At 33.9% G+C, this 57,671-nt stretch carries 51 protein-coding genes and 1 tRNA gene (2 of these 52 only partly in view); 20 read left to right on the top strand and 32 right to left on the bottom strand.

All coding sequences use genetic code 11. The annotated features are described in order from the left end of the window. Window positions 1–271, top strand: the 3' portion of a protein-coding gene (locus tag L3X39_RS02825; RefSeq protein ID WP_237230154.1) for a GNAT family N-acetyltransferase. 173 nt of this gene lie to the left of the window's left edge; the window shows 271 of its 444 coding nt (coding positions 174–444); its start codon lies off the left edge, out of view; its stop codon occupies window positions 269–271. A 5-nt stretch (window positions 272–276) separates the two neighbouring features. Here the strand turns inward: L3X39_RS02825 and L3X39_RS02820 are convergent, their stop codons facing one another. The 8 genes from L3X39_RS02820 to L3X39_RS02785 form a co-directional block, all read right to left on the bottom strand. Beyond that, on the bottom strand, window positions 277–1,812 hold the full coding sequence (locus L3X39_RS02820) for a T9SS type B sorting domain-containing protein (protein ID WP_237230145.1): 1,536 nt from the start codon (window positions 1,810–1,812) through the stop codon (window positions 277–279). Between the two features lie 6 nt (window positions 1,813–1,818). Then, entirely contained in the window at window positions 1,819–2,670 is an 852-nt protein-coding gene (locus L3X39_RS02815; protein WP_237230144.1) for an OmpA family protein, read from the bottom strand. Between the two features lie 110 nt (window positions 2,671–2,780). Beyond that, window positions 2,781–4,415, bottom strand: a complete 1,635-nt coding sequence (locus L3X39_RS02810; protein ID WP_237230142.1) for a S41 family peptidase — start codon at window positions 4,413–4,415, stop codon at window positions 2,781–2,783. An 11-nt stretch (window positions 4,416–4,426) separates the two neighbouring features. After that, window positions 4,427–4,801, bottom strand: coding sequence for a ribonuclease P protein component (gene rnpA / locus L3X39_RS02805; RefSeq protein ID WP_237230140.1), 375 nt, complete (start codon window positions 4,799–4,801; stop codon window positions 4,427–4,429). A 98-nt stretch (window positions 4,802–4,899) separates the two neighbouring features. Further along, window positions 4,900–5,484, bottom strand: coding sequence for an SET domain-containing protein (locus L3X39_RS02800; RefSeq protein ID WP_237230138.1), 585 nt, complete (start codon window positions 5,482–5,484; stop codon window positions 4,900–4,902). 164 nt (window positions 5,485–5,648) lie between these two features. Then, entirely contained in the window at window positions 5,649–7,466 is a 1,818-nt protein-coding gene (locus tag L3X39_RS02795) for a M1 family metallopeptidase (RefSeq protein ID WP_237230129.1), read from the bottom strand. 10 nt (window positions 7,467–7,476) lie between these two features. After that, window positions 7,477–9,087, bottom strand: a complete 1,611-nt coding sequence (locus L3X39_RS02790) for a S8 family peptidase (RefSeq protein WP_237230127.1) — start codon at window positions 9,085–9,087, stop codon at window positions 7,477–7,479. Window positions 9,088–9,111: 24 nt separating this feature from the next. Then, a complete protein-coding gene (locus L3X39_RS02785; protein ID WP_237230118.1) occupies window positions 9,112–9,972 on the bottom strand; it encodes an MBL fold metallo-hydrolase in 861 nt (286 codons plus the stop codon). A 198-nt stretch (window positions 9,973–10,170) separates the two neighbouring features. Between L3X39_RS02785 and L3X39_RS02780 the strand changes: the two genes are divergently transcribed. Further along, window positions 10,171–10,491 (top strand): DUF202 domain-containing protein, encoded by a 321-nt coding sequence (locus L3X39_RS02780; protein ID WP_237230116.1) that lies wholly within the window; start codon window positions 10,171–10,173, stop codon window positions 10,489–10,491. Between the two features lie 25 nt (window positions 10,492–10,516). Continuing rightward, window positions 10,517–12,298: an SLC13 family permease gene (locus L3X39_RS02775; RefSeq protein ID WP_237230114.1), complete on the top strand. Its 1,782-nt coding sequence runs from the start codon at window positions 10,517–10,519 to the stop codon at window positions 12,296–12,298. Window positions 12,299–12,305: 7 nt separating this feature from the next. Here L3X39_RS02775 and L3X39_RS02770 read toward each other — a convergent pair whose 3' ends face one another. Then, window positions 12,306–14,504 (bottom strand): SulP family inorganic anion transporter, encoded by a 2,199-nt coding sequence (locus L3X39_RS02770; protein WP_237230111.1) that lies wholly within the window; start codon window positions 14,502–14,504, stop codon window positions 12,306–12,308. Further along, entirely contained in the window at window positions 14,501–15,400 is a 900-nt protein-coding gene (locus tag L3X39_RS02765) for a universal stress protein (protein ID WP_237230109.1), read from the bottom strand. The genes L3X39_RS02770 and L3X39_RS02765 overlap by 4 nt, the downstream gene beginning before the upstream one ends. A 71-nt stretch (window positions 15,401–15,471) precedes the next feature. Here L3X39_RS02765 and L3X39_RS02760 point away from each other — a divergent pair, with 71 nt between their 5' ends. Beyond that, a complete protein-coding gene (locus tag L3X39_RS02760; protein WP_237230107.1) occupies window positions 15,472–17,307 on the top strand; it encodes a cation:proton antiporter in 1,836 nt (611 codons plus the stop codon). 19 nt (window positions 17,308–17,326) lie between these two features. On the opposite strand, the gene L3X39_RS02755 is transcribed toward L3X39_RS02760, so the two are convergent. From L3X39_RS02755 to L3X39_RS02695, 13 genes are all read right to left on the bottom strand, one after another. Then, on the bottom strand, window positions 17,327–18,109 hold the full coding sequence (locus tag L3X39_RS02755) for a TdeIII family type II restriction endonuclease (protein ID WP_237230105.1): 783 nt from the start codon (window positions 18,107–18,109) through the stop codon (window positions 17,327–17,329). Window positions 18,110–18,113: 4 nt separating this feature from the next. Continuing rightward, window positions 18,114–19,247 carry a hypothetical protein gene (locus tag L3X39_RS02750; RefSeq protein WP_237230103.1) on the bottom strand — a complete coding sequence of 378 codons (1,134 nt, stop codon included), beginning with the start codon at window positions 19,245–19,247 and terminating at the stop codon, window positions 18,114–18,116. Beyond that, a complete protein-coding gene (locus L3X39_RS02745; protein ID WP_237230101.1) occupies window positions 19,244–20,821 on the bottom strand; it encodes a DNA methyltransferase in 1,578 nt (525 codons plus the stop codon). Before L3X39_RS02745 ends, L3X39_RS02750 begins: the two co-directional genes overlap by 4 nt. A gap of 2 nt (window positions 20,822–20,823) precedes the next feature. Further along, window positions 20,824–21,150 (bottom strand): helix-turn-helix domain-containing protein, encoded by a 327-nt coding sequence (locus L3X39_RS02740; RefSeq protein WP_237230099.1) that lies wholly within the window; start codon window positions 21,148–21,150, stop codon window positions 20,824–20,826. Window positions 21,151–21,357: 207 nt separating this feature from the next. After that, window positions 21,358–23,760 (bottom strand): glycoside hydrolase family 31 protein, encoded by a 2,403-nt coding sequence (locus L3X39_RS02735; RefSeq protein ID WP_237230097.1) that lies wholly within the window; start codon window positions 23,758–23,760, stop codon window positions 21,358–21,360. 203 nt (window positions 23,761–23,963) lie between these two features. Then, on the bottom strand, window positions 23,964–25,874 hold the full coding sequence (glgB, locus tag L3X39_RS02730) for a 1,4-alpha-glucan branching protein GlgB (RefSeq protein ID WP_237230096.1): 1,911 nt from the start codon (window positions 25,872–25,874) through the stop codon (window positions 23,964–23,966). A gap of 5 nt (window positions 25,875–25,879) precedes the next feature. Continuing rightward, window positions 25,880–27,511, bottom strand: a complete 1,632-nt coding sequence (locus L3X39_RS02725) for a trehalose synthase (protein WP_237230094.1) — start codon at window positions 27,509–27,511, stop codon at window positions 25,880–25,882. A 2-nt stretch (window positions 27,512–27,513) separates the two neighbouring features. Further along, entirely contained in the window at window positions 27,514–29,454 is a 1,941-nt protein-coding gene (locus L3X39_RS02720; RefSeq protein WP_237230087.1) for an alpha-1,4-glucan--maltose-1-phosphate maltosyltransferase, read from the bottom strand. Window positions 29,455–29,476: 22 nt separating this feature from the next. Continuing rightward, complete coding sequence (locus L3X39_RS02715; RefSeq protein ID WP_237230085.1) at window positions 29,477–30,745, bottom strand: glucose-1-phosphate adenylyltransferase; 1,269 nt, start codon at window positions 30,743–30,745, stop codon at window positions 29,477–29,479. A gap of 20 nt (window positions 30,746–30,765) precedes the next feature. Continuing rightward, window positions 30,766–31,968, bottom strand: a complete 1,203-nt coding sequence (gene glgA / locus L3X39_RS02710; RefSeq protein ID WP_237230082.1) for a glycogen synthase — start codon at window positions 31,966–31,968, stop codon at window positions 30,766–30,768. A gap of 492 nt (window positions 31,969–32,460) precedes the next feature. Further along, the gene (locus L3X39_RS02705; protein ID WP_237230081.1) at window positions 32,461–33,243 is read right to left on the bottom strand and encodes a hypothetical protein; all 783 of its coding nucleotides are present in this window, start codon (window positions 33,241–33,243) and stop codon (window positions 32,461–32,463) included. 142 nt (window positions 33,244–33,385) lie between these two features. Further along, window positions 33,386–35,182: a translation elongation factor 4 gene (lepA, locus tag L3X39_RS02700; RefSeq protein ID WP_237230080.1), complete on the bottom strand. Its 1,797-nt coding sequence runs from the start codon at window positions 35,180–35,182 to the stop codon at window positions 33,386–33,388. Window positions 35,183–35,257: 75 nt separating this feature from the next. Then, on the bottom strand, window positions 35,258–36,349 hold the full coding sequence (locus L3X39_RS02695) for a TolB family protein (RefSeq protein WP_237230079.1): 1,092 nt from the start codon (window positions 36,347–36,349) through the stop codon (window positions 35,258–35,260). A 132-nt stretch (window positions 36,350–36,481) separates the two neighbouring features. Here L3X39_RS02695 and L3X39_RS02690 point away from each other — a divergent pair, with 132 nt between their 5' ends. Both L3X39_RS02690 and dusB read left to right on the top strand, forming a co-directional pair. Next, window positions 36,482–37,705 carry a M20/M25/M40 family metallo-hydrolase gene (locus tag L3X39_RS02690; protein WP_237230635.1) on the top strand — a complete coding sequence of 408 codons (1,224 nt, stop codon included), beginning with the start codon at window positions 36,482–36,484 and terminating at the stop codon, window positions 37,703–37,705. A gap of 46 nt (window positions 37,706–37,751) precedes the next feature. Beyond that, complete coding sequence (gene dusB, locus L3X39_RS02685; protein ID WP_237230078.1) at window positions 37,752–38,747, top strand: tRNA dihydrouridine synthase DusB; 996 nt, start codon at window positions 37,752–37,754, stop codon at window positions 38,745–38,747. A 24-nt stretch (window positions 38,748–38,771) separates the two neighbouring features. Here the strand turns inward: dusB and L3X39_RS02680 are convergent, their stop codons facing one another. Both L3X39_RS02680 and rbfA read right to left on the bottom strand, forming a co-directional pair. Next, window positions 38,772–39,977, bottom strand: a complete 1,206-nt coding sequence (locus L3X39_RS02680; RefSeq protein ID WP_237230077.1) for an ABC transporter permease — start codon at window positions 39,975–39,977, stop codon at window positions 38,772–38,774. 58 nt (window positions 39,978–40,035) lie between these two features. Then, window positions 40,036–40,431, bottom strand: coding sequence for a 30S ribosome-binding factor RbfA (rbfA, locus tag L3X39_RS02675; protein ID WP_237230076.1), 396 nt, complete (start codon window positions 40,429–40,431; stop codon window positions 40,036–40,038). A gap of 143 nt (window positions 40,432–40,574) precedes the next feature. Here rbfA and mce point away from each other — a divergent pair, with 143 nt between their 5' ends. The 3 genes from mce (at window position 40,575) to L3X39_RS14775 (ending at window position 41,629) form a co-directional block, all read left to right on the top strand. Continuing rightward, a complete protein-coding gene (gene mce, locus L3X39_RS02670) occupies window positions 40,575–40,979 on the top strand; it encodes a methylmalonyl-CoA epimerase (protein ID WP_237230065.1) in 405 nt (134 codons plus the stop codon). A 49-nt stretch (window positions 40,980–41,028) separates the two neighbouring features. Continuing rightward, a tRNA-Ile gene (locus tag L3X39_RS02665) sits at window positions 41,029–41,102 on the top strand. Window positions 41,103–41,431: 329 nt separating this feature from the next. After that, window positions 41,432–41,629, top strand: coding sequence for a PID-CTERM protein-sorting domain-containing protein (locus L3X39_RS14775; RefSeq protein ID WP_369411608.1), 198 nt, complete (start codon window positions 41,432–41,434; stop codon window positions 41,627–41,629). A 5-nt stretch (window positions 41,630–41,634) separates the two neighbouring features. On the opposite strand, the gene L3X39_RS02660 is transcribed toward L3X39_RS14775, so the two are convergent. Next, window positions 41,635–42,225: a riboflavin synthase gene (locus tag L3X39_RS02660; RefSeq protein ID WP_237230063.1), complete on the bottom strand. Its 591-nt coding sequence runs from the start codon at window positions 42,223–42,225 to the stop codon at window positions 41,635–41,637. A 195-nt stretch (window positions 42,226–42,420) separates the two neighbouring features. On the opposite strand from L3X39_RS02660, the gene pdxA reads away from it, so the two are divergent. From pdxA to L3X39_RS02615, 9 genes are all read left to right on the top strand, one after another. Continuing rightward, entirely contained in the window at window positions 42,421–43,470 is a 1,050-nt protein-coding gene (gene pdxA / locus L3X39_RS02655; RefSeq protein ID WP_237230061.1) for a 4-hydroxythreonine-4-phosphate dehydrogenase PdxA, read from the top strand. Between the two features lie 93 nt (window positions 43,471–43,563). Next, complete coding sequence (locus tag L3X39_RS02650) at window positions 43,564–44,103, top strand: YceD family protein (RefSeq protein ID WP_237230059.1); 540 nt, start codon at window positions 43,564–43,566, stop codon at window positions 44,101–44,103. Between the two features lie 9 nt (window positions 44,104–44,112). Further along, window positions 44,113–44,316 carry a 50S ribosomal protein L32 gene (gene rpmF / locus L3X39_RS02645; protein ID WP_109352001.1) on the top strand — a complete coding sequence of 68 codons (204 nt, stop codon included), beginning with the start codon at window positions 44,113–44,115 and terminating at the stop codon, window positions 44,314–44,316. 180 nt (window positions 44,317–44,496) lie between these two features. Continuing rightward, window positions 44,497–45,498 carry a beta-ketoacyl-ACP synthase III gene (locus tag L3X39_RS02640; RefSeq protein ID WP_237230057.1) on the top strand — a complete coding sequence of 334 codons (1,002 nt, stop codon included), beginning with the start codon at window positions 44,497–44,499 and terminating at the stop codon, window positions 45,496–45,498. Between the two features lie 22 nt (window positions 45,499–45,520). Beyond that, on the top strand, window positions 45,521–46,006 hold the full coding sequence (gene accB, locus L3X39_RS02635) for an acetyl-CoA carboxylase biotin carboxyl carrier protein (RefSeq protein WP_237230056.1): 486 nt from the start codon (window positions 45,521–45,523) through the stop codon (window positions 46,004–46,006). Between the two features lie 75 nt (window positions 46,007–46,081). Then, the gene (gene accC, locus L3X39_RS02630) at window positions 46,082–47,434 is read left to right on the top strand and encodes an acetyl-CoA carboxylase biotin carboxylase subunit (RefSeq protein WP_237230054.1); all 1,353 of its coding nucleotides are present in this window, start codon (window positions 46,082–46,084) and stop codon (window positions 47,432–47,434) included. A 198-nt stretch (window positions 47,435–47,632) separates the two neighbouring features. After that, window positions 47,633–48,748, top strand: coding sequence for an NAD(P)/FAD-dependent oxidoreductase (locus L3X39_RS02625; protein ID WP_237230053.1), 1,116 nt, complete (start codon window positions 47,633–47,635; stop codon window positions 48,746–48,748). A 4-nt stretch (window positions 48,749–48,752) separates the two neighbouring features. Beyond that, the gene (gene mtgA / locus L3X39_RS02620) at window positions 48,753–49,463 is read left to right on the top strand and encodes a monofunctional biosynthetic peptidoglycan transglycosylase (RefSeq protein WP_237230050.1); all 711 of its coding nucleotides are present in this window, start codon (window positions 48,753–48,755) and stop codon (window positions 49,461–49,463) included. Then, window positions 49,441–49,902, top strand: coding sequence for a GreA/GreB family elongation factor (locus tag L3X39_RS02615; protein WP_237230048.1), 462 nt, complete (start codon window positions 49,441–49,443; stop codon window positions 49,900–49,902). The genes mtgA and L3X39_RS02615 overlap by 23 nt, the downstream gene beginning before the upstream one ends. Here L3X39_RS02615 and L3X39_RS02610 read toward each other — a convergent pair. The 6 genes from L3X39_RS02610 to L3X39_RS02585 all read right to left on the bottom strand — a co-directional run bounded on the left by L3X39_RS02610 (window position 49,897) and on the right by L3X39_RS02585 (window position 56,477). Then, on the bottom strand, window positions 49,897–50,817 hold the full coding sequence (locus L3X39_RS02610) for an ABC transporter ATP-binding protein (protein WP_237230038.1): 921 nt from the start codon (window positions 50,815–50,817) through the stop codon (window positions 49,897–49,899). The genes L3X39_RS02615 and L3X39_RS02610 overlap by 6 nt on opposite strands. 67 nt (window positions 50,818–50,884) lie before the next feature. Then, the gene (locus tag L3X39_RS02605) at window positions 50,885–53,041 is read right to left on the bottom strand and encodes a prolyl oligopeptidase family serine peptidase (protein ID WP_237230028.1); all 2,157 of its coding nucleotides are present in this window, start codon (window positions 53,039–53,041) and stop codon (window positions 50,885–50,887) included. 87 nt (window positions 53,042–53,128) lie between these two features. Continuing rightward, window positions 53,129–54,118 (bottom strand): aspartate-semialdehyde dehydrogenase, encoded by a 990-nt coding sequence (locus L3X39_RS02600; RefSeq protein WP_237230018.1) that lies wholly within the window; start codon window positions 54,116–54,118, stop codon window positions 53,129–53,131. A 135-nt stretch (window positions 54,119–54,253) separates the two neighbouring features. After that, on the bottom strand, window positions 54,254–54,655 hold the full coding sequence (gene mscL, locus L3X39_RS02595) for a large-conductance mechanosensitive channel protein MscL (protein WP_237230016.1): 402 nt from the start codon (window positions 54,653–54,655) through the stop codon (window positions 54,254–54,256). A 72-nt stretch (window positions 54,656–54,727) separates the two neighbouring features. Further along, a complete protein-coding gene (gene alr / locus L3X39_RS02590) occupies window positions 54,728–55,834 on the bottom strand; it encodes an alanine racemase (RefSeq protein WP_237230014.1) in 1,107 nt (368 codons plus the stop codon). Next, window positions 55,827–56,477 carry a thymidine kinase gene (locus L3X39_RS02585; protein ID WP_237230012.1) on the bottom strand — a complete coding sequence of 217 codons (651 nt, stop codon included), beginning with the start codon at window positions 56,475–56,477 and terminating at the stop codon, window positions 55,827–55,829. The genes alr and L3X39_RS02585 overlap by 8 nt, the downstream gene beginning before the upstream one ends. Window positions 56,478–56,583: 106 nt before the next feature. Between L3X39_RS02585 and L3X39_RS02580 the strand changes: the two genes are divergently transcribed. Then, a complete protein-coding gene (locus L3X39_RS02580) occupies window positions 56,584–57,327 on the top strand; it encodes a DUF8457 domain-containing protein (protein ID WP_237230010.1) in 744 nt (247 codons plus the stop codon). A gap of 100 nt (window positions 57,328–57,427) precedes the next feature. Further along, on the top strand, window positions 57,428–57,671 hold the 5' end (the start) of the coding sequence (gene rsmI, locus L3X39_RS02575) for a 16S rRNA (cytidine(1402)-2'-O)-methyltransferase (protein ID WP_237230008.1). The gene runs 428 nt beyond the window's last position; only the first 244 of its 672 coding nucleotides appear in the window; the start codon lies at window positions 57,428–57,430; the stop codon falls past the right edge of the window.

The raw sequence follows: 57,671 nt of genomic DNA, 5'->3' as shown, positions 1-57,671 counted from the left end.
TGCCTATACACGCATTTTTAAACCAGGTGATTATTTTAAAGAAGCCAGTATAGGTAGAGTAGTTGTAGCTAAAAATGAAAGAGCTTTTAAATACGGATATGATATTATGAACGCTTCCATTGAAGTGGTAAACGATAATTTTAATGTAAGTTTAATTAAAATTTCTGCGCAGTGTTATTTAAAGCAATTTTATACTAATTTAGGTTTTAAAGCTATAGGTGAAGAATATCTTGAAGACGATATACCACACATTGCTATGATAAGAGAGTAAGCTCTTTATCGTTTTAACGTAAAATGTCCTGTAACCGATTCGCCAGTATTTAAAACAAGCACATACCAGTAATCATTACTTTGTAAATGCGCTCCATTATAGGTTCCGTCCCATCCAATAGAATTAGGTAATAAAAACTTTAATAACTTTCCATACTGATCGTAAATGGTAATATTGTTAATAGTGTTATTACTATCAACAACTTGCCAAAAATCATGACTACCATCATTGTTTGGGGTAAAGTACTTCGGAACATAATAATCCTCACCATTTAATATTAACACGTTAAAACTTGATTCGTTTATTCCACAGCTAGATTCGTTATAAATATATATGGTCTGCGAGGATGTAATTGTATCACCAGAATTTAACATGGTTCCATTTCCACCAGAGGCAGTAAAATAGCTTCCATTGGTTAATATTGGTAAGGTAAACGAGTTATTTGCTACTACATCACTTAAAGCATCTACGAGGGTTGCATCAGGGCATTCATCCACTGATGACACATAACCTTGATAATCTTCTGGCTCCCAATTAATAGGAATATCTGAAGGGCTATCAACAACCACACAGCTCAAAAAGTAGTTTAAACGAAAATCTACTACAGTAAACTTATTATTACCATTTTTTATATTAAGGCTACACAAAAGATTGTTACTACAATCTAAAACAACTAAAGCAGTATTTTTAGTTACATCGAGCTCGGATATTAAATTAAAATAACAAATTAAGGTAATCAGGTTTAAGTTCTTACTTGGGTCTAGTTCTATAATTTGGTTGATTTCACACGAAACATATGTCAATTTTAAATTTTTAGAAATATCTAAAGCAGTTAAAAGGTTTCTACCACATTGAAGTCTGTCTAACTCAGTAAGATTAGAAATATCAATAGCAGAAATCTCATTATTTTGAATGGTTAGTGTACTTAACTTGGTGTTTTTTGAAACATCTAAAGTTTTAAGCAGATTATTACCACCTTGTAACCTCATTAAATTAGTAAGATTGGTAACATCAATATCTGATATTTCATTTCTTTGGAAAGAAAGAACTACTAGTTTTGTATTATTTGAAACATCTAAATTTTGAATCTGATTGATACCACAAAGCAGCGAAATTAGCTCGGTATTTTGAGACACGTTTAAATTTGTTAGTCGATTTTGATAGCACCATAGAATTTTTAAAGCACTAAGTGATGTAACATTAAGGTTAGTTAACTGGTTTCCAAAACAATATAACTCTGTTAAATTGGTGTTTTGAGACACATTTATTGAACTTAACTGGTTGCCCGAGCAATCAAGTATTGATAAAGCTGTAAAATCTTCAATACCAGTAAGGTCTAAAATACTTTTATCTGTAATACTTAAAGTAGTAACACTGCTAATGTTTGCTGTAGGAACAAAATCATCTAAGGGGCCAGAGTCGTAACCTAAATCGATTAAGGCTTGTTCAAAATTATCATCAGGCACAAAAGTTTGTGATATGCCTTTAAAACTTATTAAGCAAAATGTAATAACAAAACCGATGTAGACTTTATTAACCATAACGCTTTATTTATTTTCATCAACGTAGGTAATAACAATTTCTACTCGTCTATCAAACTTAGGATCGCCACCTAGCGGAAATTTTCTGCGCATCCCTAAGTGTCGCATACGTTTTTTATCAACACCTTTTTTTGCAAAGTATTCATAAACATACTTAGCCCTCGCTTCGGATAGATTTCGAAGTTTGGTTTTTCTATCAACAGCGTCTCTTGTAAATTGGGTACAACATACATGCCCTTGAATGGTGAAGTATATATCTTTTCTATCAACAAGTACTTTGGCGATATCATTTAATATTTTCTTTGAATCTGGGGTTACAGTAGCGTACCCTGTTTTAAACAAAATATCTTTAAAAATTATTTTATCACCTTTTGCGCTTTCTTTTATTAAGTCCACCACGCTTTTTTCCTTAATAGCAGGAATAGAATCTTTTACTTTTTTAACTTCTGGCGGTTTTGGTTTTACAATAATTTCTACTTTTCTGTTTAAGCCTCTTATTTTTAAAATATTTTTCTCTTCAACAATTTTTAAAAGGATTTCACCTTTACCATCAACATTGGTAATTAAAGACTCACTTATTTCATTATTAGAAAAAATAGCTTTTATAGCGTCAGCGCGCTGTTGGGAAAGTTTTAAATTGTATGTATCTGCACCTCTATCGTCACAAAACCCATAAATGGAAATAGACTCTATATCCATATCCATTAAACTTGATATAAAAAGTAAGAGGCGATTTTCTTCCGTGTTTGGAACATCGAATTTATCAGTTTCAAAATAAACCACATGCGTTAGGTCATTTTGAGATAAAACAATTCCAAAATTTAATAAAATAAGTATAAATGCTATTAGTTTATTCATAATTGGGGTTATAGAATAAGTTTATAAATATACTGTTTTTAATGAATTTGTTTAAAAACGAGTGCTATTTTGGGTTAAAACACACCTATAATAGGTTGAAAAACCAATAGTTACTTCAAATAGTTTGAATAAATCGACAAATTACCAAGTATTTCTGTAGCCTTTTTAATATTAGAATCATGAATTTTATAATACTCATACAGCCCTTCTCTGTACACGTATTGCTTCACAATTTCTTCTGTTAGCAATCCTAATAAATAATCTTTATTTTCATCAATAATAGATGTTTTTGAATTTTTTAGAGATGTAATTAATGCATTATATTCTGACAGAATATTATCGTTTAATTCTTCTTCTTTAGAGGTTTCAAACGCTTTTCGAAGTGCTTTTTCAGTATCCGTTTCAAATGAAAAATTCTGAGTTTTCAAATAACTTTTAAAGTCTTTAAAATCAGCATCTGTTAACTTTAACTTGTTTATATCACTTATGTTGTGCGTATAATGATAATTGGTGGCATAGTTAAAAACAAAATCATTATTTATAATAGCTGTTGTTACGGGTGAGTTTTTGGTAGAACCTACAAACTCATCAGGTAAAACTCCACCACCATCAAACACTTTTCGTCCGTTTTTAGTTTTAAACTCATTATAGTTTTCCTGTTTTATGCGTACGGCTTCACCTTTATCATCCCTTTGCCAGTAATCTAAAGCTTGAATACACCTACCAGAAGGTGTATAATATCTTGAAATAGTTATTTTAACCTGCGTACCATAAGTCAACTGTTTTGGGCGCTGCACTAAACCTTTACCAAAACTTCTAGAACCTACAATAACCGCGCGATCTAAATCTTGTAAAGACCCCGAAACAATTTCGCTTGCAGAAGCACTATTACCATCAATTAAAACGATTAATGGAATTTCAGTATCAATGGGTTGGTTTTGTGTGTAATAGGTTTTGTTATATTTTTCAACTTTAGATTTTGTCGTTACCACTAATTGCCCTTTTGGAACAAAAAGATTAACAATATTAATAGCTTCATTAACCAACCCTCCAGGGTTTCCTCTTAAGTCTAAAATAATTCGTTCTGCACCTTGTGCTTTTAAATCGCGTAGCGCATAGTTGGTTTCATTAGACGCTTTGTCGCTGAAACGACTTAAAACAATATACCCCGTTTTATTATTAACCATTGAAAAATGAGGAACTGCTTTTATTTCTACTTCAGCACGTTTTATGGTTGCGGTTTGCGTTTTCCCTTGTCTTTTAAAAGTCACTTCAACAGATGTGTCTGATGCCCCTTTTAGTAAATCGCCCGCATCTTCTTTATAGCTTTCCACTAAAATGTTTCCAACTTTAATAATCTCGTCGCCCGCCTTTAAACCTGCTTTGTCTGCAGGGTAATCTTTATAAGGCTCTATAATTACTAGTTTATCTTTTAGCGTTTTTACTTTTGCTCCAATACCCGTGTAGTCTCCAGTATTATTTATTCTTGCTGCTTCCACATCCTGCTCGTTCATAAAATTGGTGTACGGATCTAAATCCGCCAACATGCTTTTAATAGCAGTATCCATTAAATCGCCCGGGTTGGTTTCATCAACATAATTCATGTTGAGCTCCTTAAATAAAGTTGTAAAAATCTCTATTTGTTTAGCAATTTCAAAAAAGTCATTTTTAAAGGCCGTTGTTGTTAAAAAAATGGCGCAGGCCAATAAAGGAATTATTATTTTCTTTTTTAGTATTATTTTCATGACGCGAGATTTTATTCAGAAATTTTACTTGTAAACTTTTCAAATAACCGTTTCATACTATTTTCAACTTCGGTTAATGTAGGTTTGTCTTTGCCAATGTACAAAATCATAAACGCGTATTGTGTTGTTAAATTGTTAAAATAAATAGCTTTGTTTAGTCTATAAGATTCTCTCAACAAGCGCTTTACACGATTCCTGTCAACAGCAGTTTTAAAATTGCGCTTACTTACTGAAACACCAGTTTTTACTATTACATCATCATCAAAGGCGGTTTGTAAATAAACCAATCGTAATGGAAAGGCTGAAACAGATTGACCTTCTGAGAACAACTGGTCAATAAGTTTTTTACTTTTAAGTTTTTCTTTTTTTGAGTAGGTAAATTTCAAGCGTTCTGTTTTATAAAAGTAAAGGTAGTAAAATTAAAAACCCACCAAACCAAGCCTATCAAATGGTTTTTACTATCTTTTCCACAACCTTATACTTTTTATTGCTTAAAATAATTGTTTAGTATAGAGTCCATAGGCTCTTTTCCATCAACAATGTTTTGAATTTTAACCCACAACTTGGGTTCAATCAGAGGCTTTAAAGGCTGCTCTTGCAAAACGATTTTATTAAAAACAGTTTCAATTTTTTTATCCCAAACTTTGTAGTATTTTGTTAAATCGTCAGGGTAAACCACCTTCCTTTTTGTACCCTCATCAATCCCTCTAAAAGGCTCTGAGATATTTAAATATCCATAATCATCTGTTAACTGTTCTCCTGGACAAATGTCTCTAATGGCTATTTCAAAATCATAAGAGGTGGTTAAGCAATTTGAGTTAAAACTATGATTTACAAAGCGACCAAGATCCCAACAAAGTACCAAATTGCCTTTGTTGTTCCTGTAAGTATAGGTTTCTAAAATATTCTGATATAATGGATCCATTGACTGGAAATCAGAAGGGCTAAATTCTCTATCTAATTTATCTAGTACCCATGTAATCGTGCCAGCTGGAATTAATTTGGTGGCAACAACACCGTAACCAACATCATCGTTAATAAATTTCAGTTCTGTATTAGGATGAATCATATATTATAAAATTATCATAGCGAATATAATGCATATTAGCATCCGTTTTACACCAAAATTAACCGATAGAGAAATATTATTTTAAACTTAAAAAAGAATGCTTTATAAAGAAAAACCTCTTTGTTTTCACAAAAAGGCTTTAAAATAGGTTTTTAAAAAGAGCGTTATTTTTTATTGTTTTCTCGCTCAATATCCGCCATTAAACCACTAGGGTCTATTTCAACAGATTTTACGGGTTTTGATGCTTCAAAAGTATAGGTTGGATATGCCCAAGCCCAATCTTTTATAATAGTTGCTGAAGTGGGTTTTTCACCGCGCATCATTTGTAATGGAATGTAAAAATCTTCGCTGCTTCCGTCAGTGTAAGTCACCTTTAAGTCTATGGGCATAGGCATTAAACCAATACGCTCTAAAGTGATTGTTTTATTAGCAAAAAGTTTTACAGCATAGTCAATGGTGTTTGTGGTTTGAGCAAAATCTATTAAATACCAATCGAGTTCTAAACCAGATACTTTTTCAGCAGTTCTAATTATATCTAAAGGTTTTGGATGCTTAAAAGCAAAATCCACGAAGTACTTTTTAATAGTCTTTTTTAAATTTTCTTCACCTATTACATATCCTAACTGTGCTAAAAACACCTCTCCTTTATTGTATGCTGAATCACTATAAGCCGCGTTATACTTATATCTGTCGGCGTGCGTTGTGAGCGGTTGCTCAAAACCAGATTTTGCCAAACTAAGATAGTCATTATAAGCAGGAGTAAACGGGTTCTCTTTTTTAGGACTCATAATTTCATTAACAGCTAAATCACTGATATAACTAGTAAAACCCTCATCCATCCATTCATGTTTTGCCTCATTGGTAGCTAATAAAAATTGAAACCAATTATGAGCCAATTCATGAGCCGTTACACCTACCAAACTACCAAAACTTCTATTACCAGTAATTAAAGTACACATGGCATATTCCATACCACCATCACCACCTTGAATGACCGAATATTGCTTATAAGGGTATGTACCAATATGCTCACTAAAATATTTCATAAGCTCAACTGTTTTAGGTTGTAGCTTTTTCCAGTTTTCTAGTTTATCTTTTTCTAAGGTTTTTTTGTAGTAAAAATTTAAAATAGGGCCATTAGGCACTTGCATGGTATCGTGAATATAATCAGGGTCGGCAGCCCAAGTAAAATCATGAACATTAGGCGCTACAAAGTGCAATATTTTTTTATTGTAAGTCGCTTTGGTTTCGCTTTGTAAATAACCAGTACCACCAACCACATAGTTTTTGTCGATGGTTAACTTCACATCAAAATTGCCCCAAACACCATGAAATTCACGTCCAATATAAGGGTCGGCATGCCAACCTTCAAAATCGTATTCAGCTAATTTAGGGTACCACTGAGTCATTGACAGAGCAACACCTTCTTTATTGTTTCTACCAGAACGACGAATTTGCACAGGTACTTGCCCATCAAAAACCATATCGAAGGTTACACTTTCACCGGGTTGAATAGGTTTTGCTAGATCAACCTCTAAAACAGTACCAACTGTTTCATGTTTTAAGTCGACACCATTTTGTTTTAACGAATTAACTTTTATATAACCAATTTCATTAGGCTTTAATTTACTTATCCGGTCTCTTACTCTTGAGTCCGGGTCTGCTATCGTGCGTGATCGTACATCCATTTCGCTTCCTGGTTGAAACGCATTAAAGTACAAATGGTAATATACTCGTGTTAATACTTCGGGAGAATTATTTGTGTAAACTAATTGCTGCTTTCCCTTGTATTGATAGGTGTTTACATCCATATCAATATCCATCTTGTAATCAACATGTTGTTGCCAATAGCAAGATTCAGACGCTGTTGATGACGCTTGAGGAGCGACTATTACAGGAGGTTGTGTTACAACAACCTCTTTTGTAGAGTTACACGAGGTTAATATTGAAATGCAAAAAATAAATATAAAGAATCGATTCATAATTTAATGATTAAAGAGCAGCTAGTTTTGAAGCCATAATTAAAGCATTGTAGGCGTTTACCATTTTGCCTGATTTAGATAGATCTCCAAAAGGCTTAATATTATTAGTATCACCACCAACAATAACTTTTGATTTGATTGCCAACCCTGAATCCATAATAATTTGTTTTACTTGAGCCGCTGTTAATTTTGGATAATAAGAACGAATTAACGCCGCTACACCAGCTACCGCTGGAGCCGCCATTGATGTACCTCCTTTTGTATCGTATTCGTTTTCAGGTGTTGTTGAATAAACACTTGCTCCAGGAGCAAATACATCTACATTGTTTTTTCCATAGTTTGAAAACCCCGCCACCATATTTGAACCATATTTTGGTGCCAAAGCCCCAACTCTTATATACGTGTCTGAGATTTCTTTACCATTAATATTATCATCTGGGAAGTTCGGTTCTACATCAACGTCATTACTGTCATTTCCAGCAGCATGTACAAAAACCACATCTTTTTGAGCCGCATAAGCAATGGCTTCTCTTACCCAATCACTATGTGGAGAATAGCTTTTACCAAAGCTACCGTTAATGATAGACGCACCATTATCCACTGCATATCGAATTGCTAAAGCAACATCTTTATCATATTCGTCACCATTAGGAACAACTCTAACACTCATTATCTCTACATTGTTAGCAACGCCGTTAGCACCTTTTCCATTATTGCGTTCAGCAGCTATAATACCTGCAACATGCGTGCCATGGCTCTCACTTTTTTTAACTGGTTTTACATTATTATTACCGTAAAACTTAGTTGACATATCATCTGGGTTATCACCTGTTACACGTCCTTTAAAGGATTTGTTAAGATGATAATTCAATCGCTCGTTAACATTTTCCAAGGCATCATTTATTTCTTCTAACGGTTCTGAAAGTGAATCAACACCATTACTAAACATGTATTGTGCAATTTGCTTTGCTTGATTTAAAGCAGGGTCATCTGTTTTAATAGCGCTTACCTCTTCCTTGGTATAGTCACTTTTACCAAAATGTTTGGTTAAAGCATCGTCTACATCCGAAATTTGTTGATAGATTTGATCGTATTGTGTTTTTCTGCTTAACCATTTTTGGTATTCGGTTTCATACTCTGCTTGAGCTCTTGCATAATCAGGATTGCTAGTATCTCCGCTTGCTAAAATTCTTGTAAGCTCTAATTGCTCATCATAGGCATCACCTAAAAAATTCCAACCATGTACATCATCAACATATCCGTTTTTATCATCGTCTTTCCCATTATTTGGAATTTCATCTTCGTTAGTCCAAATAACATCGTTTAAATCTTCATGGTCAATATCGATACCAGAATCTAAAACTGCAACAACAACTTTTTTACCTTTTCTATTCTTTATAATTTCGGCATAAGCCTTATCAACACTCATTCCAGGAATGGTATCTTTCACTAAGTCTAAATGCCCCCAATTTTGTTTTTCGGCTTCAGTTAAATCAGATATTTTTAAAGGTGAGGAATCTATATTTTCAACAGGTGTTGAAATAATAGGCGCGGTACTACCACATCCGAAAATAAGAATACTGAGTACGCTAAGTGTAGCTAATGTTTTAATCGTTTTCATGCTTTTTTTGAATTTGCTATTAATTTAATTGAATATATCTTGGGTTGTATAAACACTATCCAAACGCACACCTTTTTCGGTTTTTTTCACTGTGATAATTTCGTGGTGCGCATCATGCTCTAAAAATAAATAGTAATTATTTTCAGCTGCAAGATTAAGAAATTTTTCCTTTTCATCGAGGGTTAATAATGGTCTGGTGTCATATCCCATAACAAAAGGCAAAGGCAAATGGCCAACCGTGGGCAGTAAATCTGCCATAAACGCAATGGTCTTGTCTTTGTAATTAATGAGAGGAATCATTTGCTTATCGGTATGCCCATTAGCAAAAAAGATATCAAAACCAAGTTCCGAACTTTTCAGTAAATCGTTTTCGGGAAGCGACGTGAATTTTAATTGACCACTTTCTTCCATAGGCATAATGTTTTCTCGCAAAAATGATGCTTTTTCCCGTCGGTTAGGTTGAGTCGCCCATAACCAATGATCTTTATTGCTCCAAAAATGGGCGTTTTTGAAAGCGGGTTCATAACCCGTTTTATCTTTATTCCATTGAATACTGCCGCCGCAATGATCGAAATGCAAATGAGTCATAAATACATCAGTAATATCATCACGATGAAATCCAGCTGCTTTGAGTGAGCTGTCTAGACTGAAATTACCCCAAGGATGATAATATCCAAAAAACTTTTCAGACTGCTTGTTACCCATGCCATTATCTATTAAAATAAGGCGGTTGCCATCTTCAATAAGCAAACAACGCGTGGTAAGCTCAATCATATTATTGGCATCTGCAGGATTAGTACGTTCCCATAACGATTTTGGTACGACACCAAACATGGCACCGCCATCGAGTTTTAGATTTCCTGCATTTATTGGGTATAAGTTCATTAAAAATTATATAATTAAAAGGAGCGCAAATTACTAAAAGCGTTAAAAATAATGAGATTTATGCATAAATAATAGCTTTATTTTAACACTTTCTCAAAATTTTATTTTTGAAACGCTCCAGAAAAGAATTACTTTTAAGTACATAAAATTTACTTAACAATGAAGCAGATAGTTAAATCACCAATCAAAATCAAGAAAATGAAGTTGCTAAGATTTGGTCGTGATTTTAAACCAGATCAAGAGGTGATTTTAAGAGATTACCTAGCCATTGAACGAACTCGACTTGCAAATGAACGAACTCTTTTGTCATACATTAGATCCTCTTTGTATTTACTATTAGGGGGTATTGCTTTTTTTCAGCTTAAAGAATTTTCCAATTTCGAATATTTAGCAATTTTATCTCTTGTATTTAGCGCTATTTTTTTTGTTATCGGAATTTACAGATTTACTCTACTAAAAAAGAGCTTAAAAAAACTTTATTATAGAACAGAAGAAAAGGAAAACAATACGGAAGACTAGTATTTTATAAAAACAAAAAGCAACAATGGATCTTATAATTACATTCGCTATTATTTTGGTAGGGGTGTTCCTTTTTGTTAAGGATTATTTTTCTATTGATACTACATCAATTTTAATAATGGCGATGTTTATTGTTGCAGGTGTACTGAGCCCTGAAGAAGGTTTTTCGGGCTTTAACCACCCAGCAACCATAACTTTAGGCTGCATTTTTGTGGTAAGTGGAGGCATTTTTAGTTCGGGTATTTTAGATGGTTTAAGCTATAAAATAATCAAACTAGCAAAAATTCATTACAGTATTGCTTTAATAATTTTTTGTTCAATTTCTGGTGTATTTTCTGCATTTATTAACGACACAGCTGTAGTGGCTTTGTTACTACCAATAGCCTTAACGGTTTGCAGAGAAACAAAAATTACCCCAAGCATGTTACTTATGCCTATTTCGTTTGCCGCTTTGTTTGGCGGTACCTGTACACTTATTGGCACCTCAACTAATATTTTAGTGAGCAGTTATGCAAAAAAATATGGTGTAGATGAGTTTGGAATGTTTGAATTTAGCGGTGCAGCACTTTGCTTGCTTGCTATTGGTTTTGCATATATTTTTATAATCGGTCCTTTGTTGTTACCAAAAAACAGAGGCGGAAACGAAGCTTTTACAAGAAAGGCTGAAACGTATATTACAGAGTTATATGTTGAAAAAGACTGTAGGGATATTGGTAATTTTATTGGAAAATCTAAACTTGTGGCTAGTTACAACGTGAATATACTTTCTATACTTCGAGGAGATAAATTAAAGCACAATTTTAACTATGATACTAAAATTTTAGAAGGCGATATTTTAAAAATTATAGCTCCTCCTGAAACCATGTCCAGATTGTTAGATTTGGAAGGTTACAGTATAAAAGGCAGCAATAGAATGAAAGCGGCCGAAGATAAGTCCAAATCATTTAATTTATATGAAGTTATTATTCCTTTTGGATCAAGCTTATCAGAAAGTTCATTAAAGGTGATTAATTTCAGAAGGCAATACAATGCTTCGGTTATTGCAATTCGTCAACGAGGCGAAATAAAATACGAAAAATTAGCCCATATTTCTTTAAAAGAAGGCGATATGTTGCTTATGTTGGGGCAACCAGAAGAAATAGATAATCTTGAAGACCAAAACCTTATAGTTAGACTTTCGGAATTCGTACAAAAGAAGACAAACTATAAAAAAGCAATTCCAGCTATTTTAATAGGCGTCGGGGTGGTTTTAGCCGCTTCATTGAATTTTACTTCCATTTTAATTAGTGCCATGGTAGGAGCGTTGTTAATGATTCTTACAGGTGTTTTAAAACCCATTGAAGCCTACAAAACTGTTGAATGGAAAGTCATTTTTATGATGGCTGGTGTACTTTCAATGGGTACGGCTCTTGAAAAAACGGGTGGTGCTACATTAATTGCGCAAAATATTCAAGAGACACTAGGTCAATACAACGCGTATATTACTTTAAGTGTCATCTATTTGGCTACCGTTATATTTACCAATTTAATTTCTAGTAAAGCTACAGCGGCATTAATGGTTCCTATTGTAATTAGTTTAGCACATGGCATGCAAATTAGCGAACGACCCTTTTTGGTAGCAGTGATGTTTGCTTGCTCTCTTACGTTTATGACACCAATGAGTTACCCAACAAATACAATGGTTTATGCTCCGGGAAATTATCAGTTTTCAGACTTTTTAAAAATGGGAACACCTTTAAATATATTAATTTGGATAGCGGCTTCATTTATTATCCCGTATTTTTTCCCTTTTAACCCTAGCGGATAGTAAACGACTAAGGTGAAACGACTTGTTTAAGACGTTTCCCAAAGTCAAAAAGCGCCTTAACCTCTTTAATACTTGCTAACCGTTCTTTACCAAAAACTAGCAACGCATTCCCATTAGATTCAACATGGTAGTATGGATTACTTTCAAAAAACCGCGTAACTTCATCATTGAAAAATTCCAAAATGGCTTCCTCGTTTTCTCCTAACAAATAAAAGCGTTTTGAAAAATCTACATGGTTTTCAATAGGAATGTCTTTGTAGCCCGCAAGCGCATAAACTTTTTCTAAAAACCCCTCTCTATCTAAAGTGAATTGTGGTATGCCATAATTTAAATCGATATGAAGCATCGTAGAGTGAATAACTTCTTTGGCTATAAATTCACCTTCAGAAAACTCGATATCAAACAATTTAATATCATCATCTTTTTGAGATAGCTCATTGTATATGTGATTAATTTTTTTAGTATTAAAGAAGAAAAAGTTATTTAAGAACATGACATTCTTTCGCTTTTCAGAATTATAAGTCAGTTTATAGTCTTCAGCTAAACTTTCCATAGTGGTTTGACGCCTCGTTAAACTGCTTTTAATAATTTTCGGAACACTTAATAAGCGCCTTGATGCATAAGGGTGTTTAGAATCAGTATCATGCATATCTAAGCCAATTACATCAAAATGTCCACCGCGTTTAGCAAATAACTCTTGATAATTATTAATGTTTTCCATAACCGTATCATCAACAAACTCACACATGGAAAAATCAACAATTACATCTTGATCTTCTGGAATAGCATCTAGGTGCTGCTTTAAGCGGAAATAATTTAGGAAACTACAAAAATGCTTTACACTCACGTAAAAATTATTTCTTCCATCCTGTTCTTGATACATTAAAACATTTGGTTTCAAAACATTTCTTAAAAACATTCCAGCACTTTTATTAATGACGATATGAATAACTAAAGTGGTTAAAACCCCAATTAAAATTCCCGTTATCAGTCCTACTTTTAAGGTCACTATAAGAGTCACAAAAAAAATGATAAGCTGCTCTTTACCTATAGAAAACATATTTCTAACAACTTTTGGAGAGGCTAACTTGTAGCCTGTATAAACCAAAATAGCCATAAGTGCAGGTAACGGAATACGGGTTAACTGAGTGCTAAAAAACACAATAAATAGTACTAAAAAAGTGGCATGGAAAAAATTTGATGAACGATTACTGGCTCCATTATTTACATTTACCGAACTGCGCGCAATAACGGTTACAACATTTAAGCCTCCTAAAAGGCCACTACCAACGGTTGCTAACCCCAAAGCTTTAAGGTCTTTATTGACGTTAGAACGACGTTTTTCGGGGTCTAATTTATCCACCGCTTTAATGCTTAAAAGCGACTCAATACTAGAAATAAGGGTTAAGGCCAAAACGCTTCCCAAAAAAGAAAAACTCAAAACACCACTAAAGTTAGGGGTTGGTAAGTCTGCTATAATCTGCTGAAAAGAAGGGATACCAGAAATCATATATTCTTTGGCAATAGGGTTTGGTTCGTGCAATCCAATTTCAAAAAAATAGCTAAAGCTAATGGATAAAATCACAATCCACATAGGCGCTGGAATGAGTTGTAGGTATTTGTTTCTTATTTTCGAATAAAAAACCATAATAGCCAAACTTATTACCCCGGCCGCCGCTGCATAAATTAAGCCCTCTCGTCCGTAATGAAGCGCGTCATTAATGGTGAAAGGAATTTCAAGAAGGTAATCAACAGTATCTTCTCTTTTTATTTTATGAGCAAGCATAATATGAAACTGCTTTCCTAAAATAATTAGGCCAATAGCGGCAAGCATACCTTGAATGGCTGAAGAAGGAAAAAAATCGGCTAATGTACCCATTCTAAAAAAGCCCAACAAGATGAGTAAAACTCCTGAGCAGATAATAGCTACATAAGTGCTTTCTAATCCCAGAGTGGTTATGGCCACTAAAATAACACCTACCAAACCATTTCCAGGTCCTGCAATTGTAACGTGGCTACCGCCTAATATAGAAACTACAATACCGCCAACAATGGCTGCTATAACTCCCGAAATGGGTGGTGCATCACTCGCCATAGCAAGCCCTAAACCTAAAGGTAAAGCAATAAGGCTTACCACAAAACCTGAAAAAATATTTTGCGGTATCGCTTTAAAAAAAGCTTTTAGGCTGTTTTTTTTTGAACTCATTGCAGAATTAGTACATCGGTTGGCAACTCGGTTAAAATATGTTCGATATCATGAGGGAATAATCGGTCCCAAAAGGTCATTTTTCTTGGTGCATTCATTACTAATAAGTCCGCACGCATAATTTGAGCGTAATGCCCAATAGAATACCCTTGTCTACCAAAAATAGGCTGTAATTTTACAATTTTATTTTTGGTGCAATCAACAGGAATATGACTGATAATTTCTTTGATTCTGGAGTTTTCGCGAAGTTTTATCCGCTCTTTCATAATAGTGGCTCGTCTTAACGATTTGTCGTCTTCAACTTTTACTGAAACCTCTTCTTTTTTAATTTCTTCAACAATGGTAATTTTTTCGGAATTAAGTTGTTTCGCTACATAAAACGCTGAGGTTATAGTTTGTTCTGTCCTCGGGTCTTTCAAACCATTCACTACAATATGCTGACATGGAATACGCTCCACAGATGGCTTAATTAATAATAAAATTGAGCACTTTACTTGACGTGTTATTTTTCTAGCAATAGACCCCACATAATACTTAAAAAAACCTTCTCGTTGTAACGCCCCTAATATTAATAAGTCTATTTTTTTTTCTACCGTGGTTGACAAAATAACATCAACCGGGTTTCCTGTTTTAAAAACCACTTCATAGTCTAAATGGTCCTTTTCAAAGCTTTTTAGAGTCATACTCAGCATCGTTTTTTTGTCTAGGGAGGCTTCACCCACATGAATTAAAACGAGTTTAGCACCAAAAAAAACAGATAACCTAGCTGCTTCATAAAGGTTTGCTTTTAAGTTTGGAGAAAAAGCAACTCCTATACCAATATGTTTAAATGGTTTTAAATTCACAGAAAAATTGAATATTGACAAAAAGTCGTAATATAGTATTTTTAAAAACATTGAACACGCTTAACTAAAACAATCATATGATTTTAGTTAAATTAGCGACTTTATAAAACAGATTTAAAAATATGTTAGAATTAGGAGGTATTATTATTTTGGGTATTTTGGCACAATGGGTAGCATGGAAATTTAAAATTCCCGCCATTTTACCATTAATATTAATAGGCTTACTGGTTGGACCTATTGCAGCAGAGTTTTTATCGCAAGACGGAACCAAGTGGATTGAACCCATTTGGAATGGAAAAGAAGGTTTGTTTCCAGGAGAAAGTCTTTTTTATTTTGTATCGCTTGCTATAAGTATTATTCTTTTTGAAGGCGGATTAACATTACGCTTTAACGAAATAAAAAATGTAGGCCCCGTTATTACCAAACTAATTACCATAGGCTCTATTGTTACTTTTTTCGGAGGTGCGTTAGCAGCGCATTATGTGTTTCATTTAAGCTGGGAAATATCTTATTTGTTTGCGGCTCTCATTATAGTTACAGGACCAACGGTAATTACACCTATTTTAAGGAATATTCCGTTAAAAAAGGATGTGTCAGCGGTGTTAAAGTGGGAAGGGATTTTAATTGACCCCATAGGCGCTTTAGTAGCGGTATTGGTATTTGAATTTATCAGTGTTGGAGCAGGAGGCGAGTTTACCAAAACAGCCTTAATTGAGTTTGGTAAAATTGTGCTTTTTGGTTTCACATTTGGTTTTACATTTGCACATGCTCTAAATTTTATCATTAATAAAAAGCTAGTACCACATTATCTATTAAATGTTTTTGCCTTAGCAGCAGTTTTGGGAGTGTTTATTTTATCGGATGCATTTGCGCATGAGTCGGGATTACTGGCAGTTGTGGTTATGGGGATGGTATTAGGAAACTCAAAATCGCCATACTTAAAAGAGTTACTCTATTTTAAAGAGTCTTTAAGCGTGCTGCTTATTTCCATATTATTTATTTTACTAGCGGCTAATATAAATTTCGAAGATTTATTATTGGTTTATAACTGGAATGCAGCTCTTTTGTTTGCCTTAGTGGTGTTTATTATAAGACCCATAGGTGTATTTTTAAGCACACAAGGTTCTAAATTAAAAACTAATGAACGCCTTTTTATAAGCTGGGTAGGACCACGTGGTATTGTAGCTGCAGGTATCGCATCGTTATTTGGATTAACGCTTGCTGACAAAGGTGTTGTAGATGCTGAATACATTACTCCGCTGGTATTTATGATTGTGTTAGGAACAGTATTGTTAAACGCCACTACAGCACGAGCTTTTGCAAAACTGGTAAAAGTATTTTTAGAAAAATCTGGAGGTATTTTAATAGTAGGCGCGTCCAAAATTTCTAGATTATTAGGGCATTATTTAGAAACTAACGGTAGGCATGTTGTGCTTATTGACAGCAATGAACGAAATATTGAAAAAGCCAAAGAGTTAGGTTTAGAAGCTATTGCCACCAATATATATTCGGATACGCTTTTAGATAATATTGAGCTTAGCGACGTGGGATATTTAATGGCGTTAACAGGAAACCCCGATATTAATAAATATGCCATCAATAAATTTGGGGAACAATTTGGTGAAAATGGCTCGTTTAGATTGGTGACTACAGAAGAAATGCAGGATGAAAACAATAACCCGCGCGAAGGCCTGTTTTCGCATACCAATGATTTTAGTTCGCTAATTGAGTTAACAAAACGGCACCCATCTATTCAAGAAATTGATTTAGAAGATAAGGAGCATTACGAGAGTCTTATAAAAATAACAAACGACGATAAGGATATAATACCTTTATTTATAAAAGATTTAGATGGTGAACTTCATATAATTTCGTCGTATAATTTGGAGGTTGATACCATTGAAGAAGGCTTTCAACTGGTGTATTTAGGAAAACCATTTGACGTTGAAAAGGTGTGATTTTTGGTGCAGCGTTAGATTAATAAGAATCCATTTTGTCTTTAGCGATGTCTTTGAATTTTTTATCAAGCCTTTCTTTAAATTCCTTCCCAACCTCGTCAAAAGTCTTTAAAAGTTCAGGAAAAGTTCCTTTGCCACCAATAAAATCCCAATACTCATCTCCAACTAAAAAGTCATTTGGAGCATCCATCATACCTGATTCTGTAAATCTAGAATAAGGTTCAGGATGATATGGATTGTAAGGAAAGGCAAGAAAAACGTTCACAGGTTTTCTTCGTCTTGCTACCCATTCCAAAAGTTTGGTTTTACTTTTTTCAAAAACATCAATATTTGGTTTTACAGTTTTGATTTCAAAATAATATTCTTCTCCTTTTCGTTTCATATAGAAATCGGCTATGTTTCCTGATTTTTGAAATTCGCCTTTGTCTGAAGAAGCAGCTAAAACCTCATTTTTTTCTTCGTTTATTTCAGCCTTCCTTTCACCATTTCTTAATTTTGCAATGATGTTTCCAATAACAGATTTTTGATTTTTGGAAATCGCCCCACCAACACCATAGTTTCGAAAGCATTCTTCTGAGTTTTCCGATGCTAAAATTACAGAGACATCTTCATAAATTGACATACCTAGTGTTGTTGCCATAGAGTGTATGAATGAGTATGCAGCAATTTTTTCATTGTCTTGAATTAATCTAGCTAAGAAAGGCATAGATGTAGTTTCTCGACCATAAGTCTTTAATTTATTCTCAATTTTGCTAGAGAGCAATGCTTTAATTTTTCTTTTTTGATTATCTGATAGTGCCATATTTTTATAAATTATCTAATCCGTCGATTTCAGGAATTTGTGCAAAAAAATTATTCAAATTTTCTTCAAGTATTGATTTTTCTTGGTTGTTAAATGTAAAGCTATCTTCTCTAACACATTTTGTGTGATAATGCCTGCTTTTTTTTGCTTCCAAAATTTTATCATTAAAAGAGGTTCCATTTACGCGACCATAATAATTAGAAAAAATACATCTTCCTTCATCAAAGTTTTCGCAATCTTGACACTTAAATTTGTCGTTTTCATCCAAATGTTCACTCAGAGTGCCATTAGAATACTTTTCGATTACTGGATCGCAATACAAAATGTTCTCACCACATTTTGGGCATCTATTGTGCATATTATTCTTTAAGTCAACTGCAAAAGTTGGAATTGAAGTTCTTATCGAGAATTCTCTACTCTGTCCCTCTTTAGCATAACCAACCTCAATACCATAAATCTCTTTATTGTTTTTCGCAATTAGAAAATCTGGAGGAGCAATAGGATCTTTATCTCCAAATATTCTTTGTATTAAAAGTAAAGGAATAATATTTCCCTTTTTTAAACGGATTAATTCTGCAAATACCACTAATTCTTTTGGGCAACCCAAGGTTTTGGGTAAAATTGAATCTACAAACATATCAATTTGAGTTGTCCAATCCTCTGTCCAAATAAGTACATTACTTTCCTTTAGTTGATTTGCAATTTCTTGGTCTCCTTCTTTTTCATATAAAAATTGTAAATCAATATTTTCTTCTAATTTTTCTATATATTGAGTTCTTAGCTTTGGATTAACGGTTATTGTGTCAAATAATAAAATTTGATTCACACTGTATAGTATAAGTTTAAGAAAATTCTGAAAATTTGAATTCGATTTTGCAGCATAATAAAATGCTCGTCCAGTGAAAATGTATTCTATTACATCTCCCAAAATCATTTGGCGAGCTAATTTAACATTTCCGCGTGGTTTTTTTCCTCCTCCATATAGCTCCCGAGATATATCTGTATAAAAATCATTAAAGTCTGGAGATGTTAGTATTTCCTCAATACGCGCATATTCTATGTTGTTTTCTAAAAAAACATCTTCTAAGCATTTAAGGTGTTCAACCGAAATACCTAATCTTTCAATTAGTTTTTTCATACACTCTTAAGATGGAAAATAATTTCGGAATATGCATTTCTATCTTTTTCAACACGATTTAAGACAGGCCTTTTGTATTGATTTACTATTTTCATTCCAGCTAATTCAGCTATTTTTGGATATAAATTGTATTTATCATTAGAAACTAAAAATATATCATAGTTGTCTTTTAAAAAGATTTTGCTATTATTTAAAACATCTGCTATTCCTTTAGTATAACTTTCTCTAGCTTCTTTTCCCTGTCCTTTATATAAAGGTCCTATTTCTAAATTATCTTTTCTTTCAAAACCGAATAAGTCATATGAATAAGCGTGTTGTTCGTGGTAATCAATTAGACCAACATACGGAGGACTAGAAAAAATACCATCGACTTTTTTAGTTTTCACAATTTTTGCAAGATTAGAATCTACTTTCTTCAATTCACCTACTATATCTATATTTCGACTATCACCTGTTAAACATATTTGAGAAGTATCTGTTCTTAAGGAATTAAATTGATTTAGTCTTTTAATAGTGTCTTTTGAATATCTATTGAACCAGCTGTAAATAGAAAAAAGTGGCTTACATATTTTTCCGTGTTTTTTACAATAATAAGTTTGAATTTGAGGCTCAAATAATGTAGCTAAATCTGAATGAGTTGTTGCTCTACAAGAGCGAATTGTTCTACTTAAAATTATGCTAAGAATTTTTTTGGTCGATTCATCCTTAATTTGATTGATTTCATTAAACACAAAGTCAATTTCTTCTCTTACAACTTTAACAAACCATTTATCCAAAAAACTTTCCGATTTATCTTGTGATAGCCCAATAGAATATTCTTCAATTAGTGCATTATAAGTTTTTAAAAAATCGTCCTCTTTTTCTTTACCATACTCTTTCTCGTTAATTTCTTTTTTTCTCACCTTGTATTTGTACTCAGGAGAAGGAAAATAGTTATTATTAAACTCCTTTAATTTCTCAAGTAACTTATTTTCAAATTCAATGTTATTTCGTTTATTTAGAAAAGATTTAAGTTTTTTTGATACTGCATCAGCAGTTTCACTAACGAGTTTAACGTTGTAAATTCCCACTTTAGAGTTACTTATTTCTGTATTAAAAGCTGATATATCAACTCCAATTGCATTTATTCCCAATTCGTTGGATTGAACTAAAGTTGTTCCAGAGCCACAGAAAGGGTCGAGAACAATATTTCCCTTTTTAAAAAAAACATCTTTTTTGAATTTATCAGTATGGTCATCTAAAAAATATTCAACTAATTGAGGAATAAATTTCCCTTTATATGGATGAAGTCTATGAACATGTTTCGTAGTTTGAGATTCTTTATATTCCGAAAACGACAATGTCCAATTCAGATCTTCACCTAATTTATCCTTCCATCTTTCCTCTTTTGTTTGGTTGTTTTTTTCATAATATGATTTCAAATCTTCAACTGCTACTTGAGTGTTTCCATTTTCTCCTATTTTTTTGACTCTACCGTATTGAATGAGGTAAGAAATATTAGAAGGGGATACTTCTTTCTTAAGATACTCTGTAGCCCAATTACTTGCTTCTTTGATATTTAGTAATTCTGCCATTTTTAAAATTTTAGTTTTCCTTGGATTAAGTTCTTTTGCTTTAAATATTTTATTTTTTCTTCTGCCAACAATAATACTTGATTATCACAATCTACTTCATATAGTTTTTTTGCAATAAAATCACTGTAGAATTCCGTTTTCAATTTTTCTAAATCAAGATTAAAGACATCTGCAAGTTTTTCTAATCTTTTATCATCAAACTCGCGAATACCATTTTCAATTTTGCTTAAGTTCGCAGAATCTAAATCAAGTTTTGCAGCAAGTTGAGTAAGAGTCAACTCACTCTCATTTCTTAGTGTGCGAATATATTCACCAAAAGTTTTTTTCATTTGACTTGAATATTATGACTTGTCAATTTGTGACAAATATAAAAATATTTTTTGGTTTTCAATATGAAGCTAAGAAAATTTTAGTTCTTTTGGTTTATATCAGTAGCAAAACGAAGGTAGCTGAAAACTTTTACAAAGTCAAGCCCTAAAAAAACAAAAGCCCTTTATCTTTAAATAAGGGCTTTTGCTTAGTGATGAATATTTATTTTAAGCCATAATATGTAACTCGGTAAACTCCTTGGTAAGAGTTAACGTGTTATCGCCATTAGGTTTAATGTTTTTTATAGGTATAATAACATTATCAACTTCAATTTTTGAAATTTTAAAAGGCAACCCGTGTAAGTTAATTTTAAAAGTTTTATAGGTAGTAACGAATTTACCTGTTTTGTGTTGCTGAATAATTAACTCATCTTTCTTTCCTAACAAATTAAAATCCCTCAAACTGTACCTACCTTTTATATAATCATAACCATCGGTAGCGTCTTCATACACTTGCGAGGTTTCTTTCCCAAATTTATAATATACATCTAGGGTTAACTCCTCCACGGTTTTTTCACCTACATACTGTTGTATCGGGTATTTAGGTATAATAGCTCCTTCTTTCACAAAAATGGGCATACTATCTAAATCAGCGTCAACCCATAGTTCCTGTCCGCCTTTTACAACTTCATCGGTCCAGAAATTGTACCATTTACCAATTGGGAAATACATACGACGTCCTTTTTGGTTAGGAGCCGTTATTGGGCACACTAATAGTTTTTCACCCACTACAAACTCATCATTTCTATAATGTGTTTGAGGGTCTAATTGATCATATAACACCAACGATTTTAAAATTGGAATACCTTCTTCAACATATCTCCAAAAGGCGGTGTATAAATAAGGTAGTAATTGGTACCTAATCTCAATAAACTTTCTTACAACATCGGTAATAGTATCTCCAAAAGCCCATGGTTCTTGGTCGCCGTGGTCTCCAGAGGAATGGGTTCTACAAAATGGATGAAAAATTCCTAATTGAATCCATCTAGCGTATAATTCGCCATTAGGTTGTTCTGCAAACCCACCAATATCAGAGCCAATAAACGAAAACCCAGACATACACATACGTTGCGCTTGTAAATTGGCAATTGTTAAGTGATCCCAAGTAGCCACATTGTCTCCAGTCCAGCTAGATGTGTAGCGTTGTGTACCAGAATAGGCTGCTCGTGTAATAACAAACGGCCTAAGAGGGTATGAGAACTTTTTTAAACCTTGATAGGTGGCACGTGCCATTTGCATACCATAAACATTATGGGCTTTACGATGGCTACAAGGGTTGCCATCATAATCATGACGTACATCATCAGGAAACGATTTTCCAGGAACATCCATTACTGCAGGTTCGTTCATATCGTTCCAAACCCCTTTAACACCTATATCTTCAATCAGTTCTTTAAATAAGTCAGACCACCATTCTCTCACTTCAGGCTTTGTAAAATCTGGGAAATAACACTCCCCAGGCCATACTTTACCTTTCATATAAGGGCCATCGGCACGCTTACAGAAATAGTCTTTTTCCAAGCCTTCTCTAAACACGGAGTAATCCATGTCTATTTTAATACCCGGATCGATAATAACAATGGTTTTAAAACCATCATCAGCTAATTCCTTAACCATACGTTTTGGGTCGGGAAAATGCTCTTTACTCCATGTAAAGCATCTGAACCCTTCCATATAATCGATGTCTAAATAAATAGCATCACAAGGAATTTGTAGCTCTCTAAACTTTGCTGTAATTTCTTTTACGTTGGACTCTGGATAATAACTCCACTTACATTGATGGTATCCTAACGCCCAAAGCGCTGGCATTGCATGAGGTTTGCCTGTTAAATCGGTATAATTAGCAACCACTTCCGACATTTCAGGACCATAGATGAAATAGTAATTCATTTCACCACCATGCGCCCAAAAACTTGTAATATTTCTGCGTTCGTGACAAAAATCAAAAAACGAACGGAAGGTATTATCAAAAAATACCCCGTAAGCTTTTTTGTTATGTAACGCCGTGTAAAACGGAATGGTTTTATAAATAGGATCGGTATCTCTACCGTAGGCATAAGAATCGGTTACCCAGTTTTCAAAGCGCTTGCCTTTTAGGTTGTTATCAACAGGCTTATCGCCTAAACCGTAAAAGCTTTCTCCGGGTTGAGATACTTTAGACATTTTAACCACATTACCACCATATTGGTAACTTTCTTCCCAATGAAACCCGAGTTCATCTTCACAAATCAAACTATTATCTTTCGCATCATAAATAGAGATGCGTAAGTCGGTTTTTGAAATATTACAAATTAGTTTTGCAGTAGTTATTGTGTAATGGGTTTCATCTTCAGTCACCTCTAGGTGGTTGTAACCTCTGCTTGCATATTTTGTAATGGCATAAGAAAAGTCGTTTTCAAAAATTCCAGTAGTTGTATATCTGAAGCGAAGTATACTATCCCGACGAACGGTAACTTGTAAAGTAACATTGTTTTCAGTGGTGAAAGAAAGAACATTTAGGTTCTTTTCGTATTTTATTATATTGGATGGAAATGCATTTCCTTTGTGTTCTAATTCAGTATTTAATATCATATTTTAGGTATAAATATTAATTGGCGAAAATACTAAAATTAATAGTCGTTGCATCAATATTTTTACTAAAAAAAGCACTCATTAATTATATAAATAACAATTAATGAGTTAAATAATCATTAAATATTTAACCAGCACGCAGACAGGGAGATTCTATCTAGTAAAAACCCCTAGAATAGTATAATATAAACAATTTTTTTAAACTATGTGTTAAACTCAAAAACAGTGATTGCCAAAGGCGCTAAGGTTATTTCAGCAGAATAGTCTTTACCATTCCAAGGTGTTTTTTTAATGGTTATGGCTTTACTGTTAGATACACCGCTACCTCCAAATTCTTTTGCATCACTATTAAAAACTTCTTTTAACTTGCCTTTTACAGGTAATCCAATGCGATATTTTTCTCGAATAGCTGGTGTTAAATTACAAACAACAACAACATTGTTTTCTGGTTTGTAGCCTTTTCTTATATATGAAATAACACAGTTTTGGTGATCGTCGTAGCTTATCCACTCGAAGCCCTCGCCAGTAAAGGCTTTTTCGAATAATGCAGGCGTTGATTTGTAAAACTTATTTAATTCCTTAAAATAATTTTGTGTGTTTTTATGAGGTTCAAATTCCAATAAATTCCAATCTAAACTTTCTTCGAAATTCCATTCGTTATATTGCCCAAATTCACCACCCATAAATAATAGTTTGGTACCAGGATGTGTGAACATATACCCATAAAGTAAACGCAGGTTTGCAAAACGTTGCCATTCGTCACCAGGCATTCTTCCTATAATGGAATTCTTTCCGTAAACCACTTCGTCATGCGATAGTGGCAACATAAAATTTTCGGTAAATGCGTAAGCTAAACTAAACGTAATATCGTTTTGATGAAACTTTCTGTAAATAGGGTCTTTAGCAAAATACTCCAAGGTATCGTGCATCCAACCCATCATCCATTTCATTCCAAAACCTAAACCACCAACAAAGGTTGGTTTTGACACCATAGGAAAAGCTGTTGATTCTTCAGCAATAGTTTGTACGTCAGGAAATGAGGAATAAATCTCTTCATTTAATTCTTTTAAGAAACTTATTACCGCTAAATTTTCTCTTCCGCCATAAATATTAGGCTCCCATTCGCCATCTTCACGTGAATAATCTAAGAACAACATGGATGCTACAGCATCAACACGTAAGCCATCCGCATGATATTGTTCCATCCAAAAACAAGCATTACTAATTAAAAACGAACGCACTTCGTTACGCTCATAATTAAAAATTAAACTTTTCCAATCTTGGTGATACCCTTTACGCTTATCAGGGTGTTCATATAAATTTGAACCATCGAAAAAGCCTAAACCATGCGCGTCTTCAGGGAAATGTGAAGGCACCCAATCTAAAATAATTCCTATATCGTTTTGATGTAGTTTATCTACTAAATATTTAAATTCTTCGGGATAACCAAAACGTGAGGTTGGTGCAAAATAGCCAGTAAGTTGATAACCCCATGATGGATCGTATGGGAATTCCATAATAGGCATCAATTCCACATGCGTAAAATTCATTTCTTTTACGTAGTTAACCAACTCATCCGCCAGCTCGAAATAAGACAAAAAACGGTCTTCTTCTAAATGCCTTTTCCAAGATCCTAAATGCACTTCATATACAGAGTATGGCGTGTCTAAAGCGTTGTGCTTTTTACGTTTTTTCATCCATTTGGCATCTTTCCACTTATAATTGTCGTCCCAAACTATAGAAGCAGTACTTGGTGGGTGCTCACAACGTCTTGCATAAGGGTCTGCCTTTTCTGTTTTTATATTATTGTTATTACTAAGTATCTTGTATTTATAGACATTACCTTTAGTAACAAAAGGGATAAAACCTTCCCAAATACCACTAGAATCCCATCGCACATTAAGCTGATGTTCTCCTTCAATCCAATAGTTAAAATCACCAACTACGGATACTTGTTTAGCGGTTGGAGCCCATACTGCAAAATAAGTCCCTTCAATACCGTCAACAGTTACAATATGAGAGCCTAATTTTTCATAAAGTCTGTAGTGTTTACCAGCTTTAAAAAGGTTTATATCGAATTCTGTAAATAAACTGTGAACTTTTACCTGTGCCATAAATTTTAATGATTTATTATATTAGATATTCCTTTTAACGGAATGACTGCCCATTGTGGACGTGAATTGAGCTCGTAACCCAACTCGTAAACTGCTTTTTCTAATAAGCAGTATTTTAAAATGAAAATGCGCTCTTGATTATAACCTAAGTTCAAATTAGCATTTTGTGTTTTAGTAACATAAGTTCCTAAAAATAAACCTGTAATATATCTATACAACACTTCTCCAGCATTAAATAGGGCCTCTTGAGAGGCTTTATAATGTGTTTCGGCATTATTAAAAATGGTTGCATAAATAGCATAGTGAAAAGACCTAAACAAACCTGCAACATCTTTTAATGGCGGTTGTTTAACTTTTCTATCGCGAATGGTGCTTTCTGGTTCGCCTTCAAAATCTAGAATATAAAAGTCGTTATCCTTAACCAGTATTTGCCCTAAATGATAGTCACCATGAATTCGGATGCGCTCACCTTTAAGTTTTGTCCAATCAAACGTCAAAAAGCGTTTTCTGATGCTGTTTTTTTTATCGAGAAACTCATTGGCTAACTGCAATGCTAAACCTTCTAACTTATGAATATTATTTTCAATCGTATTCAACCGGTTTTGAAACTGATACAGCATTTTATTTTTTAACCATACTGAATAATCTCCATTGTAGTGTGCTGGTGTAAATGCAGTTTCTTCAAATTCTGATCCTAAAGCAATATGCATTTGGGCGGTACGTTTTGCTAAGGTTTCTACTTGTAAAAACAGATTTAATCCAGCCCAATCTATAATTTGAGGCGGAATATCGCGAATACCCAATCGCTGGTATAATTCGGTATTTGGAAGTTTATCAATGACTATGTTTTTATACTCTAAATTACAGAAAACTTTATGTAACTCTTTTAGCATATAATCCCAAGCATCACCTTGATTTGGAACCATTTCCTGCATTAAGCCAATGGTGATATAATCGTCATCTGAATCTACAAGATTGATGCTACCCAAGTATGATGGAGTATTTTTATATCCTTTCTTTTCGGACAAAAACCGACTCATTTCATAATCGGGGTTTTTATCAGCAAATAAGCGTCTAAAAAACTTAAGAACATATTTTTCATTGTAAACTAGCGATGTGTTACTTTGTTCTAAGCCCATAAATCGGGAAGACTCATAACTTATGTTTTCAAATAAATGGCTTTTATGATATTGAACTTTTGTATTATCGAAGGGCTCCGCGGTTGCTATTCTCTCAAAAACCAATTTTCTAAAAGCTTCTAAGTTTATAGCGTCAATTATAAACCCATTTTGATTTTTAATGGTTATAGGAAGAATTCTGTCTTTTTTAGCAAAATTCTCGTCGGTAACAAAAGCAATTGGTAAAAAGTAGTGTTGGTAAAAAGCTTCTACAAAATTAACCTCGAGTATAAGACCGTAATAAACTTCACCTTTTTGTTGAATTTTAAAAAACTCAACTAGTTCTATATATTTAAGTTTACTAGCCTTTCCTCCGTACCAACGTTGTTTAACAATATAATCTTCTAAAACATCAGATAAAAAAGCTTTTACAAAAGCATCACTATCAAGTAACTCTTCCCAAGTTTTATTAAACTGAAAATGAGTGTTTGATGCCGATATTGATGCTTGGGGAGCCATAGTTATTTATTTATTTCGAATATATGAAATGGTAGAGAAGGATGTAACTCTACAAAATTCCATTCTTGATTCCAGTTGTAGTGATTATCGGTAATTAAATCGTGCATTTCAAGGTTTTTACCTGGGTTAACTCCTAAATCTTGTAAAGGAAGTTGAATAACGCCTTGTTGCGAATTATGAGCATCCAAACTAATTACTACTAAAACCTCATTGGTTTTAGCATCATTCCACTTATAGAAAGCTAATAAGTTGTTATTCTCTACATAGCAGAATTTTATATTATTGGTTTGCTGAAGCGCTTCGTTATTATGGCGTATATAATTAACTTTTCCAATTATGGCAATAAGCTTGTTCTTTATATCCCAGTCGTAATGCGTAATTTGAAATTTTTCCGAATTCATATATTCCTCTTTACCAATCAGCGAATCAGACAACATATATTCAAAAACAGGACCGTAAATCCCGATAGAAGAGCTTAATGTCGCTGCTAATACATAGCGCTGAATATGCTTAGATTCGTTTGCTCCTTGTAAGTGATGCGGGTTAATATCTGGTGTATTAGGCCAAAAGTTAGGTTGCATATACTCACGCAATTCACTTTTGGTAAGTTCTTCCATATACTCAATAATCTCATGCTTACTATTGCGCCATGTAAAATAAGTGTAAGACTGTGTATACCCTTGTTTTGCCAACTGTTGCATTACTTTTGGAGCTGTAAACGCTTCTGCTAAGAAAATAATATCGGGGTGTTTTGCTTTGACTTGTGAGATTATCCAATTCCAAAAATAGAAAGGCTTGGTATGAGGGTTGTCAACCCTGAAAATTTTAATACCGCAGTCTATCCAGTACATTAAAATGCTTAAACATTCATCCCAAAGAGCTTTATAATCTTCGCTTTCCCAATAAATAGGCAATATGTCTTGATATTTTTTCGGTGGGTTTTCGGCATATTGAACGGTGCCATCTGGTCTCCACTTAAACCATTTTGGGTGGTCTTTTACCCAAGGATGATCAGGAGCTGCTTGCAACGCATAATCCATAGCAATTTCAATATCATTGTCCTTTGCAGTCTGGATGAGCGATTTAAAGTCCTCAAGAGAGCCTAGTTCTGGGTGAATATCTTTGTGTCCACCATGCTTAGAACCAATACCCCAACACGAACCTACATCTCCAGGTTTAGCCTCGGTAGTATTGTTTTTTCCTTTTCTATTCACTTCTCCAATTGGGTGAATAGGAGGGAAATAAACCACATCAAACCCCAAGGATTTTACTCGTGGTAATAAGCGTTTGCAATCATTGAACGTGCCATGAACACCTTTTTGTTCTGAACTAGAACGTGGAAAGAACTCATACCAAGTACTAAATCGAGCTCTTTTTCGATCAACATAAACTTGAAAATCAATAGAAGTATTATCTAATATCTTTATCGGATTTTCGTAAAAAATTTTATATAATTTATCAGAAGTAGCCTCTTTTAAAGCCTCTTTGTATGTTCCTTCATTTTTAAAGAGCTGATGTAATTCTTGTAAATATTGCTTATCTTCTTTTGAAGATACTTGAGCGGCTAAATCTTTTACATATTCAGACCCTTCTAGCAACTCAGAAAAAACGTATTGATTATCATCAATTTTTCTTTTTAAGCCATACCTCCAGTTTAATGTATAATCTACCCAAGCTTGTACTTTATAGGTGTAAAAACCTTGCTTATCGACGCTAAATGATGCTTGCCATTCGTCGTTTACAACTAGCTGCATACGGGCTTCTCTCCACTTTTTTTCCTTTTCATGTTTGTATAAAACCGAAGCACCCAAAACATCATGTCCGTCTGCCAAAACATGAGCTTGAACGTTAACAATTTCATTTACAACGCGTTTAATATAAAATTCTCCACAGTTAACACTAGGAGAAACATAGTCTATTACAACTCTTCTTTGGTCTTGCATAGTCTTTGTTATGATAATAAAATTATTCTATGATAGTGTTTTTTGGAATGACTGCATCTTTTTTAATTACAACAATGCCGTCCTTTATACAATAGGTGTCTGTTTCTGTATCCTCAAGATGTGACCCGCCAATTATTTTAACGTCATCACCAATACGACAGTTTTTATCCATAATGCAGTTTTTAATAACACAGCGCTCCCCAATACCCATAAGGATTTCAATCTTATTTGATTCCATCTGCTCAAGGGTTTCGTAATAATCATTTCCCATCATATAAGTATTGGTTACCGTTGATTCTTTTCCTATTCTAGACCGAATACCGATTACTGATTTCTCAATTTTTGAAGCGCTTATAATGCAACCTTCAGAAACTACAGCTTTATCTAAAATAGTTCCTGCAATTTTAGTTGTGGGAAGCATTCTTGCATGGGTGTAAATACGTCTACTGTTATCGTAAAGATCAAATTTAGGAATATCATCGGTTAACCCTAAATTGGCTTCAAAAAACGACCCTACAGTTCCAATATCTGTCCAATAACCCTCATACTGATAGCTTAGGGTTTTATGTTTATCTATAGCTTGCGGAATGATTTCTTTTCCAAAATCATTGGTGTCAGGGTTTTTCATTAAATCAACCAATAAGTTTTTATTAAAGATATAAATACCCATAGAAGCCAGATAATTTCTCCCTTGAGATTTCATATCATCACTCACTTCGGAAGTCCAATCAGGAAGCAGACTCGTATCGGGTTTTTCGATAAAAGAAGTTATAACACTTTCATCATTAGCTTTAAGAATACCAAAACCTGTGGCGTCTTTAGCATTTACAGGAATGGTAGCTATAGAAATTTCAGCACCAGAGGCTTCGTGTGCAGCTATCATTTTATCGTAATCCATTTGATACAACTGATCTCCAGATAAGATTAAGGCATATTCAAAGTCGTTACCTAAAAAATGGTGCATACTCTGTCTTACGGCATCAGCAGTTCCTTGAAACCATGTTTTGTTATTAGGAGTTTGCTCAGCAGCTAATACATCCACAAATGCACTACTAAAGAAACTAAAATGATAAGTGTTTTTTATATGCTTATTTAAACCAGCGGAGTTAAATTGAGTTAACACATAAATGCGTTTAATGTCTGCATTTATACAATTAGAAATAGGGATGTCCACCAACCTGTATTTTCCAGCAATGGGAACTGCTGGCTTTGAGCGTCTATCTGTTAAGGGGTATAACCTTGAACCCTGGCCACCTCCTAAAATAATTGCTAAAATCTTATCATTAATCATATCGCTTAGTTTTAATTTGGTTATAATAAAGACTTATATAGTTCTTCAACTTGTTTTGCAATAGCAATCCAGTCAAAATAATCTTCAACACGTTTTCTTCCATTTTTTGCCATAGTTTCTCTTAAGGTTTTGTCATTAATAACTGTATTAATACCATCAGCTAAATCACGAGCAAACTTATCTGGATCTATGGGTTCAAAAGGAGCCACTTTTTGCTGTTCTAACGGGATTAAAAGCCCTGTTTCACCATGAACAACCACCTCTTTTATACCGCCAACAGCACTCGCCACAACCGCAGTATTACAAGCCATAGCTTCGATATTTATAATACCAAAAGGCTCGTAAATAGAAGGACAACAAAACACATCAGCATGAGAGTACAATTGAATGATTTCTTCTTTAGTAACCATTTTGTCAATCCAAACCACATTGTTACGTGTTTTTTTAACTTCGTTAACGGCATCTTCCATTTCTTTACCTATTTCGGCGGTATCTGGAGCGCCTGCACAAAGCACAATTTGTGTATCCGCATCAATATATTTAATAGCGTTTACTAAATGTATAATCCCTTTCTGTCTTGTAATTCGACCAACAAATAACACATAGGGCTTGGTTTTGTCAACACCATAGGCATCTAATGTTGATGTGTCGGTTGTAACCGTATATTGTTGAAGATTTATACCATTGTATATAACCTTTACTTTATTTTCATCTACATTAAAATGTTTAAGCACATCTTCTTTAGTTTCTTCAGAAACAGCAATGAGCGCATCAGCCATTTCTAGAGCTGTTTTTTCTATCCAAGAAGAGGCGTCATAACCCAAGCCTAATTGCTCTCTTTTCCAAGGCCTCAAAGGTTCTAAAGAATGGGTTGTAATAACTAATGGAATTCCATAACAAAGTTTAGCAACAATGCCCGCAAAATGGGCATACCAAGTATGACAATGAACAATATCAGCATCCACAGGGTCGGCATTCATTTCTACACAAGTAGCCAAAGTTTGCAAAACAGCCTTGATTTTGGAATCGGACTTATCAAATACAGGGTTGTTTGAAGGGTAGCCTTTTACAGCTAGATTTCCGTCTTTTACGTCTTGGTCACCGAAACTTCTAACGTCAATCTCCATAAGTTTTGCAAGTTCTGCTGCTAAATATTCTACATGAACACCAGCACCTCCGTAAACATAGGGTGGAAATTCTTTAGTGTAAAAAAGTGCTTTCATATTAAAATTATTAAATAGATACCTAAAAAAGAAAACTGATATTTAAAACAACATTTTTCTGCAAAGGTTAAAAATTACAAATACCATTTTGTAAAGGTATTTGGTTGAAAATCAAATAAGTCAAGGGGCAGATTTTACTAAAATTGTTAATAACCATTATAGGGTTTAGATTTAAAATTGAACAAAAACAATATTAGTTAATCTCACGATATTTAAGGAATTGATAAGGCTTAGTTAGCAATATCATTTACCGTGATATAAACATACAAAATAATTTATTAACAATTTTATGGATTCTTATTTTTAAAGAAAATAATGCAGAACAGCCTTAAATAAAAATTATCGATAATAAAAACAACTAAATACAATTAATTACTTTAAATTTTTCAATCAAATAGATTTTAATTTCTAAATCAATTTGATTTATGAAGTAAAACCTTTACCTAAAAAATTTCAGGTAAAGGTTTTATTGAAATAGAGCCTTAAATTTATTTACCGGTTTGCGTTTCTTAAATTCCAAATCAAGGACAATGTTAGCAAATTGCTCTTATTAATTAAGAACCATGTTGTATTGTCTTTAAATTCGCCGCCACTTTCGGGTTTTAATGTTTGACTTTGATAGGCAAAAATATTGGTTTGTACCATAATTGCTATTTGTGTAGATAGTATAACATAAAGACCCACTACTAAGCCAGCCGTAAGGCGCGTTATATCGGTTTTACCGCCACCTGACTTTAATTTATCTGAGCCTAATTCATAGGCCAGCAGTGCGCCGTATAAAAATTGAACTTGATTATATTGAGTTATGGAATGAAACATTAACATCTGTAACTGAAAGCCAATAAGGCTGGAAGTGAAGAAATCGGAACTGGAGCCGCTATATTTAGCCCCAAGTGAAGCATAGAGAGCGGAATTAGTGTACATTGCCAATTGCATGTAGTATGCGGCACCAAGACACCATAGAGTTTGGTCGCTTATAAAACCTAAACCACCGGTTATACCGAACATAGCTCGAGCAAAAGAGGCGGCCACCTCTGGGTCATGTGTTTCCAAAGTTCCTAACTCATTTAACATTTCGGGATTTCCGGCTTCAATAAAATTAAAAGGGTCTAAAACTTCTGGTATTTCGTTTAAGTCATTATTCATGAAACTTAAACTCATACCTGTGTCTAAAATATTAGTTGATAAATTATTGGGGCTAAACTGTGCACTAATATTATTGGATAGTAAAAGGAATAAAACGGAGCAAACGGTGGTGAGAAGTTTTGTTTTCATAATATGTAATTTGATTGGTTACTTAATAAAAAGTAGTATCAATATCATGAAAATTTGAAGCTTTTGAGAGTTTTAAGGTATAAAAAATAATCCAATCAAACAAAAAATACGCCTGATTATCAATGATTTATAAAAATAAGCTTTAATCATTCAATTTCAAGACCGCCATAAAAGCTTGTTGAGGAATTTCTACATTACCAACTTGACGCATACGTTTTTTACCCTTTTTTTGTTTTTCAAGAAGTTTACGTTTACGCGAAATATCGCCACCATAACATTTGGCAGTTACATCTTTACGTAAAGCTTTGATAGTTTCACGAGAAATAATTTTAGCCCCAACAGCTGCTTGAATAGGAATGTCAAATTGTTGCCGCGGGATAAGTTCTTTTAACTTTTCACACATCTTTCGACCAATATTTTGAGCATTGTCTGCGTGTATTAAAGCTGAAAGCGCATCAACAGGTTGAGCATTTAACAAGATATCTAAACGAACAAGTTTAGATGTTTTCATGCCGATTGGGTGATAATCAAAAGAAGCGTAACCTTTTGAAACAGTTTTTAATCGATCATAAAAATCGAAAACAATTTCAGCTAAAGGCATTTCAAAAGCCAGTTCAACACGTTCTGGTGTTAAATAGGTTTGATTGGTAATGATGCCTCGTTTTTCAATACATAGGGACATTACGTTACCTATAAAATCGGCTTTCGTAATAATAGTAGCTTTAATATAGGGCTCTTCAACGCGGTTTAAGGTTGATGGCTCTGGAAGGTCTGACGGGTTATTTACTGTAATTGGTGTGTCTGGATACTTATTTGTGTATGCTAAATAAGACACGTTTGGTACAGTAGTAATAACCGTCATATCAAATTCTCGCTCCAAACGCTCTTGTATAATTTCCATATGAAGCATTCCTAAGAATCCACAACGGAATCCAAATCCTAATGCGGCTGAACTCTCCGCTTGAAACACTAACGAAGCATCGTTTAACTGAAGCTTCTCCATGGAGTTTCTAAGTTCTTCATAATCCTCCGTATCTACAGGATAAATGCCAGCAAATACCATAGGTTTTACATCTTCAAACCCTTCAACAACATTAGTAGTTGGGTTTGCAAAATCAGTTATAGTATCACCAACTTTTACTTCTTTTGCGGTTTTAATGCCCGTAATTAAATAACCTACATCACCCGCTTTTACACTTTGTTTTGCAACTTGCGTTAATTTTAAAGTCCCAACTTCATCTGCGTAATAGTCTTTTTTAGTAGCCACAAACTTTATGTGTTGCCCCTTTTTTATTTCGCCATCAAAAACTCTAAAATAAGTTTCAATACCTCTAAACGTATTGTAAACAGAATCAAAAATTAATGCTTGAAGTGGAGCGTTTGGGTTGCCTTTGGGTGCAGGAATACGTTCAATAATCGCCGCTAAAATATTATCTACACCAAAGCCTGTTTTTCCACTCGCGTGGATGACCTCATCTGGCTTACAACCTAATAAATCTACAATATCATCCGTTACTTCTTCTGGATTCGCACTAGGTAGATCAACTTTATTTAAAATCGGAATAATCTCTAGGTCATTTTCTAATGCCAAATATAAATTTGATATGGTTTGCGCCTGAATACTTTGTGCTGCATCAACAATAAGTAGTGCACCTTCGCAGGCTGCGATAGAACGCGAAACCTCATAACTAAAATCTACGTGACCAGGTGTGTCGATAAGGTTTAGCACATATTTCTCTCCTTGATATTCGTAATCCATTTGAATGGCATGCGACTTGATGGTAATTCCACGCTCACGCTCCAAATCCATATTATCAAGTAATTGGTCTTGCTTTTCTCTATCAGTAACAGAACCAGTAAAATCCAGCAATCGGTCGGCAAGTGTACTTTTACCGTGATCTATATGTGCAATAATGCAAAAGTTTCTAATATTCTTCATAAGGATATCTCTATAAAAAAGATTTTGCAAATATAGTTGAATTATTCAGCTATTTGGCGAATATTTAAAAAGCAATTAATCTTGCCATTCGGCAATAAAAAGATTTGTATCTCTTCCGCCTCCGTTGTTTCTATTTGATGAAAAAGCTAAGTATTTACCATTATTTGAAAACACAGGAAAGGCATCAAATGTATCGCTATGTGTTACACGCTCTAAATTCTTTCCATCAATATCAATTAAATACAGATTAAATGGGAACCCACGTTCAGCTTCAAAATTTGATGAAAACAAAATCTTTTTCCCCGATGGATGAAAAAATGGACTCCAATTAGCATTTCCTAAATCAGTCAACTGCCTTAAATCACTACCATCTGCATTACAAATGTAGAGTTCCATTTCGGTTGGTTCAACCAAACCTTGAGCTAATAAGTCTTTGTATTCTTTTATTTCTTGTTCCGTTTTAGGGCGGGACGAACGGAAAATTATTTTTGTGCCATCTGGTGAGAAAAATGCACCACCATCATAACCCAATTCGTTAGTTATTTGTTTTACTTCGGTTCCGTCAAGATTCATAGTATACAGTTCTAAATCACCACTTCTAGTTGAGGTAAATACAATTTTGTCGCCTTTTGGAGACACGGTTGGTTCTGCATCATAGCCCTTTTCATTAGTGAGTTGCTTTACAATGTTACCTTCTAAATCGGCTACAAAAATGTCGAAAGTATCATAAACAGGCCAAATGTACTTTCCGTTTTTACGCAATGGTACCTCAGGGCATTCTTCATCGGCTAAATGCGTAGAAGCGTATATAATATGTTTGTTGTCAGGCAAAAAATATGAGCAAGTGGTTCTACCCATTCCAGTACTTACCATTGAAGGTGTTTTGTCATTAAAAATATCGTCGGCATTCATCAAAAACATCTGGTCGCAAGCAACATTCCAGTTTTTGTTATTAGATTGAAACACCAATTGTTTGTCATCAAAACTCCAATAGGCTTCGGCGTTATCACCTCCAAAAGTAACTTGACGGATAGATTTAAAATGACTTTCCTCGGGATAAATTAACGAATCTTTTACAGCAACAGTTTCCTTAGCTTCGGGTTTTTTAGCATTGTTTTTGCAGCTAAAAAATAAAACGGTAAAAGCAAAAATGTATATATATTTCATCTGTTTAATTTTTAGTTTTTTATCGGTCAGATGTAATTCGCCGATAATTATTTCGGTTTGTATCAATTTCTATTTAGGGCTCATTTCATAACAATAATTGGCTAAATTTGCACAAAATTACTATTTATGAAAATGAAACACAGCATTCTCGTCTTTTTTTTATTGATTTTAGCAGCTTGTAAATCAGAAGTTTCAAAATTAGTTTCGATAGAAGACGATGTTACTTTTTTATCTGCCGATGCTTTGGAAGGAAGACAAACAGGAACAAAGGGTGAAAAAGCTGCAGCAGAATATATTGCAAAACGCTTTAAAAGCTTAGGTTTAGAGGAAAAAGGGACAAATGGCTATTTTCAAGAATTTTCATTTAAACCAAAAACAAATCCACATCAAAAAGTAAATTATACGGTTAAAGAAGGCGATGGCACAATTACAGGAACTAATGTAATTGGGTTTTTAAATAATAATGCAGAAAATACAATAGTAATTGGCGCACATTATGATCATTTGGGTTATGGTGCGGAAGGTTCGTTGCATAGAGGAGAAAAAGCCATTCATAATGGAGCCGATGACAATGCGAGTGGAATAGCGGTTATGTTGAATTTAGTCGAAAAATTAAAAGATAAAAATACGAGTAATAACTACTTATTTATGGCATTTTCAGGTGAAGAAATGGGCTTGTTAGGATCAAATTATTTTGTAAAGAATGCAACTATTGACACACAAAAAATCAATTATATGATTAATATGGATATGGTTGGGCGGTTAAAAGCAGATAGCACACTTGCGGTTTATGGTGTTGGAACTTCCCCTATTTTAAAACAAACCCTAAACGCGCACAATAATAATTTTAAGTTGATTCAGAAAGAATCAGGTATAGGACCGAGCGACCATACATCTTTTTACAATGCCGATATTCCAGTATTACACTTTTTTACGGGTCAGCATGAAGATTACCATAAACCAACTGATGATTTTGAAAAGCTAAATTATGAAGGGATGACAACCATTTCGAATTATATTTTTGAAGTGATTTCCGATTTAGATAACAACGGGAAATTACCATTTAGAAAAACTAAGAATGAAAGTGAAGAAACCCCAAGATTCAAGGTTGGGTTGGGTGTTATACCCGATTATATGTTTGACGGAAAAGGTATGCGTATTGATGGCATAAGCGAGGATAAACCAGCGCAAAAAGCAGGATTACAAAAAGGAGATATTGTTATAAAACTAGGTGATAGTACCGTGACCGATATGATGAGTTACATGAAAGTCTTGTCAACTTTTAAAGAAGGCAACACAACAACAGTAATTGTTGATAGAAATGGAAAAATGATACAAGCCAACATAGAATTTTAGATATTCAATTCATTTTCAATACTTTTGCAGTCCTAAAAATATCAAAGTGGTAAAAATAGACAACATAGAACTTCCAGACTTCCCATTGCTTTTAGCGCCCATGGAAGATGTTAGCGACCCACCATTTCGTGCTTTGTGTAAAGAACAAGGTGCCGATGTTGTGTATACCGAGTTCGTGTCGAGCGAAGGGTTAATTCGTAACGCCGCAAAAAGCGTTATGAAGCTTGATATCTACGAAAAAGAACGACCAGTAGGCATTCAAATATTTGGAGCTAATTTGGATAGTATGCTTCAAACCATTGATATTGTTGAAAAATCGAACCCCGATATTATTGATATTAATTTTGGGTGCCCAGTAAAAAAAGTAGTGAGTAAAGGTGCAGGCGCAGGTATTTTAAAAGATGTGTGCTTAATGGAAAAGCTCACTGCAGAAATGGTAAAACGCACCAATATTCCAATTACAGTAAAAACCCGTTTGGGTTGGGATCACGATTCTATAAGAATTGTTGAGGTTGCAGAACGTTTGCAAGACGTAGGTTGTAAAGCTATTGCCATACATGGGCGCACACGAGCTCAAATGTATAAAGGCAGTGCCGATTGGAAACCAATTGCAGCCGTAAAAAACAATCCGAGAATGCATATTCCGGTGTTTGGAAATGGTGATGTAGACTCACCAGAAAAAGCCATGGAAATGAGAGACAGTTATGGGCTTGATGGCGCCATGATTGGTAGAGCAAGTATTGGCAACCCTTGGTTTTTTAAACAAGTAAAACACTTTTTTAATACTGGTGAGTATTTAGCTCCTATTAGTTTAGAAGAGCGCGTTGAAGCCGCTCGTCTTCACTTACAAATGGCCATTGACTGGAAAGGCGAAACACTGGGTGTTTTTGAAACCCGACGCCATTATACCAATTACTTTAAAGGCATTCCACATTTTAAAGAATATCGCACGAAAATGGTTACAAGCGACAGACCTGAAGATGTGTTTGCTGCTTTTGATGAAGTGCTAGAAGTGTTTTCAGATTACCAATTTGCAGAATAAGTTTTTGATAACTCAAAAAACGATTTAAAAGGTTTTAACAAGTGATTTTGTTATGCGCACCGAAGCTATTTTAGAAGCAACCACACCCAATATGGTTATAGTAAAAAATGCGATTAGAAAGTTTTCAGGCTTTATGGTTACAGGGTAAGCCAAGGTTGGAGTTATCATTACTAAATTAAAAACTTTCTGTAGCACGATAACAATGAGTGCTAAACCTAAGCCAATAAAACCACCTACTACACTCATTAAACTACCTTGTAAAAAGAAAATTTTCCTAATATCTTTAATGGTAACACCAATATTAAACAGTGTATTTAAACTTCGCTTTTTATCTAAAATCATCATTATCAAAGAGCCTACCACATTAAAAAAAGCAATAATTAAAACTAGCGTAAAGATTAAATACACTGCCAAATTTTCGGTATTTAACATTTTGTAAAGCGCGTCGTTTAGTTGGTCTCTATTTTTTATTAGAACTTTATCGCCTAACACAGATTGAATATCAGCCTTTGCCTCATCTTCGTCTGCACCATCTTTGAGCTTAAATTCAATAGATGTAATTTGATTAGGGTCGTAATTCAACAAGTTCTTCGTTAAATCTATAGAGCTGTAGATGTAGGTGTCATTTATAGTTTCGTTAATATAAAACACGCCAACATTAATAGCGCTAATAGTATTGTAGGCGTTTTTTGCAGAGGTAATTTGGCCTTTTCCTGGTTTAGGCACATAAAGATTTAAAGGCTTTGTAAAATCAAGTACTCCTAGCGATAAAGTGTTAGAAATACCCCAACCAACCACAAGTTGATTTGATTTTTGGTCTAACCAACTACCGTATTCCATTATAGTATCTACATTTACAACTTTAGGGTAATTTTTATCAACACCCTTTATGGTTGCAATCGTGTTTTTATCCTTAAAGGCTATAATGGCACGTTCTTCAATTATTTTCGAGTAAAAGGCAACGTTTTCTAGTTTATTAAGCTTTTCAATTTCTGTTTCAGATAAATCAAAGGACTTTCCAGTAGAGGCTTCTGCTTTTAAATCTGGGTCAACAATACTAGAAAACTGAAGGGTAAAGTCTTTTAATCCAGCAAAACCAGAAAGTACGACAAACAAAGAAGCAGTGCCTAAAATAACCCCAACGAGTGCAATGTAGGTTATAATATTAATGGCGTTATTACTACTTTTCGATCGTAAATAACGTTTTGCAATATAAAGGGAAACATTCATGCTTTAAATATAAAAAAGAAAGCTAAGTTTTTAAACTTAAAGCACCATATTATAAGGCTTAAGATTTTTTTCTTTTATCCAAAATAGAAGGGTCTTTAATAGGGTTTTCTTCTCCTTTTAAAGATTTATTTATTTTATCAATGTACTCCAAAGAGTCATCAATAAAAAATTCTAAATGGGGCATTCTACGTAATTGGTGTTTAGTGCGTTGTGCTAACTCATGTCTAATTAATGGGGTGTTAGATTTTATCCCTTCCATGAGCTCTTTCCCTTTATCGTTAGGAAAAATGCTGACATAAACCTTTGCCACAGATAAATCAACCGTAACTTTTACCTTAGTAACCGATATTAATACACCACGCATACCGCCATGAGTAGCGGCGCTTTGTAGCACTTCAGCTAAATCATTTTGTAAAACGGATCCTATTTTTTTTTGTCTTTGACTTTCTTCCAAAACCTAATTTTTTTAAACTCCAATGAGTTTAGAGTGCAAAAATAAGGCATATTTAAAGATTATCTTAATTTTGGATTGTATAATTTGTATCTTAAACTATTAATAGATTTTCAAAGTGATCAGAAATAAAAATAAACACATCAATGAACAAGATTGAACATATAGGAATTGCCGTAAAAAGTCTGAGAGAATCGAATGAATTGTTTTCAAAACTATTTGGGAAACCTCACTATAAAGTGGAAGAAGTAAAAAGTGAAGGCGTCAATACTTCTTTTTTTAAAGTTGGTGAAAACAAAATAGAGTTGTTGGAAGCAACGAATAACGATAGCCCGATTGCAAAATTTATTGAAAAAAAAGGTGAGGGTATTCATCATATAGCCTTTGATGTTGATGATATTGAGTCTGAAATTGAGCGCTTAAAAAAAGAAGGCTTTAAAGTACTAAATGAAACCCCCAAATGTGGCGCAGATAATAAGCTGGTTGCTTTTATACACCCAAAGTCTGCAAACGGGGTTTTAATTGAATTGTGTCAGGATATAAAGAAATAATTTTTCTTGCTAACAAATAAAATAAGTAGTAATATTGCACTCCAATTTCGGTCCTATAACTCAGTTGGTTAGAGTATCTGACTCATAATCAGAAAGTCCCTGGTTCGAGCCCAGGTGGGACCACTTCTAGAAATTGTAAAGCCTTTCGTTTTGAAAGGCTTTTTTTGTTTAAGGCAATAAATCCTCATAAATATTTAATTTTAAAGGAAGTAAGCGCATTTTAATTTTTGTTTTAAGTGAAAATATATATATTTGTTTTTGTAAATTGAAAACCGGGGATTTTTTTTATTCGTAGATATTTTTGTTGGTTAACAAGGTATCTATTAAAATAGTTTAAAATGTTAACAAAAATAGCATTTCGTCGATAATTTTAAACACTTTATGGATGTTTTTTTGTTGTTGATAGCTAATAAATTTTGTTAACCCGCTTTTTTTTATACATTTGTGACCCCATGACAATACAAAATAAAAGAATATTTGCCTCAGTCTTATTTGTATTAATAAGCTACATTTGTGTCGGTCAAACGCCACCGCCTCCGGGTCCTCCACCTCCGCCAGGGTTTCCTATTGACGGCGGTCTTTTATTTGGAGTTGTTTTTGCGTTATTCTACGGGGTTAAAAAACTTTTCTTTGTTAAGAGTAGTAAGTAATTAAACTATTCTTTTAATTCTAGAAGTCTAGCCACATATTTTCCTAAAACATCAAATTCTAAATTTACTGTAGTACCAATTTTAAAGGTGTTAAAGTTTGTATGCTTATAAGTGTATGGTATAATAGCAACACTAAAGGTGTCTTTTTTCGAATTAACTACGGTTAAGCTAGTACCGTTTACAGTAATTGATCCTTTTTCTATTGTAATGTTATTAAGTGAAGCATCATAACTAAAAGAAAACACCCAACTGCCGTTTACTTCCTCTATATTAGTACACGTTGCTGTTTGGTCTACATGTCCTTGAACAATATGACCATCTAGTCTATCTCCAAGCTTCATGGCGCGTTCAAGATTTACTTGGTCGTTAACTTTTAGGGTATTTATATTCGTCTTTTCCAAAGTTTCTTTAATGGCAGTCACGGTATATTGGTCATTATTAATAGCAACCACAGTTAAGCAAACGCCGTTATGAGCAACGCTTTGGTCGATTTTTAATTCTGAAGAAATGTTGCTTTTAATTGAAATATGAAGGTTATCAAACTCTTTTCTTAAATCGCTAACAGTACCTATATCTTCAATAATTCCAGTAAACATATTATTATCTGTTTATTTAGTTAAATTTGCAACATCAAAAGTACAGGATTTTTTTAATTTAAAAATTTGTAAAAACTAAATGAAAAAAATCCTGTACTAACAAAGAGGTTACTGAAGTAAAACAAAATTTTGCATTTTTTGAGCCAAAATTTCTGTTTTTACAGAAGAAAATTACAAACAATAGTTGTTAATTTAATGAAGCAGACAGAAAATATAATAGTAGGAATTTCAATTGGAGATTTAAACGGTATTGGAGGGGAAATTGTTTTGAAGACATTTGAAGATTCAAGGATGCTAGAGTTTTGTACACCTGTAATTTTCGCTTCGTCAAAAACAATGAATTTTTTCAAGACGCATTTCAACTCTGAAATCAATTTTCATGTTGTAAATAAAGCAGACCAAATAGCCGAGGGTAAAGTTAATGTGCTTAATTGTTGGAACGAACCAGTAATTATTGATTTTGGGAAAGAGGATATAAAAATAGGAGCCTACGCCATTAAATCGCTGCAAGCGGCAACCAATACTTTAAAGCAAAATCAAATAGATGTTTTAGTAACAGCGCCCATTAATAAGCATAATATACAGTCTAAAGATTTTAACTTTCCAGGACATACGGATTATTTAGCGCAAGAGTTGGAAGGTGAAAGCCTCATGTTTATGATAACAGACACCTTAAGAGTGGGTTTACTAACCGACCATGTTCCTGTTAAAGATGTGGCAAATCATATAACAGCAGAATTAATAGAGAAGAAAATCAATACGGTTTATGAATCGTTAAAAAAAGACTTTAGAATTCAGAAACCAAAAATTGCAGTTCTAGGAATCAACCCTCATACGGGCGATAACGGTGTTATCGGAACAGAAGATGACGAGGTATTAAGGCCAACACTTCAAAAAATAAAAGAAAAAGGGAAATTAGTATTTGGCCCCTATGCTGCTGATAGTTTTTTTGGCTCAAATAATTACAAAAATTTTGATGCCATTATTGCTTCCTACCACGATCAAGGATTAATACCTTTTAAAACATTGTCGTTTGGACAAGGCGTTAATTTCACCGCTGGTTTAAATAAAGTACGAACATCACCAGATCATGGTACCGCCTATGAAATAGCAGGGAAAGGAGTGGCCGATGAAAATTCATTTAAAGAAGCTGTTTTTAGCGCTATCCAAATATTTAAAAACAGATTTGATTACGAGCAACTTACATCAAATCCTTTAAAAAAGCATCAAAAAAATAAAGCCTAAGACCTTGTTCAGGATATAAACAAAAAATTGTTTATAAGTAATGTGGAGTTAATAAAAATTTATATATTTGCAGGCTCAAAATAGAAGCGGAAAATGAAGCCATTGAAAGAATTTACAATTCCATTCGTTGGATTAAAGGTAGGGAAGCATCATTTTGAGTATAAAATTAAGCAAGCGTTCTTTGAACATTTTGAGTATGAAGATTTTAATGATGTTGACATAAATATAGATGTTGCATTTGAAAAAAAGACAACATTATTAGAGTTACACTTTAAAATTTTTGGATGGGTGAATGTGAATTGCGATTTAACAAATGAGCCCTATAATCAAACTGTAGAAAACGAGTTTGATTTAGTAGTGAAATTTGGAGACGAGTTTAATGATGAATACGAAGATATTCTTATTATTCCTCACGGTACCTACGAAATAAATATACAGCAGTATATATATGAGTTAACAATACTGGGAGTTCCAATTAAGAGGGTTCATCCAGGTGTTGAAGATGGCACCTTAGATTCAGACATACTTAAAAAGCTAGAAGAATTAAGCCCAAAGCTTAAAGAAAATAAAGAACAAGAAGAGGAAATTGATCCTCGTTGGAATACATTAAAGAAATTATTAACGGATAAATAAACATATAAAATGGCACATCCTAAAAGAAAAATCTCTAAAACTAGAAGAGATAAAAGAAGAACTCACTACAAAGCAACTGCGCCACAGATTGCTACATGTCCAACAACAGGTGAAGCTCATTTATATCACAGAGCTCACTGGCATGAAGGAAAACTATATTATAGAGGTCAAGTATTAATTGACAATTCTGAAGAAATAGAAAATGTTGCATAAACAATTATGCATGCACTGTTAAAACGCTCTATTATGGGCGTTTTTTTTATGAAATGTTTTTTCTAAAAAACAAAAACACGTAATTTGCATGATATTAAGTCAAAATTCATTAATTTTCATGAAATTTTGATTGTTTTTGCCCAATTTTAATGATTTTTTGGTCGAATTAACTATAAAGGTATGAGTAAAATCTCAGCGGCGATTACAGCTGTAGGCGCATATGTGCCAGAATATGTATTAACTAATCAGATTCTTGAAACGATGGTTGATACTAATGACGAATGGATTACTACTAGGACAGGAATTAAAGAGCGCCGAATTCTGAAAGATGAAGGGAAAGGCACTTCATATTTAGCAATTAAAGCCGCACAAGACCTTATAAATAAGAAAGGTTTAGATCCCAAAGAAATAGAACTTGTAATTGTTGCAACTGCAACACCAGACATGAAAGCCGCTTCAACAGCATCTTTTACTGCTTCTGGAATAGGAGCGACCAATGCTTTCTCGTTTGATTTAGATGCTGCTTGTTCAAGTTTTTTATATGGAATGTCTGTTGCCTCAAGTTATATTGAAACAGGCAGATATAAAAAAGTTTTACTTATTGGAGCTGATAAAATGTCTTCGCTTATCAATTATAAAGATAGAGCTACTTGTATAATTTTCGGAGATGGAGCAGGAGCTGTTTTATTTGAACCAAATGAAGAAAATCTAGGTTATCAAAATGAATACCTGAGAAGCGACGGAACAGGTAGAGAGTTTTTGCAAGCCACATATGGCGGTTCTTCATTCCCATTAACCCATGAAGTATTGGATGAAGGTGGCCACTATGCATTTCAAGAAGGAAAAACAGTTTTTAAAAATGCGGTATTTAATATGGCAGATGCCACGGTTAAAATATTAGAGCGCAATAATCTTACAAATAAAGACGTGAATTGGTTGGTTGCACATCAAGCAAACAAACGTATTATTGATGCTACTGCACAACGTATAAACTTAGAGGAAGATAAGGTAATGATGAATATTCATAAATATGGAAATACAACTTCGGCAACCTTACCACTACTTTTAAATGATTACGAATCACAACTTAAAAAAGGAGATAATTTAATATTCGCTGCTTTTGGAGGCGGATTTAATTGGGGAGCCATTTATTTAAAATGGGCATATAATTCAGTAAACTAACCACTAACTAATTAGCAAAATTATGGACATAAAAGAAATTCAAAACTTAATCAAATTTGTAGCCAAATCAGGGGCAAGCGAGGTTAAATTAGAAATGGATGATATTAAAATCACTATTAAAACAGGCTCAGATCCCGAAAATACGGCGGTTCAATACGCACCTATTCCGGCTCAAATACCACAAGCAGTAGCTCCTCCTGTAGAGGCAAAACCAGCAGCTACAGAGACACCCGCACCAGCTTCTTCTTCTGCTACAGATAATTCGAAGTATATTACAATAAAATCACCAATTATAGGTACCTTTTATAGAAAACCATCTCCAGATAAGCCTTTATTTGTTGAGGTAGGTCAAACGATATCTGAAGGTGATGTGCTTTGTATTATTGAAGCCATGAAACTATTCAATGAAATAGAATCTGAAGTTTCTGGGAAAATTGTGAAGATATTAGTTGATGACTCTTCTCCTGTAGAATTTGATCAACCATTATTTTTAGTAGACCCGTCATAACCAATTTTAAAATTCCAAAAAACAAATCCCAATTTGTTGGAATTTGGAATTTGAGATTTTAAATATTTTAAAGTTATGTTTAAAAAAATATTGATAGCCAATAGAGGAGAAATAGCACTTCGTGTTATTAGAACCTGTAAAGAAATGGGTATTAAAACAGTTGCAGTTTATTCAACCGTTGATGCCGAAAGTTTACATGTGAAGTTTGCTGACGAAGCCGTTTGTATTGGGCCTCCACCAAGTAAAGATTCGTATTTAAAAATGTCAAATATTATAGCAGCTGCTGAAATTACTAATGCAGATGCTATTCATCCTGGATATGGATTCTTATCCGAAAATGCTAAATTTTCAAAAATTTGTGAGGAACACGGGATAAAATTTATCGGGGCTTCTCCAGAAATGATTGATAGAATGGGCGACAAAGCCAACGCAAAAGCAACTATGAAGGCTGCAGGCGTACCTTGTGTACCTGGAAGTGATGGCGTTATCACATCTTTTGAAGAATGCGAAAAAATAGCTAAAACCACGGGTTATCCAGTAATGCTTAAAGCATCTGCTGGCGGTGGTGGAAAAGGAATGCGTGCCGTTTGGAAACCTGAAAAATTAAAAGATGCTTGGGATTCTGCAAGACAAGAAAGTAAAGCGGCTTTTGGGAACGACGATATGTATATGGAAAAACTTATTGAAGAACCAAGACATATTGAAATTCAAGTGGTTGGTGATTCTCGCGGTAAAGCCTGTCATTTAAGTGAAAGAGATTGCTCTATTCAACGTCGCCATCAAAAATTAACGGAAGAAACACCTTCTCCATTTATGACCGATAAACTTCGCGAGAACATGGGGAAAGCGGCTGTAAAGGCTGCAGAATATATAAAGTATGAAGGCGCAGGAACCATTGAGTTTTTAGTAGATAAGCATCGTAATTTCTACTTTATGGAAATGAATACCCGTATACAAGTAGAACACCCAATAACCGAACAGGTAATCGATTTTGATTTAATTCGTGAGCAAATCTTAGTAGCAGCAGGTGTGCCAATTTCCGGAAAAAATTACACGCCAAAACTACATTCGATAGAGTGTCGTATCAATGCCGAAGACCCATATAATGGTTTTCGTCCATCACCAGGTGTTATAACTACGTTACACGCACCAGGAGGTCATGGTGTGCGTTTAGATACCCATGTATATGCTGGTTACGCAATTCCGCCTAACTACGACTCTATGATTGCCAAGTTGATTACAACAGCTCAAACAAGAGAAGAGGCCATTAATAAAATGAAGCGTGCGTTAGACGAGTTTGTTATCGAAGGTATAAAAACAACAATTCCTTTTCATAGGCAGCTTATGGATCATCCAGATTATATAGCAGGTAATTATACCACCAAGTTTATGGAAGACTTTGTAATTGAAAAGCAAAGAGAAGATTAAAATAAAAGCTCCGAAAGATATTTTCGGAGTTTTTTTATGGTGTTCCTTTTGTTTTTCTTAGTTAAAAAAACTAAAATCAGGCTATCCGTTATATCTTTTTTATTCAGAATAAAAAAGGATGTCGCTTCTATCCTTAACACGGCAACCAAGCCACAATTTCCTTATTTTTACAAGCACCTAACCAACAACTAAACATAAATGAACCTTTCATATTGGGAAATAAAATCATGGCTAACTAACATCGATTTTACCATAGTAGGCAGCGGTATAGTTGGGTTAAATTGTGCTTTACAGTTAAAAAAAGCTTTTCCAAAAGCCAATGTTTTAGTCTTGGAAAAAGGTATGTTACCGCAGGGAGCAAGTACCAAAAATGCCGGTTTTGCTTGTTTTGGAAGCCTCAGCGAAATTTTAGATGACCTAAAAACACATTCAGAAAATGACGTTATTCAACTTGTGAAAAAGCGTTTTGATGGGTTAAAATTGTTAAGAAAAAACCTCGGAGACAAGAACATAAGATATCAACAAAATGGAGGTTTTGAGTTATTTTCAATAAAGGACAAATCACTTTTTGAAAGTTGTATAGAGCAACAGGAGCATATAAATAAAATGCTTAAACCCATATTTAAAGACCATACATTTTCCCTTAAAAAGAATTTATTTAAATTTAATAATATTCAAGAAAGCTATATTTTCAATCAGTTCGAAGGTCAGATAGATACTGGTAAAATGATGGAAGCATTACTACAAAAGGTGCAATTAAGTGGGATAAAAATTTTAAATAATATAAGTGTTGAAAGCTTTTTAGAGGGTGTTGACTCGGTAAAAATTAAGACTAACCATTTAGAATTCTCTACCTCAAAATTATTTGTTGCTACTAATGGTTTTGCGTCATCATTATTAAACGAACCAGTAAAACCAGCAAGAGCGCAGGTTTTAATTACAAAACCTATTAAAAACTTGCATATAAAAGGCACGTTTCATTTGGATAGAGGCTATAACTATTTTAGAAATATTGATGATCGAATTTTACTTGGCGGTGGAAGAAATTTAGATTTTGAAGGTGAAGAAACAACAGAGTTATCTCAAACCAAAATCATTCAAACCCACTTAGAAAACCTATTAAAAACAACTATTTTACCTAACAATGACTTCGAAATTGAGCATCGTTGGAGTGGTATAATGGGTATAGGAAATCAGAAAAAAGCCATTGTAAAACAACTTTCAAACCACGTGTTTTGTGGTGTTCGTTTGGGAGGAATGGGGATTGCAATTGGCAGTTTAGTAGGTAAAGAACTTGCTGAATTAATAGAATAATTTAATGAAAAGAATATTAAGGTTTTTATTTAAAAGTGTTATTTGGTTTTTTGCAATTTCAATAGCTCTCGTTGTTTTGTTTAAATGGATTCCGGTACCTGTAACCCCATTAATGATTATAAGATATTTTGAGGAAGGAAGTTCTAAAACTTTAAAACATGATTGGGTTTCTTTAGATGAAATTTCCAAAAACTTACAGCTAGCGGTTATTTGTAGTGAAGATCAAAATTTTTTAAAACATAACGGATTTGATTATAAAGCTATTGAAAAAGCATATGCAGATAACAAAAGGGGAAAACGAATAAGAGGTGCAAGTACCATAAGCCAACAAACAGCAAAAAATGTTTTTTTATGGCCACAGCGCAGTTGGTTTAGAAAAGGCTTAGAATCGTATTTTACGTTTTTAATAGAATTAATTTGGAGCAAAGAGCGCATTATGGAAGTATACCTTAATAGCATCGAAATGGGCAACGGCATTTATGGTGCTGAAGCCGCATCAAAACACTGGTTTAAAAAAGCAGCTTCAAAATTATCAAAAGAGGAAGCCTCTTCTATAGCCGCAATACTTCCAAATCCATTAAAATATCGTGCAAATCCTGCATCAGCTTATATCCAAAGTAGAAAAAGTTGGATAGTCAGTCAAATGTATTTTTTCGGGCCATTAAACTATGATAAAAAAGAAATGTTAGCGGATGGAAAAAAACGTAAAAATTAAGCAATGGCTTTATAATGCGTGTATGGCTTTTATTGATGGCAGGTTGCAAACAGTTCAAAACACCATCAATGAAATTCACGAATCATTACTTTCAGAAACTAAAAGTAGTGCTGGTGATAAGCACGAAACAGGCAGAGCCATGTTACAATTGGAACGCGAAAAGGCTGGGAATCAGCTCGCGGAAATTAAAAAAACAAAGGAGCTACTATCTAAAATAGATACCATTAAAGAGTCAAAAATCGTACGCTTGGGAAGTGTGGTTTATACATCAAAATCTAATTATTATATAGCGATTAGCGCTGGAGAATTAGAAGTTGAAAATCAAAAATTTTATGCAATTTCTCCAAACACTCCTATTGGGTTATTATTAATAGGAAAAAAGGTGAACGATGAGGTGAATTTTAGAGGAGAGTCTTTTAGAATAGAACAACTTCTATAATTTATTGGTTTCTACAGAAAGAAAGACACTAGCGCCGTTTTCAACTTTTAAATGATGCTCAAAAAATACTTTATTACCACTCAAATCAGCTTCTATTAAATAATAATTTCCTCTAAAGTAGCTTTGAATTACTTTTACTTTCAGTTTTGATTTTTCGACAACTTTCAATTGATGAGCGTAAATGATGCTGCCTTCAATCTCATTAAACTCGCCAAAGAACGAAGCGATTAAAGGAGTTTTAGGGTTTTTAAACAGGTTTTCAGGAGAATCGTTAACTAAAATTTTATGATTGTTTAAAACAATCATGTTATCAGCAAACCCTAGAACGTCTTCTTTATCATGAGTGGCGACTATACACGTTATTTTTTTGTTTTTTAAATATTTAAAAACACTCCGTCTCAAACTCTGTTTTTTAAAATTATCAATATGACTAAAGGGCTCGTCCAATAAAATAATTTCAGGCTGTTTAGCCAAAGCACGAGCTAAAGCTACGCGTTGCTTTTGTCCACCACTTAGTGTTTTAACCTTAGTTTTTGCAAAATCTGTTAGCTCTACAACTTCCAATAATTCTTGAGTACGTCGGTGCTTTTCTTCAGGATAGAACCGAGAGAGAAACTTTCCTATGTTTTCCTCAACCGTAATAAATGGCATTAAATCAAATTCTTGCGCAACGTATTTTATAAAATCGTAGCCAACAACTAAATTGAATTTAGGTCCTTGAACTTCCGTTTCTTTCCAAAAAATACTTCCTGCATTCAAATCAAACTCACCATACAAGAGTTTTAATAGCGTACTTTTTCCAGACCCGCTTTCTCCAATAATAGCAAGATTTTCACCTATATCAGCTTTAAAAGAAACGTCTTTTAAGACATCTGTTTTAATATAAGAAAAAGTTAAGTTTTCTACTTTAAGCATCGCAACTATAATAACATAAAAAAATCTGCTAATTTTAAGCAGATTTTTTACAGCTTGTATAAGCTATTTATCCTTTGATTTTTTCATTTGTTTTACTCGGTAACACTTCAAATCCCATATTATACAAAGTAAAACCAAAAATATCCGCATATTGTTCAATAGTTTTACTTACAGGCGTTCCTGCCCCATGGCCGGCATCAGTTTCAATCCTAATTAAAGTGGGGTTGTCTCCACTTTGTTTACTTTGCAATTCCGCAGCAAACTTAAAGCTATGCGCTGGAACTACTCGGTCATCATGGTCTCCTGTGGTTACTAAAGTTGCTGGATATTCAACTCCAGATTTCACATTGTGTACAGGGGAATAACCTTTTAAATATTCGAACATTTCTTTGTTGTCTTCAGCGGTTCCATAATCATAAGCCCAACCAGCACCAGCTGTAAATGTGTGATAACGTAGCATATCTAAAACGCCTACAGCAGGTAAAGCTACTTTAGCTAAATCTGGGCGTTGAGTCATAACAGCGCCAACTAACAAGCCTCCGTTAGAGCCTCCTCTAATGGCTAAATAATCTGATGAGGTATAGTTGTTTTCAATCAGGTATTCGCCAGCAGCAATAAAATCATCAAACACATTTTGCTTTTGCATTTTTGTCCCTGCTTTATGCCATGCCTTACCATATTCTCCACCACCACGAAGGTTTGGCACCGCTAAAATACCTCCTTGCTCCATCCATACAGCGTTTGTAATGCTAAAGGAAGGAGTTAAACTTATATTGAAACCGCCGTAACCATATAGAATAGTTGGGTTTTTACCATTTAATTCAAGCCCCTTTTTATGTGTAATCATCATAGGAACTTTTGTTCCGTCCTTCGATGTATAGAACACTTGATTGCTTTCATAATCATCGCTATTAAATTCAATCGATGGTTTCCAGTATATTTCAGATTTTCCAGAGTCTACATCAAGTTTATAAATGCTAGAAGGTGTATTGTAGTTTGTAAAATAGAAATAATCTGTTTTCTCTTCTTTTTTACATCCAAAACCACTGGCTGTTCCTAAACCAGGAAGCTCTATATCTCTTACAAAAGAACCATCGTAATTATATTGCTTAACTTTTGAAATAGCATCCACCATATAATGTGCAAAGAAATAACCGCCACCTGTAGAAGGTGTTAAAACCTGATTGGTTTCAGGAATAACATCTACCCAATGTTCTGGTGTTGGGGTAGAGGCATCAACCGAAACCACCTTTTTGTTAGGCGCGTTTAAATTGGTTACTAGAAACAGCTTGCTTCCATCGTTTTCAAGGATATAGGTGTCACTGTCGGTATGATCTAAAATGGTAACTAATGGACTGTTAGGAAGAGAAAGATCTTTTATATAAAGTTTGTTTCCCGAAGTGGAAACACGTGGAGTAATGATTAAATAATTATCATCTTCGGTAACCGAACCATAAATGTACCGGTGTTTTTCTTTCGGCGTTCCTCCAAAAATTAATTTATCTTCTTTCTGAGAGGTTCCAAGTTTATGATAGTAAACTTTATGTTGGTCTGTTTTGGCTGAAAGCTCACTACCTTTTGGTTTATCGTAGCTTGAGTAATAAAACCCTTCGTTTTTATACCATGATATTTGAGAAAACTTAATATCTACGAGTGTATCCTCAATAATTTCTTTGGTTTCAGCATTCATAACTAACACTTTTCTCCAGTCGCTTCCGCCTTCAGAAATTGAATATGCCAAAGTTTTACCGTCTTTAGAAAAATTCATACCACCTAATGAAATAGTACCATCATCAGAAAAGGTATTAGGGTCTAAAAACACTTCAGCCTCTTCATTACCTTTTTTACGGTAATAAACGTTTTGATTTTGTAATCCGTCATTTTTAGAAAAATAGGTGTAATCGCCTTCAACAAAAGGAGCACCTACTTTTTCGTAATTCCATAAACTAGATAAACGTTCTTTTAACTCCTCTCGAAAAGGGATTTTATCTAAATAGCCAAATGTTGCTTTGTTTTGAGATTTAACCCATGCTTCGGTTTCTTTACTACGATCGTCTTCTAACCAACGAAAAGGGTCTTTTACTTCAACGTCAAAATAAGTGTCTACACTATCTACAATTTTAGTTTGAGGATAACTCACAGCAATTCTATTTGATTTTTTTGGCTCTTCTTTGCAGGCCGTTAGTATAATTAGGCTCGATAAACTGATTATTAATTTTTTCATGAATGATGAATTTCAAGTTTTCATCAAAAATAAACAAAAAACTCCTGTATTTGCACACAGGAGTTTTATTATGAACTACAGATTAAATTACACTAACTTATTTTCAATCAAGTATTCAGCAATTTGGATAGTATTGGTGGCAGCGCCTTTACGTAAATTATCAGCAACAATCCACATATTTAATGTGTTTGGTTGCGATTCATCTCTTCTAATTCTTCCAACAAAAACCTCGTCTTTATCATGCGCATAAATTGGCATAGGGTAGGTGTTTGTGTCTGTATTATCTTGAACCACTACACCTGGAGTTTGACTCAATAGTTTTCGAACGTCTGCTAAATCAAAATCATTTTCAAACTCCACATTTACAGATTCAGAATGACCCCCTGAAGTAGGAATTCTAACGGCTGTTGCAGATACCGAAAACGTACGGTCGTTCATTATTTTTTGTGGCTCTCTTGCCAGTTTCATTTCTTCCTTGGTGTATCCGTTTTCTTCAAAAACATCACAATGAGGTAATGCATTTCGGCCTATAGGATAAGGGTAAGCCATTTCACCTTGTACACCTGCAATTTCATTTTCTAATTGGCGAACAGCTTTTACACCTGTACCGGAAACCGATTGATAAGTTGAAACTACAACCCGTTTCATTTTATATTTTTTATGAAGCGGATTTAAAGCCATTACCAATTGAATGGTAGAGCAATTAGGGTTCGCTATAATTTTATCTTCTTTAGTTAGTTCGGATGCATTTATTTCAGGAACCACTAACTTTTTGGTTGGATCCATTCTCCAAGCCGAAGAATTATCAACCACAGTAGTACCAGCTTCAGCAAATTTTGGAGCCCACTCTAGCGAAGTTCCACCTCCTGCAGAAAATAAGGCAATATCTGGACGCATTGAAACCGCAGTTTCTAATCCAACTACCTTAAAATCTTGTCCTTTATATGTAATGGTTTTCCCTATAGATCTTTCTGAAGCGACGGGAATTAATTCTGTAACCGGAAAATTTCGTTCTTCCAACACTTTTAGCATCACTTCGCCAACCATCCCAGTGGCACCAACTACAGCTACTTTCATAGTATATTATTTATAAAAATTTGATGGGACAAAACTACTTATTAATTCTATTTTAAAACTAAAAAAAGCCTTCATTTTTTTGAAACAAAGGCTTTTTAACAACAAATAACACAAAGTTATTTATTTAACACAAAGTTATTTTTTCAACAAATCTCGAATTTCGGCTAGTAAATCCTCTTGCGATGGTCCTTTTGGAGCTTCAGGAGCTGGCTCTTCTTTCTTTTTCATACTGTTAACACCTTTTATAACCATAAACATTACAAAAGCAACAATAATAAAGTCGATAACATTCGTTAAAAAGTCACCCCACATTAAAGCTACTTCACCTACGGTTTCACCAGCATCGTTTAATGTACCTTCTGTTAAAATCAATTTTTGGTCTTTAAAGTCTGATTTGAATATTAATCCAATTAATGGAGAAACAATTCCACCAGTAAACGAACTTACCACCTTATTAAAAGCAGCACCCATTACAAAAGCAACAGCAATGTCGACAAGATTGCCTTTCATTGCAAATTCTTTAAACTCTTTAAGCATAATTTTAAAAATTTTAGTTAGTGATGCACTAAAATACTAAAAATGTTAAAAGTTTAACATTTCTTCTAGCATTTATTTAATAAAAACACGCTTAACACGTTGAGAAATTGAGGTAATAAGTTCGTAGGAAATAGTTTTTGTAGCCTCTGCTAGGGTTTCGGCCGTATTATTTTGGTCGAAAACAATAACTTCATCTCCTTCCTTACAATCAATGTTTGTAATGTTTACCATAATCATATCCATACAAACATTGCCAACTATTGGTGCTTTTTGCCCATTAATAGTTACAAAGCCTTTGCCGTTTCCATATTGTCTACCTATACCATCTGCATGACCAATAGGTAAGGTGGCGGTTTTTAAAAAATCATCACTCTTAAAAGCACGATTGTAACCTACCGACTCGCCTTTTTCAATGAGATGAATTTGAGAAATAATAGTTTTTAAAGTAGCTATAGGCTTAAAGTTTTCATTTTCTTTCTCAGAATTTCCAAAACCATACAACCCAATACCACTTCTTACCATATCAAAATGTGCACCGGGGTAATTTAAGATACCTGAAGTATTGCAAATATGAGTCATGGGTTTGTAACCAATAGCATCAATAAACTTACTAGATATCGATTTAAAATTTTCAATCTGATTTTCGGTAAATTCTTTTTCATTTAAATCTTCACTAGCAGCTAAATGAGAAAATATAGATTTTACTTTTACAGATTGGGTTAATTTTAGTTTTGAAACCACATATTCAACATCATTTTCCCAAAAACCAAGTCGGTTTAAACCGGTATTGAATTTGATATGTATTGGGTAATCTGTTTGTTTTTCTTCAACAGCTATTTTAATAAACTCATTTAAAACTTTTGCATTATATAAACTTGGTTCTAAACAATGCTCAATCAACTTTTTAAAGTTTGCCGCTTGCGGATGTAAAACTAAGATGGGCTTAGAAATACCAGCATTTCTTAGCTCAACGCCTTCATTTACATAGGCAACTGCGAAATAATCAACATTAAAATCTTGAAGATACTGTGCAATTTTACAGGCGTCACTACCATAACCAAAAGCTTTTACAACAGCTAAGAATTTAGAGTTGCTTTGTAATTTTGATTTTAAATATGTGAAATTATGTTTAAGTGCTTTTAAATCAATTTCCAGCGTAGTCTCTTGTGCTTTAGGCATTGGCATCTTTGGGTTTTGTTGAAGGCACTTCTTGAGGGTCGGTAACCCTCATATTTCTTACTTTATCACGCATCATAGCTTTGTAATAAGCTGCCCTACTTAAAGGCTCGTACTCGTCAACCTCACCTAAGAGTACCAAATTATCACTTTTCGCTTTTCGGTAACTGTATTGTGCTAAATTTCCTGTTCTGGTACAAACAGCATGTACTTTCGTAACATATTCTGCCGTTGCCATAAGATTTGGCATGGGTCCAAAAGGATTTCCTTTAAAATCCATATCCAACCCAGCAACTATAACTCGAACTCCTTTATTTGCCAAATCATTGCAAACTCTTACAATTTCATCATCAAAAAACTGAGCCTCATCTATACCTACAACGTCGCAGCCATCGGCTAGAATAGGAATGTTGGCAGCTGCAGGAACAGGTGTAGAGCGAATTTCATTAGCATCATGAGATACGACCATATCTTCGTTATAACGAACATCAATAGCAGGTTTAAAAATCTCAACTTTTTGCCTTGCAAATTGAGCACGTTTTAATCTGCGAATTAATTCTTCGGTTTTTCCAGAAAACATGGAGCCACAGATAACTTCAATCCATCCAAATTGTTCTTTATGATTTACTGTATTTTCAAGAAACATTTCGTAAATTTAACACTAAAACGAAGGAAATTTTCGTTTCTATAAAGGTGGCGTAAATTTACTAAAAATCAAAAGCCTAAATAGTAATAATTAAAAAAATTAAGTAATGAAGAAGAAGATAGAATCTGAACTCATCAGTATAGCCCATAGAATTCTTAAACTCAAGGGAAAAGAAGACGTACTTAAAATGCATGCGGAAGTATCTGCATTGTATGAAAAACTATCTGTTTTAAAATTTGCTCATGAAAATTTTGGAGAAGACCTGCCCACTATTGGCAACGATTCGTCATTTTTTGGGATGTTAGACGAAGCTTTTAATAATAAAATAAGTGATTCCATTGAAGTTGAAGATAAAATTTATATCAACCTAGACGACGTTGAAGAAGATGATATTATGGAGCCTGTAATGAACAAAATTAAAGATATGGTATCGTATATGCCGGAAAAAACGGAAGAAATCGATACTGTTTTTGAAGAAGCTATTCCTCAAAAAAAATACCATAAAAATGATTTTGACGATATTACCGCAGGGTTTGCTGAAACCCCTATTTTTGAACCAGTTTCTAAAGCTAAAAACGGAGTTTCAAATAAGCCAACCTCGTTAAACGACAAAATAAAAGCAAGTGGTCTTAATATAGGATTGAATGACAAAATCGCTTTTATAAAGCATCTGTTTAATGGGAATAATGATGACTATAATAGAGTTATTTCTCAGCTGAATACCTTGGAATCTTACCAAGACGCAGAACGATTTATTGAAAATATTGTAAAACCAGATTATAATAATTGGATTGGAAAAGAAGAGTTTGAAGAGCGTTTTCTAGAAATTATAGAAGCAAAGTTTAATTGAGAAAGGTTTCCTCGGTTATATCGAGGATTCCCTTGAACTTGTCATTCTCGCAATGTTGAGAATCTAAAAGCAACTAGAAATATTTTTCAGCAACTAACACATGAGTAAACTTTATCTGGTACCAACACCTATTGGCAATTTAAAAGACATGACTTTCAGGGCTATTGAAGTTTTAAAAGAAGTCGACTTAATTTTAGCCGAAGACACCCGAACCTCAGGGAAATTATTAAAACATTTTGAAATCTCAACTCATATGCAATCGCATCACATGCATAATGAGCACAAAACGGTTGAGAGCATTATTCAAAAATTAAAAGCAGGCACATCAGTGGCATTAATTAGCG

It is taken from the genome of Flaviramulus multivorans (assembly GCF_021728415.1).
Taxonomy (GTDB): domain Bacteria; phylum Bacteroidota; class Bacteroidia; order Flavobacteriales; family Flavobacteriaceae; genus Sabulilitoribacter; species Sabulilitoribacter multivorans.
Note: the sequence above shows the minus strand (reverse complement) of the source record. Positions and strands in the feature narration are given on the sequence as shown.

Excerpts from the sequence above, each read along its gene's own strand:
- L3X39_RS02755 (WP_237230105.1), bottom strand. The coding sequence starts at position 18,109 with ATGGCACTATCAGATAATCAAAAAAGAAAAATTAAAGCATTGCTCTCT.
- L3X39_RS02690 (WP_237230635.1), top strand. The coding sequence starts at position 36,482 with ATGAAACACAGCATTCTCGTCTTTTTTTTATTGATTTTAGCAGCTTGT.
- L3X39_RS02800 (WP_237230138.1), bottom strand. The coding sequence starts at position 5,484 with ATGATTCATCCTAATACAGAACTGAAATTTATTAACGATGATGTTGGT.
- L3X39_RS02810 (WP_237230142.1), bottom strand. The coding sequence starts at position 4,415 with ATGAAAATAATACTAAAAAAGAAAATAATAATTCCTTTATTGGCCTGC.
- L3X39_RS02785 (WP_237230118.1), bottom strand. The coding sequence starts at position 9,972 with ATGAACTTATACCCAATAAATGCAGGAAATCTAAAACTCGATGGCGGT.
- L3X39_RS14775 (WP_369411608.1), top strand. The coding sequence starts at position 41,432 with ATGACAATACAAAATAAAAGAATATTTGCCTCAGTCTTATTTGTATTA.
- L3X39_RS02795 (WP_237230129.1), bottom strand. The coding sequence starts at position 7,466 with ATGAATCGATTCTTTATATTTATTTTTTGCATTTCAATATTAACCTCG.
- L3X39_RS02660 (WP_237230063.1), bottom strand. The coding sequence starts at position 42,225 with ATGTTTACTGGAATTATTGAAGATATAGGTACTGTTAGCGATTTAAGA.
- L3X39_RS02720 (WP_237230087.1), bottom strand. The coding sequence starts at position 29,454 with ATGCAAGACCAAAGAAGAGTTGTAATAGACTATGTTTCTCCTAGTGTT.
- glgB (WP_237230096.1), bottom strand. The coding sequence starts at position 25,874 with ATGGCACAGGTAAAAGTTCACAGTTTATTTACAGAATTCGATATAAAC.
- L3X39_RS02765 (WP_237230109.1), bottom strand. The coding sequence starts at position 15,400 with ATGTTTTTAAAAATACTATATTACGACTTTTTGTCAATATTCAATTTT.
- L3X39_RS02650 (WP_237230059.1), top strand. The coding sequence starts at position 43,564 with ATGAAGCCATTGAAAGAATTTACAATTCCATTCGTTGGATTAAAGGTA.
- L3X39_RS02740 (WP_237230099.1), bottom strand. The coding sequence starts at position 21,150 with ATGAAAAAAACTTTTGGTGAATATATTCGCACACTAAGAAATGAGAGT.
- L3X39_RS02820 (WP_237230145.1), bottom strand. The coding sequence starts at position 1,812 with ATGGTTAATAAAGTCTACATCGGTTTTGTTATTACATTTTGCTTAATA.
- L3X39_RS02585 (WP_237230012.1), bottom strand. The coding sequence starts at position 56,477 with ATGTTTCTTGAAAATACAGTAAATCATAAAGAACAATTTGGATGGATT.
- L3X39_RS02760 (WP_237230107.1), top strand. The coding sequence starts at position 15,472 with ATGTTAGAATTAGGAGGTATTATTATTTTGGGTATTTTGGCACAATGG.
- accC (WP_237230054.1), top strand. The coding sequence starts at position 46,082 with ATGTTTAAAAAAATATTGATAGCCAATAGAGGAGAAATAGCACTTCGT.
- L3X39_RS02695 (WP_237230079.1), bottom strand. The coding sequence starts at position 36,349 with ATGAAATATATATACATTTTTGCTTTTACCGTTTTATTTTTTAGCTGC.
- lepA (WP_237230080.1), bottom strand. The coding sequence starts at position 35,182 with ATGAAGAATATTAGAAACTTTTGCATTATTGCACATATAGATCACGGT.
- L3X39_RS02745 (WP_237230101.1), bottom strand. The coding sequence starts at position 20,821 with ATGGCAGAATTACTAAATATCAAAGAAGCAAGTAATTGGGCTACAGAG.
- alr (WP_237230014.1), bottom strand. The coding sequence starts at position 55,834 with ATGCCTAAAGCACAAGAGACTACGCTGGAAATTGATTTAAAAGCACTT.
- mscL (WP_237230016.1), bottom strand. The coding sequence starts at position 54,655 with ATGCTTAAAGAGTTTAAAGAATTTGCAATGAAAGGCAATCTTGTCGAC.
- L3X39_RS02780 (WP_237230116.1), top strand. The coding sequence starts at position 10,171 with ATGAAGTTGCTAAGATTTGGTCGTGATTTTAAACCAGATCAAGAGGTG.
- L3X39_RS02680 (WP_237230077.1), bottom strand. The coding sequence starts at position 39,977 with ATGAATGTTTCCCTTTATATTGCAAAACGTTATTTACGATCGAAAAGT.
- L3X39_RS02625 (WP_237230053.1), top strand. The coding sequence starts at position 47,633 with ATGAACCTTTCATATTGGGAAATAAAATCATGGCTAACTAACATCGAT.
- L3X39_RS02610 (WP_237230038.1), bottom strand. The coding sequence starts at position 50,817 with ATGCTTAAAGTAGAAAACTTAACTTTTTCTTATATTAAAACAGATGTC.
- L3X39_RS02715 (WP_237230085.1), bottom strand. The coding sequence starts at position 30,745 with ATGATTAATGATAAGATTTTAGCAATTATTTTAGGAGGTGGCCAGGGT.
- L3X39_RS02735 (WP_237230097.1), bottom strand. The coding sequence starts at position 23,760 with ATGATATTAAATACTGAATTAGAACACAAAGGAAATGCATTTCCATCC.
- L3X39_RS02605 (WP_237230028.1), bottom strand. The coding sequence starts at position 53,041 with ATGAAAAAATTAATAATCAGTTTATCGAGCCTAATTATACTAACGGCC.
- L3X39_RS02790 (WP_237230127.1), bottom strand. The coding sequence starts at position 9,087 with ATGAAAACGATTAAAACATTAGCTACACTTAGCGTACTCAGTATTCTT.
- L3X39_RS02640 (WP_237230057.1), top strand. The coding sequence starts at position 44,497 with ATGAGTAAAATCTCAGCGGCGATTACAGCTGTAGGCGCATATGTGCCA.
- L3X39_RS02775 (WP_237230114.1), top strand. The coding sequence starts at position 10,517 with ATGGATCTTATAATTACATTCGCTATTATTTTGGTAGGGGTGTTCCTT.
- mce (WP_237230065.1), top strand. The coding sequence starts at position 40,575 with ATGAACAAGATTGAACATATAGGAATTGCCGTAAAAAGTCTGAGAGAA.
- accB (WP_237230056.1), top strand. The coding sequence starts at position 45,521 with ATGGACATAAAAGAAATTCAAAACTTAATCAAATTTGTAGCCAAATCA.
- mtgA (WP_237230050.1), top strand. The coding sequence starts at position 48,753 with ATGAAAAGAATATTAAGGTTTTTATTTAAAAGTGTTATTTGGTTTTTT.
- L3X39_RS02815 (WP_237230144.1), bottom strand. The coding sequence starts at position 2,670 with ATGAATAAACTAATAGCATTTATACTTATTTTATTAAATTTTGGAATT.
- glgA (WP_237230082.1), bottom strand. The coding sequence starts at position 31,968 with ATGAAAGCACTTTTTTACACTAAAGAATTTCCACCCTATGTTTACGGA.
- L3X39_RS02580 (WP_237230010.1), top strand. The coding sequence starts at position 56,584 with ATGAAGAAGAAGATAGAATCTGAACTCATCAGTATAGCCCATAGAATT.
- L3X39_RS02725 (WP_237230094.1), bottom strand. The coding sequence starts at position 27,511 with ATGGCTCCCCAAGCATCAATATCGGCATCAAACACTCATTTTCAGTTT.
- pdxA (WP_237230061.1), top strand. The coding sequence starts at position 42,421 with ATGAAGCAGACAGAAAATATAATAGTAGGAATTTCAATTGGAGATTTA.
- L3X39_RS02770 (WP_237230111.1), bottom strand. The coding sequence starts at position 14,504 with ATGAGTTCAAAAAAAAACAGCCTAAAAGCTTTTTTTAAAGCGATACCG.
- L3X39_RS02615 (WP_237230048.1), top strand. The coding sequence starts at position 49,441 with ATGGAAAAAAACGTAAAAATTAAGCAATGGCTTTATAATGCGTGTATG.
- L3X39_RS02600 (WP_237230018.1), bottom strand. The coding sequence starts at position 54,118 with ATGAAAGTAGCTGTAGTTGGTGCCACTGGGATGGTTGGCGAAGTGATG.
- L3X39_RS02750 (WP_237230103.1), bottom strand. The coding sequence starts at position 19,247 with ATGAAAAAACTAATTGAAAGATTAGGTATTTCGGTTGAACACCTTAAA.
- L3X39_RS02705 (WP_237230081.1), bottom strand. The coding sequence starts at position 33,243 with ATGAAAACAAAACTTCTCACCACCGTTTGCTCCGTTTTATTCCTTTTA.
- rpmF (WP_109352001.1), top strand. The coding sequence starts at position 44,113 with ATGGCACATCCTAAAAGAAAAATCTCTAAAACTAGAAGAGATAAAAGA.